Raw genomic sequence first — 54,403 nt, forward strand, 5'->3', positions numbered from 1 at the left:
CACTCTTCGACTGATCAACTCCTCCCCGGAACGGGGAGGGGGACCAGCGCAGCTGGTGGAGGGGGATCGCCACGGGCGGGCCGCCTGCGGAAAGCCCCCTCCACCCCTCGCTGGCGCGAGCGGTTCCCCTCCCCGTGCCGGGGAGGATTTACGTTTCGGAGCAACCCGCTACACCCCTCCCAAACCAAAAGAGAGGGGACCCCCATGACCACCCGCCGCGACCTACTCGGCGCCGCAGCCGCGCTCACCGGCACGCTCGCGCTTCCAAGCGCAGCCCACGCCGCCCCCGCTGGCCCTTTCGTTCGCCGCACCGGCACCCGCCTCACCCTCGACAACAAGCCCTACCGCTTCGTCGGCGCCAACATCTGGTACGGCGCGTATCTCGGCGCCAAGACCGACTATGGCAATCGCGAGCGCCTGCGCCGTGAGCTCGACAAGCTCACGTCGATCGGCGTCACCAACCTGCGCCTGCTAGCAAGCTCGGAGACATCCCCACTCAAGAACGCCGTCAGCCCCAGCTTCCGCAACAACGGCACCACCTACAATCCCGCGCTGCTCGATGGCCTGGATTTCTGCCTCGCCGAAATGGGCAAGCGCGGCATGAAGGCGGTGCTCTACTTGACCAATTTTTGGGAATGGTCGGGCGGCATGATGACGTATCTAAGCTACGTCAACGGCGGCAAATATATCGACGCAAACGACCCCGCCCACCCTTGGCCGGAATTCGCCGATGCCACGTCCGAATTCTACCGCACCCCAAAGGCCGTCGCGCTCTACCATGACTGGGTCCGCGAACTGGTCGGCCGCACCAACCGCGTCACCGGCACCGCCTATCGCGACGATCCCACCATCATGTCCTGGCAGCTCGCCAACGAGCCGCGCCCGGGCGGCGGCCCACAGGTAGCCGCGCGCAACCTGCCCTTCTTCCAGGATTGGGTGCGCGGCACCGCCCGCCTCATCAAGACGCTCGACGCCAACCACCTCGTCTCCACCGGCAGCGAGGGGCTGAAGGGCACCGTCGAGCGTGCCGACATCTACAAGACCGAGCACGGCTTCCCCGAGATCGACTACTGCACCGCGCACATCTGGCCGCTCAACTGGAGCTGGGTCGACGCGAAAAACCTGCCCGGCACCCACGAGGCCGGCCGTATTAAGGTCGCCGACTATCTGCAACAGCACGAAGCCCTCGCCCGCGATCTGAACAAGCCGCTGGTGATCGAGGAATTCGGCTATCCCCGCGACGGCGGCGGCTATGATCCCGAAAGCACCACCGCGTTCAAGGACCGCTATTACGGCCAGATCTTCGATGCGGTCCTGAACAGCGTCCGCACCGGCGGGCCCATCGCCGGCTCCAACTTCTGGGCCTGGAACGGCGAAGGCCGCGCCGTCCACGGCGACCACCGCTTCCGCACCGGCGACACCAACTGGGTCGGCGACCCGCCCCACGAACCTCAGGGCTGGTATGGCGTCTACGACCAGGACACCACCACCCACGCCCTGATCAAGGCCCACGCCCAGGCGCTGGCCACAGCCGGCGCGCCGATCGCAGCGCGCTAACCCTCCTCCGTCATCCCGGCTCAAGGCCGGGGTGACGGGAGAAGATACGCCCTGAACCACTCTAAACAGTTCCCCGGCGAAGGCCGGGGCCCAGTTGCCAAGGTGCCCGAGGCGGCGGGACAGCGATTCTTCCACCTGCTTGCAACTGGGCCCCGGCCTTCGCCGGGGAACAAGATGGTTCACGCGAAGGCGCGAAGGCGCGAAGCGAGAAAAACAAGAAGAGAGCGGTTCACGCAGAGGCGCAGAGAGTAGCCCGCGCCATGCGCCGGAAGACCATCAAACCGCACACCACGCTGAACCCTTCGGATAACTCCTGCCGCTATCGCGGCAACCAAACCCTCTGCGCCTCTGCGCGAACTCCTATCTTCTTCTAAACTCCGCGCCTCCGCGCCTCCGCGTGCAACCCAAACTTCTTCGCGAGCTTCGCGCCTTCGCGTGAACCACCCTTCTTCAAACCCGGCCCCCACGCCCGCAAAAGCTCCGCTACGCCCCCCCAAAGCATCCGTCGATTGCGACCACCCGCCCCCGGGACCATCTGCCATCCATGGCAACGCTCCTAGATCCTTCCGCACGCGGCCGCGTGATCCTAGTCGGCGCAGGCCCGGGCGACCCCGGCCTGCTTACCGTCCGCGCCGTCGAGGCACTGCGTGAGGCCGACGTCCTCGTCCATGACGGCCTGGTCGATCCGCGCGTCCTCGATCTCGCACCCCAGGCGCACCGCATCTCGGTCGCCAAGCGCCGCAGCCGCCACACACTGTCGCAGGAATCGATCAACGCCCTCATCATCGCCCATGTAAAGACCGGCGCGATCGTCGTGCGCCTCAAGGGCGGCGACCCCTTCATCTTCGGCCGCGGCGGCGAGGAAGTCGAAGCCGTGCGCGAAGCCGGCCTCCCCGTCGAAGTCATCCCCGGCGTCTCGGCAGCCCTTGGCGCCGCGGCCGAGGCGATGCTCCCGCTCACCCATCGCGACTGGTCGAGCGCGGTCAGCTTCGTCGCCGGCCAGTGCAAGGGCCTGACCGAGCAGGACTGGTCCGGGCTCGTCGGCAAGGGCCGCACGCTGGTCATCTACATGGGCGTCGCGACCGCCAACGCTATCGCCGACAAGCTGATGACCGACGGCGTCGCGCCCGACATGCCCGTCGCCGTCCTCGAACGCGCCACCCTTCAGGGCCATCGCGCGATCCGCACCTTGCTCGCCGATCTCGGCCCGATGGTCGAGCGCGAGGACGTGCAGAGCCCGGCAGTGATCGTCGTCGGCGAAGTCGTCCGCCTCGCCGATGCCGAGGACAAGCTGGCCAAATGGGCGCGCATGGCGGAGGTCGCGCAATGAAGATCCTGACCGGCAATGACCTCGTCACTGGCGACGTCACCTGGTGGACCGGCGAAGGCTGGTCCCGCCACATCGAAGACGCCAAGGATGTCGGCGATCAGGGCGACATCCTCGCCCAGGTCGAGGAAGCCGCGCGCCGCGTGAACACCCCCTACGTCATCGACGCCGACGCCACTCCCGAAGGCCCCCGCCCCGCCCACATCAAGGACCGCATCCGCGCCTTGGGGCCGACCGTGCGCCCCGACCTCACGCTTAAACCCGCCGACCCTGACGCCGGCAGCTGGGTGATCTGATGTACAAATACGACGAATACGACCACTCCATTGTCGCTGCTCGGATCGACGAGTTCCGCGACCAGGTCCGCCGCCGCCTCGAAGGCCATATGACCGAGGATCAGTTCAAGCCGCTCCGGCTGATGAACGGCCTCTATCTCCAGCTGCACGCCTATATGCTGCGCGTCGCCGTTCCCTATGGCACGATGGACAGCCGCCAGATGCGGATGCTGGCCACCATCGCCCGCAAATACGACCGCGGCTATGGCCATTTCACCACGCGCCAGAACATCCAGTTCAACTGGATCAAGCTCGCCGACACGCCCGAGATCCTGGAAGAACTCGCCACGGTCGAGATGCATGCCATCCAGACCAGCGGCAACTGCATCCGCAACATCAGCTCGGACCAGTTCGCCGGCGCCGCCGCCGACGAAATCACCGATCCGCGCCCCTGGGCCGAGTTGCTCCGCCAGTGGAGCACCTTCCACCCCGAATTCACCTACCTGCCCCGCAAGTTCAAGATCGCGGTCATCGCGAGCGACACGGACCGTGCGGCGATGCGCCTGCACGATATCGGCATTCAGATCGTGAAGAACGACGCCGGCGAGCTGGGCGGCCGCATCTATGTCGGCGGCGGCATGGGCCGCACCCCGATGATCGCCCCGCTGATCAAGGACTTCGTGCCCTTTGCGGACTTCATCAGCTATCTCGAGGCCTGCCTGCGCGTCTACAATCGCTACGGCCGCCGCGACAACATCTACAAGGCGCGGATCAAGATCCTGATCCACGAGATCGGCGCCGACAAATACCGCGATGAAGTTGAGGCCGAATTCCAGGCGGTGAAGCAACTCGGCATCGATCCGCCCCAGGCGGAGTTCGACCGCATCGCCGCGCACTTCGCGCCGCCCGCGTACGAAACCGGGCTCTCCGACGACGTCGATCGCAGCGACCGCACCTTCGCCGCCTGGGTAGATCAGAATGTTTCTGCCCATAAAACAGCGGGTTACGCCGTCGTCACCGTTTCCCTCAAGCCAACGGGCGGAATTCCCGGCGACGCCTCGGCCGACCAGATGGACACGCTTGCCGGTCTGGCAGAACGATTCAGTTTCAATGAGTTACGCGTCACGCACGCCCAGAATATCGTCCTTCCCCACGTCGCGAAGAAGGACCTTTTCCGCGTATACCAGATACTGGCCGAAGCGGGCCTGGCCGAAGCCAATCTCGACCTGATCAGCGACATCATCGCCTGCCCCGGTCTTGATTATTGCAGCCTCGCCAATGCCCGCTCGATCCCCGTCGCGCAGAAGATTGCCCAGCGTTTCGCCGACCTCGATCGCCAGCGCGAGTTGGGCGAACTGAAGCTCAAGATCAGCGGCTGCATCAACGCCTGCGGCCATCATCACGCAGGCCACATCGGCATCCTGGGCGTCGATCGTAAGGGCACCGAGAACTTCCAGCTGCTCTTCGGCGGATCGGGTGCGGAGGATGTCAGTCTGGGCAAGATCACCGGCCCCGGCTTCTCCGAAGACGGCATCGTCGACGCCATCGAAAAGGCCACCGACGTTTATTTCGCCCAACGCGATCAGGGCGAGCGCTTCGTCGATACCTATCGCCGCATCGGCATGGAGCCGTTCAAGGAGGCAATCTATGGTTGATGCAATCCGCTTCCGCGAAGACGAGGCGCATGACGAACCCGCCGTCACGCTCGACAGCTTCCTAGGTCAGTCGAACGCAACCGCCGTCCGCATCGAAGCCGGCGAGGACGCCCGCATCCTCCTGCCGCATCTCGACCGGATCGCGCTGGTGGAAGTCAGCTTCCCCAAGTTCCGCGACGGCCGCGGCTATTCCTCGGGCCGCATCCTTCGCGAAGCCGGCTATACCGGCGAGCTCCGCGCCCAGGGCGATGTGCTGGTCGACCAGATCCCGCTGATGCGCCGCTGCGGCTTCGACAGCTTCGCGCCTGAGGCACCGGTAGATGCATCGGTCCTCCAGGCCAGCCTGGAACGCTACGACCATCACTATCAGGCCGCAGCCGACCCGCACGTTCCGGTTTGGAAACGCCGCCATGGCTGAAGCTCTGCGCAAGATCGACCGCCTCGACGTGGCACCGCGCTTCACCGCGGCCGACGCGATCCGGCTCAACACCCGCTTCCATGGTGCCACGACGCACGAAGTGCTCGAGGCCGTGCTGCGCGAGCGGGTGCTCGGCAATGTGGCGCTGGTGTCGTCCTTCGGCGCCGAGTCCGCCACGCTGCTCCACCTCGTCGCCAGCGTCGACCCCAGCGTCCCCGTGCTGTTCCTCGACACCGGCCGGCACTTTCCCGAGACGCTTGCCTATCGCGACCAGCTCGCCGCGCATCTGGGGCTGACGGACTTGCGCAATCTCCAGCCGGACCCGGACGTAGTGGCCCAGCGCGACGCCAGCGAACTGCGCTGGTCGTTCGATCCCGATGGTTGCTGCGAGATCCGCAAGGTCGTGCCGCTCGCCAACGCGCTCGCCGGCTTCGATGCGACGATCACCGGCCGCAAGGCGTTTCAGGCCAACACCCGAAACGCGCTGCCGCGCTTCGAGCTCGACATCAGCGATCCGGCTGGTCGCATGAAGTTCAATCCGCTCGCGGATTGGACCAAGGACGAACTCGACGGCTATTTCGCGAAGCACAATCTTCCCCAGCACCCGCTCGTCGAACAAGGCTATCTCTCGATCGGCTGCGCGCCATGCACCAGCATCGTCAAGCCCGGCGAAGACCCCCGTGCGGGCCGTTGGCGCGGATGGGACAAGACCGAGTGCGGCATCCATACGCCGGTCACGGACAACGATCCCAACCAGCCGGTGTTCTGAGGCGCCGCTTGGCGCGCGCCAAAGATTGTGATTACGGGATGCATGTCCTTCTTCCCCGATCATGAGCGCGATCTGGCGGCGCTGAGTGCCGTAAGCAGGCGCCGGAGATTGGCGCCTCGCGCGGGGCTCGATTTCGCTTCGAACGACTATCTCGGGCTGGCCAGCGCTCCTCGCTTGAGGGCCGCAGTTCAGAACGCGCTGGCCCGCGGCGTTCCGATCGGATCAGGCGGGTCGCGCCTTCTGCGCGGCAATCACGCTGAGCACGAGGCGCTGGAAGCCGAAGCCGCCGCGTTCTTCGGCACGGAGTCTGCGCTCTTCCTGGCAAGCGGATATGCCGCCAACGCACTGCTGTTCGCGACACTTCCCCAGCGCGGCGACCTCATCGTGTATGACGAGCGGATTCACGCAAGCGCACATGAAGGCATGCGGCTCAGCCGCGCGCCGAGCCGTCCGGCCAAGCATAACGATGTCGATGCATTTGCCGACACGATCGCCGACTGGCGACGCGAAGGCGGCACTGGGAGACCCTGGATCGCAGTGGAAAGCCTATACAGCATGGACGGCGATCAGGCGCCACTAACCCAGATCGCGGACGTCGCTGACCGGACCGGCGCCATCCTGCTGATCGACGAGGCCCATGCCACCGGCGTGTTCGGCCCGCAGGGCCGTGGCGTGTCTGCCGACCTGCCCGCGCGCGACAACGTCGTCACGCTGCACACCTGCGGTAAGGCACTCGGCTGTGAGGGGGCGCTAATCGCCGGACCGGCGACGGTCACCGACTTCATCGTGAACCGTGGCCGCGCCTTCATCTTCTCCACCGCGCCATCGCCGCTGATGGCCGCCGCGGTGCGCGAAGCTCTGCGTATACTCCAAGATGAGCCGGAACGGCGCCAGCGCCTGCATACCCTGATCGCGCTGGCACATGAGCGACTGGTTCCCGCCGGGGCACTCGCCACCGGATCGCAGATCCTGCCGCTCCTGCTCGGTGATGACGCGCGCACCATGCGCGCTGCCGCGGCGCTACAGGCACAGCGGTTCGATGTCCGTGGCATCCGGCCCCCGACAGTACCCGCGGGGACGGCGCGCCTGCGCCTGTCGCTGACCCTCAACATCTCGCCCCAAGACATAGCTGCTCTGTCGGAAGCGCTCGCTGGAGGCTTTGCATGACAGACGCCATAGTCGTCACCGGAACCGATACCGGCATTGGCAAGACCGTCTTCGCAGCGGGCCTCACCGCCGCGCTGAACGGCGCCTATTGGAAGCCCGTGCAAAGCGGCTTGGATGACGATGAGGACAGCGACACGGTCGCTTGCCTTGCTCACCTGCCGCCGGATCGGATCGTGCCGCCTGCCTATCGCCTGCGCACGCCGTGCTCACCGCATCGTGCCGCCGAGATCGACCAGGTGGAAATCGATCCTGCGCGGCTTACTCCTCCCGCAACCGATCGCCCGCTGGTGATCGAAGGCGCTGGTGGTGTGCTGGTGCCCCTCACCCGTACCTTCCTCTACGCTGACCTGTTTGCGCGCTGGGCGCTGCCGACGATCCTCGTCGCCCGCACGGCGCTCGGAACGATCAACCACAGCTTGCTTTCGCTTGAGGCGCTGCGCTCGCGCGGCGTGCCCGTGCTGGGCATCGCCTTTGTTGGTGAGGCGAACGACGATACCGAAGCGACGATCTGCGCGATTGGCCGCGTGCCACGCCTTGGCCGCCTGCCGATACTGGAAGCGCTGGACGCCGAGCGCCTGGCGCAGGTATTTGCCGCGAACTTCAAGGACCTCCGCCCGTGACCTCGCCGATATGGCATCCCTTCACCCAGCACGGCCTTGGCGAGCCCATCCCGGAGATCGCGCGCGCCGAGGGAGCAACCCTGCACGCTCGTAGCGGCGAGCGTTATGTCGATGCGATTTCGTCATGGTGGGTGACCACCCATGGCCATTGCCACCCGCGCATCACGGCAGCGATACAGGCACAGGCAGGGCAACTCGACCAGATAATCTTTGCCGGCTGGACCCACGCGCCCGCCGAGGACCTCGCCCGCGGCTTGACCGACATGCTGCCCGCCTCGCTTGCCCATGTGTTCTTCTCGGACAGCGGCTCGACCAGCGTGGAAGTGGCGCTGAAGATGGCGCTCGGCTTTTGGGATAATCGCGGCACGCCACGCCACCGCATCGTGGTGATGGAGCATGGCTATCACGGCGACACGATCGGCGGCATGTCCGTGGGTGCGCGTGGTGTGTTCAACCGTCCCTATCAGCCGCTGCTCTTCGATGTCGCATCCATCCCGTTCCCTGAGCCAGGGAACGAGCAGGCGACGCTGGACGCGCTCGAAGCGGAATGCCGACAGGGCCCGGCCGCGTTCTTGGTGGAGCCGCTGATCCTGGGCGCTGGCGGCATGAAAACCTATTCCCCCGCCCTGCTGGCCGCGATGCGGGCAATCTGCGCCCACTACGGGGTGCTGTTTATTGCCGACGAAGTGATGACCGGCTGGGGCCGGACCGGCTCGCTGCTCGCCTGCGATCAGGCGGGCGTGGTTCCCGACATCCTCTGCCTGTCCAAGGGACTGACGGGCGGAGCCGTGCCGCTGGCAGTAACCCTCGCAACTGCTCCGATCTTCGAGGCCCACCTCTCGCCCGAACGAGCGCGGATGTTCTTCCATTCTTCAAGCTACACCGCGAACCCGATCGCCTGCGCGGCCGCCAACGCCAATCTGGCCATCTGGCGTGAGGAACCGGTGCTTGCACGTGTCGCTGCCCTGGGCGCGCGCCAGCAGCAGCGGCTGAACGCACTCGCGGGGCACCCCAAGGTCCGCAACGCGCGCCGACTGGGTACCATCACAGCGCTGGAGGTGGAGGATCCCAGTTCCAACTACCTCTCGGCAATGGGACCGACACTCTCCGCCCTGGCGCGGAGCCGCGGGGTGCTGCTGCGGCCACTAGGCAACACGGTCTACGTGATGCCGCCCTACTGCATCAGCGGTGCCGAGTTGGACTTAGTCTATGCAGTAATCGCCGAGTTTCTGGACCGCTGATCAGCCCCTCGCGGGAGGCGCCTCAATACTCCTCGTGCACCAGATCGCTGAACTTGGTGAACTGACGGTCGAAGCGCATGTGCACCGATCCCGTCGCGCCGTGGCGCTGCTTGGCGATGATCACCGTCGCCTTGTTGGCGACCTCCAGCTGCTTGGCCTGCCATTCTTCGTAGGCAATGCGCTCCTCGGCGGTTTCGGTGCCGTCGGGCACCTTGGTCGGCGCCTTGAAGTCGTGATAATATTCGTCGCGATACACGAACAGTACGATATCGGCGTCCTGCTCGATCGAGCCCGATTCACGAAGATCCGAGAGCTGCGGCCGCTTGTCCTCGCGGCTTTCCACCGCACGGCTGAGCTGCGACAACGCCAGCACCGGCACGTTCAGTTCCTTGGCGAGCGTCTTCAGGCCTCGGCTGATCTCGGAAATCTCCTGCACACGCCCGTCACCCGACGCTTTCGCGCTTCCGGTCAGCAGCTGAAGGTAATCGACGATGACCATTCCGATCTTGTGCTGGCGCTTCATGCGGCGTGCACGGGTCCGTAGCGCGGCAATGGTCAGGCCCGGCGTGTCGTCGATGAACAGTGGCAGCTTTTCCAGGTCCCCGGCGGCACGCGCGAACTTCTGGAACTCGGCATGGCTGATCTGGCCCGTACGCAGCTTTTCCGAGACGACTTCAGCCTGCTCGGAGAGGATGCGCATGGCGAGCTGGTCGGCCGACATTTCCAGGCTGAAGAAGGCGACGGGCGCACCGATCGACTTTTCCTCCGGGATGCCGGCTTCGATATCGTCGGCCCAGCGCTTGGCGGCGTTAAAGGCGATGTTGGTTGCGAGCGAGGTCTTACCCATGCCCGGGCGCCCGGCAAGGATCAGCAGGTCCGAGCGGTTGAAGCCGCCGGTCGAAGCATTGAGGTCGCTGAGCCCGGTGGTCACGCCCGAAATGCCGCCACCCGAGTTCATCGCCTTTTCGGCCTGGCGCACCGCCATGATCGATGCGCGGTTGAACGACTTGAGCCCAGCTTCGCTGTCGCCCTTTTCGGCGACTTCGTAGAGCTTGAGTTCGGCCTGCTCGATCTGCTTGGCAGGATTGATATCCTGGCTGGTGTCGAGCGCACCGTCCACCAGGTCACGCCCCACCGTCACCAGCGCGCGCAACATCGCCAAGTCATAGATCTGGTCGGCGAAGGAGCGCGCGCCGATCAGGCTGGCCGGATTGCCCGTCAGCTGCGCCAGGTAGGCCGGGCCGCCTAGCTCCTTCATCGCTGCGTCCGCGGCGAAGAGCGGACGCAGGGTCACGGGAGTTGCCAGCCGGTTGTCACCGACCATCGTCGAGATCGCGTCATAGATTCGGCCGTGCAGCGGCTCGAAAAAGTGCTCGGGCCGGATCTTCTGGAGCACGTCCTCGGCCACGCGATTGTCGATCATCATTGCGCCGAGCAGCGCGGCCTCCGCCTCCACATTTGCGGGGAGGCTGATGCCCTCGGGCACTTCAGGAGTCGGGAACGGAATCGGTTGAGCCATGTCGTGCCTGTCGCTCAAGCGAGCGTCTGCATCAACTGCCGCGCTTGTGGATAACGGGCATGAGCGGATAGGAGCCACTCATGGCCGAGCCCCGCATCATAGACGTGACGCTTGATGAGCGCAGCATCTTGTGGCGTTCGGATGATATCGAGCAGGAGCGGCAGGTTGCCATCACCGACCTCCTCGCCGCGAATCGCTTCGCGCCGCAGCGGCGACATGGCGATGGCTATGCGGGCCCCTACAAGCTGCACCTGAGCGTGCAGGAGAATCGCCTGGTGCTGGAAGTCCGGCGTGCCGACGATTCGCACCTGGAGACCATCGTCCTCGGGCTGGCCCGGTTCCGGCGGCCGATTCGCGATTACTTCGCAATCTGTGACAGCTACTTCCAGGCGGTCCGCGCCGCCTCTCCCCAGCATATCGAGCCTATCGACATGGCGCGGCGCGCTACGCACAACGAAGCTGCCGAGCTGCTCCAGGAAAGGCTTAAGGGAAAGATCGAAGTTGATTTCGACACCGCCCGCCGGCTTTTCACGCTTCTCTGTGTTCTCCACATCAAGGGTTGAGCGGTGCTGGTTTCCGGGTTCACGCGGCGGCTGCGAGTCGTCGCGCTGCTACTGTTCGCGTCTGCGCTGATCAGCCTGACCGCCTGGAACTTCTTTGCACGCTGGCGCCCATCGACGGCCAGCTATCCGATCCAAGGTGTGGACGTCGGCGAGGCGGACGGACCGATCGACTGGTGGGAGGCACGCAAGAGCGGAGTACAGTTCGTCTATGCGCGCGCTACCATCGGAAACCGCGGCCGCGACAGCCGATTTGCCGAGCATTGGCGCAACGCTGCGGAAGCCGGGCTCCAACGCGGCGCGCTCCATGTCTACGCGATCTGCGAGCTTGGCTCGGCGCAGGCGGGCAACTTCGTTTCGACTGTCGCACGCGGCGACGATCAGCTTTCGCCGGCGATCCTGTTCGACCTCAGCGATGACTGTCCGCTGCCCGCTCGCGAGGCGTTGCTGCCTGAGATTGCCGACTTCGTCGCGGCGGTAGAGACACATACCGGCAAGCGCGCGATCCTCGGCATCACCAAGCGGTTCGAGGGCGTATATCAACTGAGCACGCTGAGCACGGCACCGCTCTGGGCACGCGGCGCCTTTTTCGCGCCTGGATACCTAGCGCGCCCCTGGACGATGTGGCAGGCGTCACGCCTCCGCCGCGTCGAGGGTGCGGCCGGAGCGTTGAACTGGGATGTGATGGCACCATGATCGACCAAGGCGCGCAGGCGCTCGTCAAAGCGGCGCGAGGTGCAGCGAAGCACGCGCATGCTCCCTATTCGAAGTTCGCAGTGGGTGCCGCGGTGCTGCTCGACGATGGCACGGTCGTGACCGGGACCAACTTCGAGAACGCCAGCTACGGCATATCACTGTGCGCAGAGACAGTCGCACTGGGAACCGTGAACGCCCAGGGCAAACTGCGCAACGTCGTGGCCATCGCCGTGATCGGCGGGCGTATGGACCACGCCGATACCGCGCCGATCAGCCCGTGCGGGCGCTGCCGCCAGATCATCAACGAAGCCGCGCAGCTTGCCGGTCGCGACCTGCCGGTATTCTGTGCTGGCGCCGCTGGTGACGAGATTTCCGCGCACATGCTGTCGGACCTTCTTCCCCATGCCTTCGGCCCTGCCGATCTGGGGATTCGCTGAGAGCCGGCCTGCCACAGGCGATGGGCTTGCCCGATCGCCTGCTTCGGGCAAAACGAAGCGTCGCTTTCAAGGGGCCGCTATGAGCATTCTTTCCGACCGTTGGATCCGCGAGCAGGCGCTCGCAAATCGCATGATCGAGCCCTTTGTCGAGGCGCAGCGGCGCGAGGGGTGCATCAGCTATGGCCTCTCGTCCTATGGCTATGATGCGCGCGTAGCCGACGAGTTCAAGATCTTCACCAACGTGGACTCGGCAACGGTCGACCCAAAGGATTTCGCATCCAACAGCTTCGTTGATCGCAAGACCGACGTCTGCATCATCCCGCCGAACAGCTTTGCACTTGCCAGAACTGTGGAGTATTTCCGGGTGCCGCGCGACGTGCTGGTGATCTGCCTCGGCAAGTCCACCTATGCTCGCTGCGGGATCATCGTGAATGTCACGCCGCTGGAGCCGGAATGGGAGGGTCATGTGACGCTGGAATTCTCCAACACGACTCCCCTGCCCGCCAAAATTTATGCCAACGAAGGCGCCTGCCAGTTTCTCTTCCTACAGGGCAATGAGCCCTGCGAGACCAGCTATGCCGATCGCGCCGGCAAATATATGGGCCAGCGCGGCGTAACGCTCCCGCGGCTCTAGGCGCTGCGCCTGGCGCCGCGCTCAGCTGGAAGGCGTGAAGTGCAGGATCAGCGGGCGGTAAACTGAACCGGCGCGAGCCGATCGAGGCCCGTCTTGGCAATCCCGTGCGATCCCGCTGTCCGCTGCGACGCCAAATCCATCAACACCTCGTCCTTCGACAGAACCCGCGCATAAAGCGAACGCGCCGCATCCACGCGTCCGGTGCGGGCATAGACCGCGGCCAGATTGAGCAGCAGCTCGGGCCGATCTGGGTAAATCCGGAGCTCACGCATCAGGCGTGCTTCCGCTTCCCCATAAAACCCTCGGGTGATCAGCCTCGTGGCGGCGCCGTTCTCCTGCGCCTGTGCCGAAGGAAACGCCGTCGCGGCGATCAGGGGAAGCGCGGCCAGAGCAACAAAACGCATGACATCCTCCTCGACTCATGACGGCATGATTACGCGATCATGACGTTTGCATGACTCTTATGTGACATCACTGTCGCACACGGGCAAGCCGGACCCAAACAAAAAGGCGGCCCCAGAGGGACCGCCTTTCTCTCGCTCTCGAACTGCTGCGCCGAAGCGCGGCAGATCAGAAGTCGTTACGATACTGCTCGTTGCCGACAAAGCCCAGCTTCGAGACGTTCGCACGCTTGATGATCGCCAGCACCCGGTCGACCACGTCATACCGTGCAGACGGATCGGGCTGGAAGTGCAGCTCCGGCTCCGGGTCCTTCTGCAGCGACGCGTCGAGATACTGACGCAGCGTCACGTCGTCGATCTGGGCGCTGTTCCAGAACACGTTGCCGTTCGCGTCGATGTAGACCTTGTTCTTCTCTGCATCGACAACCGGGCTGTTGTTCGGGCTGTTCTGCGGCAGGTCGACCTTAACCGCGTGGGTCTGGATCGGGATCGTGATGATGAACATGATGAGGAGCACGAGCATGACGTCGATCAACGGCGTCGTGTTCATTTCCATCATCGGCTCGTCGTCTTTGCCGCCCGCGCTCATTGACATGTCAAATACTCCTCAACCGCTGCGCAGGATTACAGACGGGCATTATTGGAACCGGGCTCCGGTTCCGAGATGAACCCGACCTTCGCGAAGCCTGCCATCTGCATGGTGTAAATGGTGCCGCCGATGCAGCGGTACGGGGTGTTCACGTCGCCGCGGATATGCACTTCGGGCAGTTCCAGGCCAGCCGCGTTCGGGCCACCCTGGCGATCAATTTCCGCCTTCAGCTTGGCCACTGCCCGGTCGAGCAGTTCCTGGTGTCCAACGGGCGACATGCCCCAATAGACCTGGCACTGGCCGCCAGCGCCGGTAACCGACAGCGCCACATTCTCGGGCTTGGTCACGGTCGGCTCGAACTGCACCTTGGGCAGCTGCAAATCGACCGTCTGAATCACGACAGGGACGGCGATCAGGAAGATGATCAGGAGAACCAGCATCACGTCCACCAGGGGCGTGGTGTTGATTTCCGACATCGGGGAGTCGTCGCCGCCTTCGCCTACGCTCATCGCCATTGGGCGTTATCCTATCTTCGTATGAGCCACCGGGCGACCCGGAAGCCGGACCGCGCGGAGATAACCGCGCGGTCCCGTTTTCAATTACGCGCGGGTCTGCACGCCACCGGCCTGGCCGGCGGTCGTGGTGGTGCCCGGCGCCTTGGCGCCTGCAACCGGAGCTGCAGTGGCCTTGGTCGCGACCGGACGCACCTTGCCGTCTGAGGCGAGGTAGCCCAGCACGTCGTTCGAGAAGGAGCTGAGGTTCTCTGCGATCGCCTTGTTGCGGCGCTGCAGGAAGTTGTACGCCAGCACCGCCGGAACGGCGACGACCAGACCGAGGGCGGTCATGATCAGTGCTTCACCGACTGGGCCTGCAACGGCGTCGATCGAAGCCTGACCGGACGAACCGATCTTGATGAGTGCGCGGTAGATACCGATCACGGTACCGAACAGACCGATGAACGGAGCCGTTGCGCCGACCGTCGCGAGAAACGCGAGACCGCCACCGAGCTGCGAGTTGATGGTTGCTTCCGAACGCGCGAGCGAACCGTGCAGCCAGTCATGTGCCTCGACCGGATCAGTCAGCTGCTTGTGCTGCTCCTGAGCGGCGATGCCATCATCGACGATCTGACGATAAGCCGAGTTCTTCTCGAGCTTGGCCGCGCCTTCGCGCAGGCTGTTCGAGGTCCAGAAGCCGCTGCGCACGCGCTTGGCCTGGTTGATGATCTTCTGCTGCTCAAACAGCTTGGTGAACAAGATGTAGAGCGACACGAACAGGAACAGCACCAGGATGGCGAACACGGTCTGCGAGATCAGGCCGCCTTCCTTGAGCGCAGCCTGCAGGCCGTACGGATTTTCGCCGGCGGGTGCCGCAGCAGCGAGAATGGTGGTGAGCATCGTCGTTTCTTTCCTCTGTAGAGTTGCCGTCAACGCTGGCTGTCGCCAGCTTGGTTTCGCCTACTTTACTGTGCAATCTTCCAGGTGAAGCGCAGCGATTTGCGTCCACCGGGTACCGGATTTCCCGCGGCGTCGAGTGCGGGCGAATAACGTCCGCGCGACGTTACCAGTCGGCAGGTCGCATCATCGAGCGCCCGCGAACCCGAACCCGAGGTGACCGAGCAACCTTCGACGCGGCCCTTGGCGTTGACGTTGAAGGAGATGCCGACAGAACCTTCCTCTTCGTTGCGCAGGGCGGACGCCGGATAGTCGTCGTTCGTCACCCACTCGCCAGGGTTGCCGCGTGCAGCGGCTGCCTTGCTGATTGCGGCCGGAGCCGGAGCAGCAGGGGGAGCTGGCGGCGCGGGCGGAGCCGGCGGCGCAGGCGGCGAAATGGGCGGCGCCGGCGGTATAACCGTCGTCGTGCTCATCGGCGGAGCCGGAACCGGCACCTGCACCTGGGCCGGCGGCACCACGACCTGAGTCGGGGGCGGCGGAACCGGGGTGTCCGGCGGCGGCGGCGGCGGCGGAACTTCTTCAGGGGGAGGTGGCGGCTCTTCGACCTCGAAGGTCTTAAGCTCTTCCGCCTTCTTCTTGATGTATTGGTATGCCAGACCCGTGACGAAGGCATAACCCATGCCAGCCACGATCAACGCGACCAGAACGATCGCCACGACCCGGCTGCCACCTGTATTACGGTCAGCGTAAGCCATTCGGCAACGTCACTCCTCTTATCTGCTGCGACCCCGACGCAAGCCGGTAGACCCACGCGCAAGTCCGCCCGCCGTTCGCTGTGTTGCGCCGGTTCGGCAGAGCGCGAGTCTCTATCGTGACGCCGGGGGGTACGCAAACGCTTTGTCGGACATTTTGAACTATCCCTGGCGCGCGACGGAATTATTTCTGTATCCGACGGTGCCGATCCGGTAACGGAGCGCATGATCCGCGTTCCTGTGATAGCGTTTTGTTGCGCCGCATCATTAACCGTTCCCAGCGTGAGCCTTGGGAATCCCCTACAAAATGCCGCAAGCACTATCAGCGTCTTGCCAAGCTATAGCACCACTGCTCGTCAAGTGTTGGCGGCACCCCTGATCATCGACGCGCGCATCCGCAGCGCGGTCCGAATTAAGGGTGAAGAAGCGGTAAACGTACCGCCGGGCCGCATGCGCTTCTATGTCGAGGTGGATGTACTGGCGCTGATTCGCGGAGCCGATTCGGTGCCTTTGCGGCTCGGCTATGTCGCGGACGTAGCGCTGGACGCGCGCGGCAAGGCGCCGCGGCTGAAGAAGGATCGTGTTCTCCTGTTCGCCCGCCCTGTGGCCTCGCGACGGGATCAGGTGCAGCTTGTCGACCCCGACGGGCAGCGCTTCTGGTCCGCCGAGCTTGATGCCTTTGTGCGCGGCATCACGCGCGAAGTGCTCGCCGCCGATGCGCCGCCGGCGGTTACCGGAGTCGGCAACGCCTTTCACGTTCCAGGCTCCCTGCCGGGCGAAGGCGAGACGCAGATATTCCTGCAGACCGCGAACAATGCACCCGTTTCGCTTCAGATCCTGCGGCGCCCTGGCGAGCAGCCGCGCTGGTCGGTGTCGCTCGGCGATATCGTGGACGAATCCGGTGGCGCAGCGCGGCCCGGCACATTGCTCTGGTATCGCCTCGCATGCGGGCTTCCGCGCGACCTACCCGCCACGAGCATCGACAGCGGCGACGCGGCCAGTGCCGTAATCGCCCGCGAGGATTATCAGTTCGTTCTACAGTCGCTCGGCCCCTGCCAATAAGCGGCAGGGGTTAGCGGCGATGGCGGACCAGCGTTATCCCGATCGATTCGCCGCCCTCGGCAATTGCAAGCTTCACGATGCGGATCTCTACTCGCCGCACCCGCGCGTCCGATATGAACACGGTGTCGCAGATATGGTCGGCAACCGCTTCGATCAGCGTGAAGTGCACGTCCTTGGGCAGACTCGTCGTGGCGGCATGCTTCAGGTCGAGATAGCTCTTGGACGCACCTAGCGGCGTGTCTGGCTCGAAATGCTCCGGCAAGTCGAGGTCGGCCGTCACCGAGATGCGGAGCGGCTGCGGCAGGTGCGTCTCTTCGGAATAGACGCCGGTCAGGACTTCGACTTCCAGGTCATGCACCTGGAGTTGCAGGAGATCGGGCAAGGAGGTGCCTTTCGCGGGGAACTGGCGCGCCCCATAGCAGAAGCGGGGCGAGGGGAAAGCACGCTGCGGCATTGCAAAAGCCGCAACTGCCGGTGCCCCGATAAACCTTGCACCGCCTGACAACGGCGTTAAAGCGCGCCGCCCGGTGTTGCGGGACACGTTTCTGAGGACCCGCTGGGTGACCATCCTGGTACCGCTTGCCGATATTGCTGCCGATCGTGTCGAAGACCTGCTCGACCGCGCTTTCGGTCCGGAGCGGCACCTACGGACCGCTTACCGCATTCGTAGTGGAACCGAAGCGATCCCGGAACTGAGCTTCGCGGCATTGGGGCAGGACGGCGACTTGCTTGGGACGATCCAGTGCTGGCCGGTCGTCCTTCATTGCGACGGCGGCGAGCAGGTGCCGATGGTGATGGTGGGTCCGGTCGCGGTAGAGCCGGCGCTTCAGCGCGGCGGTATCGGCCGACTGCTAATGGAGTGTGTGCTAGAGGCTGCGAGTGTTCGCGGCGTAGAGGGCTCCGACGCGCTGATGCTGATCGGCGATCCGGAATATTACGAGCGATTCTTTGGGTTTACGGCCAATCATACCGGACTTTGGCGGCTGCCTGGCCCCTACGAGCAGCGCCGCCTGCTCGCGCGCGGCACCGCAGTTCCGACCTGCGCCGGACTTGTCGGCCCACGCCTTGACCAAGCGGCTTGAGGGTCAGGCCCGGCTGGCCTAACGCTGCCGCAATGCCGACCACTCCGCTTCCAGACTTTGCCAATCTTTCGCTCGCCGAGATCGCGCGCCTCGCCGAAGAGCACCGCCTGCCGCCGGTCGACAGCTGGAACCCGGCGCATTGCGGGGACAGCGAAATGCGGATCGGTCGCGACGGCACCTGGTTCCACCAGGGCGCGCCGATCACCCGGCAGGCAATGGTGCGGTTGTTCTCGACCATCCTTCGTCGCGAGGCTGAAGGGAAGTACGTGCTCGTCACCCCCGTGGAGAAGCTCGACATCGATGTCGAGGACGCACCCTTCGTTGCCGTCGAGATGAAGAGCGACGGCAGCGGCGAAGCCATGCGCCTCGCCTTCCGCCTGAACACCGGTGACGTGCTGACTGCCGGTCCCGCGCACGGCCTGCGCTTCGAGGAGCGGGCGGACGGCCCCCGCCCCTATCTGCACGTGCGCCGGGGCCTGGAAGCGCTGATAGCCCGCCCGGTCTATTACCAGTTGGCCGAACTTGCGCTGGCCAACGGCTCCACGCCGCCCGGCGTCTGGAGCGACGGCACCTTCTTCCCGCTCGGATCCGCCGCCGAATGACCTTGGCCGAGCGCTTGCGGACAGCGCTGGACGCTCCGCACGATACCGGACCGGTTCTGCTTCCAGGCGACCACCACGATTTCGATCCGCAGAGCATCGGTCGCGCCGCGGCCGTGCTGATCGCGGTGACGGATCGGAGCGAACCCGGCGTTCTGCTTACGCGGCGCACCGACACGCTGCGCCGCCACGCCGGCCAGGTCGCCTTTCCCGGTGGCCGCATCGATCCGGAGGATGACGGGCCAGTGAGCGCCGCCTTGCGCGAAGCCGAGGAAGAGATCGCCCTTCCCCGCTCGCAGGTTCAGGTCGTCGGCGAGGTAGACCGTTACCGCACCGTTACAGGCTTTGACGTGACGCCCGTACTTGCCGTGATCCCGCCGGACCTGGCGCTGGTGCCTTCGGAAGCGGAGGTGGCTGATCTGTTCGAGGTGCCCATGACCTTCCTGCTCGACCCCGCCAATCATCGCCGGAATAGCGTGCAGTTCGAAGGGGCTGAGCGGCGCTTTTACGAGATCCTCTGGGGTGATCACCGCATCTGGGGTGCGACCGCGGCGATGCTGGTGAATCTGTCGCGGCGGCTGCGGTGGCCGGCATGATCCTTCCTACGGCAGAATGGCGCGAGCGTCCTGGCCTTGACCAGTTGGTCTACGCGTTGGGCGAGTGCCGCTTCGTTGGCGGCTCCGTGCGTGACACGCTGCTCGGGACAGCCGTGGCCGATGTTGACATCGCCACGCCGCTGTCCCCGCAAGCCGTGATGGACCGGCTCAAGGCCGCCGAGATCCGCGCGGTGCCCACCGGCATCGAGCATGGCACCATCACCGCGGTGCTGGAGAACGGCCCGGTGGAAGTCACGACGCTGCGCCGGGACGTGTCCACCGACGGGCGCCGGGCGACGGTTGCGTTTACCGATGATTGGCAGGAAGACGCGGCGCGGCGCGACTTCACGATCAACGCGCTCTACGCCGATCCGATTTCGGGGGAGATTTTCGATTATTTCGGCGGCCTTGCCGACCTGGAGGTACGCCGCGTCCGCTTCATCGGCGACCCACTCCAGCGCATCGCCGAGGATCACCTGCGCATCCTGCGCTTCTTCCGTTTTCTTGCCCGGTTCGGCGACACGCCAGATCCGGAGGGCCTCGACGCCTGCACCGCCCGCGCCAAGGACCTGATGGCCCTGTCTCGCGAGCGCATTGCTGACGAATTGCTCAAGCTCGTGGTGGCCGGTGGCGCGGTCGGAGTGACGGAGCTGATGATCGGTCGCGGCATCTTTGCGCCCGTGTTGCCGGAAATCACATCCTCCGAACGGCTGGCCGGCTTGGCGGCGGCGGAAGCGGCGGCAGGCATCGCACCCGACCCGATCCGGCGCCTGTCCGCCCTGCTCCCTACCGACAAGAATGTCGCCGACCAGGTCGGAGCGCGGCTGAAGCTCTCAAATGTGCAGCGCAAGCGCCTGATCGCCGCGGCCGCATCGCTGCCCGACGGGTCTCCGCAGGCGCTCGCCTATCGCGCGGGTCCGCAGATCGCGATCGACTTGCTGCTGCTGGCCGGACGAAGCGACGACGCCGCAATGATCAGCGGATGGACCGTGCCTCGCCTGCCGATCGGCGGCGGCGCGCTGGTCGCCCGCGGGCTGGCGAAGGGGCCCGACGTGGCACGCGCGCTTCGTGCCGTCGAAGATCGCTGGATCGCGGAAGGCTTTCCCGAAGCCCAGCGAGTGGAAGCGCTGGCCGATGCGGCCGTGGCTCAAGCGTTGCGCGAAACCAGGTAATCGTACGCGTCTTCCTGCATCAAGGGCCGGGCATAGAAAAAGCCTTGGCCATAAGTGCAGCCGAGCGCGGCAAGCGTTTGCGACAGCTCGATGCTTTCGACGCCCTCCGCCGTGGTCTGCATGCCCAGTGCCTGTGCCAGGCCCAGGACAGCACGCACGATCGCAATCTTGTCGCGGTCGGCCAGCATGCCGGTCACGAAGCTGCGATCGATCTTGAGCAAGTCGATCGGCAGCTTCTGGAGATAGGCGAGGTTGGAATAGCCCGTGCCGAAATCGTCCATGGCCAGCGTGGTACCCAGCCCCTTCAAGGCGAGCATCGTCTGGCTGATCCGTTCCGGATCGCTCACAATCGCACTTTCGGTCAGCTCAAGCGTGAAGCTGCTGCCGGCGACGCCGTGCCGTTCGAGCAGGGACTGGACCAGGTCTGGCACGTTGTCGCGCTGCAACTGGATGGCGGACAGGTTGACCGCGAGCTTCACGCCGCAGTCACCACCAGACTGCGCATTCCACGCGGCCAGTGTCTTGGCGGCTTCGTCCATCGCCCAGCGGCCCAGCGGGATGATCAGCCCCGATTCTTCGGCCACGGGAATGAACACGTCGGGAGACAGCTTGACGCCGCTGTCCGTGGTCCAGCGCGCCAGCGCCTCGAACGATACGATCCGACCCGACGCGAAATCCAGGATGGGCTGATAGCTCAGCGTCATCTCGCCATTCTCGATCGCGCGGCGCAGGTCGGTTTCAATGCCGAACTGTTCGCGTGCGATGTCGAACGCGCGCGTCTGGTAAAACTCGACGCGGCCGCTCTTCTTGGCACGCTTCACCGCGAACTGCGCGTGGCGGATCAGATCCTCGGTGTCTCCGCTCACTTCAGCGCCAAGCGCGATGCCGATGGAGCAGTCCACACGAATCTCGAAGTCGGACAGGCGGAATGGTGTCACCAACGCGGACTGGATGCGACGCGCCACCTGGGCTGCGTCGGCATAGCCATCTTCCACCGCCAGCAGGACGCCGAACTCGTCGCCCCCCATGCGGGCTAGGATGTCATGCCCGCGCAGTGCGCCCTTCAGGCGCCGGGCTACCGAAATCAGCAGTTCGTCGCCGGCGATCCCGCCAAGACAGGCATTTACGCGGCTGAAACGATCGAGATTGACCACCAGCACCGCAAAGCGCGCCGCCGTATCGGGCTCCACGCGCGCTTCCAGAACATCGCCAAAGCCGGAACGATTGGCCAGGCCCGTCAGGCTGTCGATCGCCATCTCGCGCCGCAGGCTGTGCTCGGTGCGCAACTCGCCGGTCTGATCCACCAGAGTGATCAGACAGAAGCGGCTGCTGCAGTCGCCAAGCTCGCGTGCGAACATGACCAGGAATCGGCGGCGATCCACCTGCTCGCCGATCTGCCACGCGAATTCCATCTCAGTCTTCTCGGACTCGAGGAAATCGCGGATCGTGGGTCCGAGCAGCCGGAACAAAGGCGAATCTGATGCAGTCGTTCCGAGCCCGGCAAGTCGGAAGGGCTTGTTGATCGCGGTGAAATGCAGATCATCGTTCAGCACCTGCACGACGGCCGCAGGCACGGGCAGCAGTTCCAACAATGCCGCTGCCTGCGGAACACGCCGGGCGCGACTCTGCTCCCCCTGGGTCCCCAGGTCTTCGGCCGGCAACTCGGCCAATCGCGATACGCCCACTCTCATCAAGGAAAGCAGCTAGGGCGGATTGGTTAAATCGCCCTGAACCGCACGGGATTTAGCGTGCCGTCAGAACCGATTGTCGCGAGGAAAACCGGTTGGCGGCATCCGTCCCGCTGCGCCGCGTGCGGCACGCCAGGGGGACACGTCCGCCTCGCTACGCACCCGCCCCTGCTCGCCACCCATGCGCCAGCGCAGCCCGTCCGCCATCTTGAAGGTGATGACGTCGGAAAGCCCGCCGTCGCGGTAACGCTGTAGCTGCACGCCCTGCCCCCGGGCCAACTCCGCCACTTCGGCAAGCGGGAAAACCACCAGCTTGCGATTGTCGCCGATGGCCGCGACGGCATCGTCGTCGCTGCCGATCTGCCGGACGATCTTGAGCTGCGCCCCCGCGCGGGGTGTCATCACCTGCTTGCCCTTGCGCGTCTCGGCGATCACGTCTTCGGCCTTGACGATGAAGCCGCGCCCGTCGCTTGCCGCAACCAGCAGGCGGGCGCCCGAACTCGCCGGCAACAGGTTCACGATCGTGCGCTCCCCCTCCAGGTCGATCATCAACCGCACCGGCTCGCCAAAGCCGCGCCCGCCCGGCAGCTTGTCGCCGGACAAGGTGTAGAACCGCCCATTATCGGCAGCGAGCAGCAGCTTGTCGGTCGTCTGCGCATGAAAGGCAAACAGCGGGCCATCGCCTTCCTTGAACTTGGCCGTGTCCGCTGATGCCAGCTCGACATGCCCCTTCATCGCGCGGATCCAGCCGCGCTGCGAGAGGATGACCGTAATCGGTTCGCGTTCGATCATCGCTTCGAGCGGGATCTCGCGAGTCGGGCCCGCCTCCTTGATGTCCGTGCGCCGCTTGCCGAGTGGCGTCTCCAGCCCGTAGCGCGCGATCATGCGGGCGAGATCGCGCTTCATGCGGGTGCGCTGGCGCCCTTCGGAAGAGAGCAGCAGTTGCAGCTCCGCCTGCTCCTTCTCAAGCGCACCCTGCTCGCGGCGAAGCTCCATCTCCTCCAGTCGGCGCAGGCTGCGCAGGCGCATGTTGAGGATCGCCTCGGCCTGCCGATCGGTGAGTTCGAACTCGGCCATCATGATCGGCTTGGGCTCGTCCTCGGTGCGAATGATCTCGATCACGCGATCGAGGTTGAGGAACGCAATGATATAGCCGCCAACCAGTTCCAGCCGGTCGGCGATCTTGCTCAAGCGGTGCTCGGAACGTCGGCGCAGCACCACGAACTGGTGCTCAAGCCAGCCGCCGATCGCCTCCTGCAGGCTCATCACGCGGGGCGTGCGGTTCTTGTCGAGCACGTTGAGGTTGAGCGGCACCCGGACTTCGAGGTCGCTCAGCCGATACAGGCTGTTGATCAGATCCTCGGCGCTGACCGTGCGGCTGCGCGGCTCCAGCACGACCCGAATGTCCTCGGCCGATTCGTCGCGAACATCGCCCAGGATCGGCAGTTTCTTGTCGTTGATGAGCGCGGCGATGCCCTCGATCAGCTTACCCTTCTGCACGCCATAAGGAATTTCGGTGACCACCAGGTGCCACCCGCCCCCCTTCTCCGCGATGCGCTCGATCTTGGCCCGCACCCGGAAGCTGCCGCGGCCGGTTGCATAGGCCTCGGCGATCACCGCCGCGCTGTCCGCGACGATGCCCCCGGTCGGGAAGTCCGGTCCCTGGACATAGTCGAGCACGTTGGCCGACGGATTGTCGATCAGAGCCACTGCGGCGTTCATGATCTCGGCGGCGTTGTGCGGCGGGATGCTGGTCGCCATGCCCACCGCGATCCCCGCCGCGCCATTGGCCAGCAGGTTGGGGAACATGCCCGGGAACAGTTCGGGCTCTTCCTCCTCGCCATTATAGGTGGGACGGAAATCGACTGCGTTCTCATCCAGCCCGTCCATCAGATCGATGGCGACCTGGGTCAGCCGAGCCTCGGTATAGCGATACGCCGCGGCGTTATCGCCATCGATGTTGCCGAAATTGCCCTGTCCGTCGACCAGCGGGTAGCGCAGCGCAAAGGTCTGCGCGAGGCGTACCATCGCGTCGTACACCGACGCATCGCCATGCGGGTGGTACTTGCCGATAACGTCGCCAACGACCCGGGCGCACTTTTTGTACCCGCTTGCCGGATCCAGCCGCAGCAGCCGCATGGCCCAGAGCAGGCGCCGATGGACCGGCTTCAGCCCATCGCGGACATCGGGCAGCGACCGCGCGGTGATCGTCGAAAGCGCATATACCAGGTACCGCTCGGAAAGCGCGCTATCGAACGGAACGTCCGACGCGCCAGAGGCGTCGCCGGTTGCATCGGAATTGTCGGTGTCGAGCGTCATGGAATGGGGGGTCTAGCAGGGAGAACATGTAGAGGCCAATGCCCCCTTGTCACCTCCCGCCGACCGCCCGGGACAGGGATTGGCGAACACCCGCCCAAGCGTGATTGCACCTGCGAGACCGTTCCAGTATAGCCCCCGGACTTCCAAGCCCCGGCAGGCGCGCGGCGATCCCGTGCCGCCGCCGGGGCGCTGCTTTTCAGGGGTAAAGGCCGATATGGCACGCCGCCGGCAAATCTATGAGGGCAAGGCCAAGATCCTGTACGAGGGTCCTGAGCCGGGCACGCTGATCCAGTATTTCAAGGACGACGCGACTGCCTTCAACGCCCAGAAAAAGGGCACCATCAACGGCAAGGGCGTGCTCAACAACCGCATCAGCGAGCATGTCTTCACGCTGCTGGGCGGGATCGGCATTCCCACGCACTTTATCCGCCGTCTCAACATGCGCGAGCAACTCATTCGCCAAGTTGAGATCGTGCCGATCGAGGTGGTCGTGCGCAACGTGGTCGCCGGCTCGCTGTCCAAGCGCCTCGGGATCGAGGAAGGCACCCCGCTGCCGCGCACTATCGTTGAATATTACTTCAAGGACGATGCGCTTGGCGACCCGATGGTCACCGACGAGCACATCCTCGCGTTCGGCTGGGCAACCCAGGAAGAGCTGCACGACATGGCCGACATGGCCATCCGCGTGAACGACTTCCTGTCCGGCCTGTTCGCCGGCATCGGCATTCGCCTGGTCGACTTCAAGCTCGAGTTCGGGCGGATCTGGGACAATGATTACGGCCGCATCATCCTGGCCGACGAGATCAGCCCCGATGGCTGCCGCCTGTGGGACATCCAGTCGGGCGAAAAGCTCGACAAGGACCGCTTCCGCCGCGACCTGGGCGGCGAAGTCGAAGCCTATCAGGAAGTCGCCCGCCGCCTCGGCCTGTTCCCAGAGGGCCCCGATTCGGCGGTGCTCGACCTCGAAAGCCATCGCAAGCTTCGCGGCAAGTAATCCCGCGGTCCGGTCTCGCATAAGGGTTGCGAGACCGGAGCCGCAGCGCCATAGGGCTCGGCCATGAAGCTCCGCATCATCGTTTCGCTCAAGAACGGCGTGCTCGACCCGCAGGGAAAAGCCATCCAGCACGCGCTTTCCGGCCTCGGCTTTGACGGCGTGGATGATGTCCGCGCCGGCAAGATTTTCGAGCTCGATGTGGCGGATAGCACTACCGACCAGGCGATCGATGAGATGTGCCGCAAGCTGCTCGCCAACACGGTGATCGAGAATTACCGGGTGGAGCGGCTGTGAAGTCCGCGGTCATCGTCTTTCCGGGCTCCAATTGCGATCGCGACATCGCGACTGCGCTGGAGGAAGTGACCGGAACCAAGCCACAGATGGTGTGGCACGGTGACACCGACCTTCCTTCGGACGTCGACCTGATCGCCGTTCCCGGCGGCTTTTCCTATGGCGACTATCTCCGCTGCGGTGCCATCGCCGCACGCTCGCCGGTGGTGCGCTCCGTGATCGGTGCCGCCGAAAAGGGCGTGCCGGTGATCGGCGTGTGCAATGGCTTCCAGATCCTGACCGAAACCGGGTTGCTGCCCGGTGCGCTGATGCGCAATTCCGGCCTCGACTTTGTCTGCCGCGACGTCGCGCTCACCGTCGACAACAACCAGTCGATCTTCACGGCGGGTTATCAAGCCGGCGAGTCGATCACGGTCCCGGTCGCGCACCATGACGGCAACTATTTTGCCGACGGCGACACGCTCGACCGCCTCGAAGGCGAAGGCCGAGTCGCGTTTCGCTATGGCGAGAACGTCAACGGCTCGGCGCGCAACATCGCCGGCCTGCTCAACAAGGCGGGCAATGTGCTCGGCATGATGCCGCACCCGGAGCGGCGCATCGAAGCCGCACATGGCGGCACCGATGGCCGCCGCCTGTTCGAGGGTCTGCTGCACGCCGTCGCCTGATCTGGCGTGCTCCTCCGCTCAGGCGGATGACCGCGCCAGTGCTTAAACACGCGCCGCAAAGGGCGTGAAGTCGGTTCCGCGGTCATATACGTCCACGCCCTCCCGCCGCTTCAGGAAGCCGACCACCAGGTACGTCACGGGCGTGAGGATCACTTCCCAGCCCACCTTGAGCGCCCATTGGGTGAACAGCACCGTCAGCACCAGATCGGTCGTCCACCCCGCCGCCCCCAGGAACGCTAGCGGGTAGAAGATCAGGCTGTCGATCCCCTGCCCTGCAACCGTGGAGCCGATGGTGCGCGCCCAGAGCATGCGCCCCTGCGTCAACAGCTTCATGCGCGCGAGCACGTAGGAATTGACGAACTCCCCGGCCCAGAAGGCGCAAACCGACGCGAGCACGATGCGTGGCACCTGACCGAAGATCGCCTGGTACGCCGCCTGGTTCTGCCAGTCGGGCGCGGGCGGGAGTGCGACCACCACCCAAGACATCAGCGCCATGAACAGCACGGCCGCGGTTCCCGCCCAGATCACGCGGCGGGCCCGGGCATAGCCATATACCTCGGTCAGCACGTCGCCGATGACGTAGGACACCGGGAAAAACAGGATGCCCGCGCCGAACGGCCAATAGCCAAGCCCCGGCAGCCAGATCTGCGCGACCTTGCCCGCTCCCAGCACGTTGGACAGCAGCAGGATGGCGACAAACGCCGCCATCACGACGTCGTAATACCGGAATTGGCCGCCCGCCAGGTCGCGCGCGGCGACCGGTGCTGGCCGTGCTGCCTGCTGGGTCATCCAGCGGGTATGATACTGGTTCCGCTCCAGTGCAATCCGCGCTAGTGCAGCGCCGCACGCGCCCGTAGCTCAGTTGGATAGAGCACGAGCCTTCTAAGCTTGGGGCCGCTGGTTCGAATCCAGCCGGGCGCGCCAATCACCCCTGCGCGACAGCGTTCGCACGAACCGGCTTACATCAGGGACATGATCATCGCTAATCGAGCGCGGAGGGCAGGTCGTAGCAGTTCAGGAATCGCAGGAGACGATTGACGTCGTTCCAACGAAAACAGCCGGGGTGTTCGCCCCGGCCGTTTCAGATCAAGCTTGGGCGTAGAAGCTCAGCGCGAAGCCACCTGCATCCGGCCTTTGACCCAAGCCGCGACCTGGTCGCCGGCCTGTGCCCGCACGAAGCAGATGCCGCCCTTTGCTTTCACCTGACCGCATAGGGCTGCCGCGTCCTGGCGGGCGAAGCCGCCGACCGACAGGCGGTAGAAATTGCCCGCGCGGGTCGACACGTTCATGCCCTGCGGCGTCACACCGGTCAGCGCCGGCACCCGCCGCGCATAGCGCGCCCAGCCATCGCGGGCGACGGCAGCGTTTTCATACGCGCCGAGCTGGACGTAGTAATTGCCCGGCTGGCGCGTGGTCCGCGCCTCCGCCGGCTTCTGCGCGGTAGCCTTGGCCACGCGCACCGGCTTGGCCGCACGCGCGGGTTCCGCACGGATGGCAGCGGCACGCACCGGTGCGGCGGCAACCGGCTGCACCATTTCGGCGCGTGCACCGAATACCACTTGCGGCCCGGTGCCGGCGACCTGCACCGGCTCGGGTGCGGCTTCGACGGGTGCCTCGACCGGCGTGGCCTGCGCTACCACGGCAGGCGCATCGGCCGGCACGCCTGGCATGAACTGATCCACCGACGACGGCGCCGGTGCGGCGGCCGCTACGGCGATCCCGGGCTGCTGCGACAGTGCCAGCGCTACCGGCTGGCCGGCGTCCTGCACCGGGCGTACGTTGAGCAGCGAGGCGACCTGATCATAGGCATTGGTCGGGCGCGCGAACTGCATCCATTCGCCGATCCGCGTCTGCAGCTGGTCGGGCGACATGTCCATCGACGCAATCTCGGCGGCTTCCTTCCACCGCCCGGTCAGCGCCATGGCAAGCGCCAGGTTCTGGCGGGTCTTGGCGGTCGCACTTGCGTCGCGTGCCGCCGGCATCAGGATGTCGACCGCGGTCACCGGGTCGCCGGCCAGCGCAAAGGCCAGCCCCCGGTCGCTGGCTGGAATACGCTCGGCATTGGCCTGAAGCATCGACCGCGCGCCGGCCCAGTCGCCTTGGGCGATCTTGGCCAGCGAGAGGTTCAGTGCCACCGCGCCATCCTGCGGGTTGAGCGTCAGCGCATCGCTTAGCGCCTGCGCCGCCGACGCGAACCGCCCGGCGAGCAGGTAGGACTGGCCCAGCAGCGCGCGATACGCGGCGTTGGTGGGATCGTTCGCCACTGCCAGTTCGGCATGCTGCACGGCCGCGTCGCCCTGGCGCTTGGCCAGTGCCTTGCGCGCCGCCTTGGCTTCGCTCGCCGCCTTCTTGGCGCTGGGCGCATCGGCGGCGAAGGCCGAAATGGTCAGCCCCTGCGAAGCCAGGCCGGCAACGGCAATGCCGCCCAGTGCCAGCGCGGAAAATCCGAACTTGATCGTGCGGGTGTTCATGGTCCTGTCCTTCACCCCTTGACCTTGGCGGAGCCGACCTGGCGCGCGAGCGCCTCGACTTCGGTCAGGGTTTCGAGAAATTGATCGAGCGCCTGGCACACCAGCTGCTGTGCCGATCGGCGCGTCACCACCGACGCCAGGCGCAGCCGCAAATGGCGGTCCTGGTCGAGGCGCAGCGTGAATGCCGCCTTGGTCTTTCGCGCGGAGACTTCGCGCGCGACCTGCGCAACCGCGTCGCTCGGCAACGCTGCCACCGGCTCCGGCTTCGGCTTCGGCTCTGCCACGGGCTCGGGCGCAGCCTGTGCGAGCACTTCGACGACCGGCGCTTCTGCCTCTGCTTCTGCTCCCACCTGTGCCTGCGCGAACCGCTTGCCCAGCACGTCGCGCTGACGCAGCACGACTGGCTTGGGGGCCGCTACCGGCGCGGCGTCGGTTACTGGGTACAGGGTCTCGTCGCCCATGTCGTTCCAGCCCAGATCGTCCTGCGCTGTCGCCGGGTTCAATCCGACAAAGCCTTGCGGCCGCATCGCGGGGCGGGCCTGCCCCTTGCGGGCAAGCAGGTTGGAGGACAGCGAGGCCATCGGCTTGGGGTTGCTGATCATCGCTGCGCCCTCAGCTCACGACGCGGCGGCCAAAGCCGCTCGCCGGGCGGACGGCACCGAACTGCGCCACTGCCGTGGGCGGAGTGAATACAGTGCGGCGGAAGTTCTTTTCCAGCCGGTCGCAGATATAGGTCCACAGCGCCGTAACTTCGGCGGCGGACTTGCCGCGCGGATCGGTTTCCATGACGGTGCGGCCATCGATCATCGACGCGGCGAAATCGGTGCGGTGATGCAGGGTGATCGGTGCCACCGTGCCATGCTGCGACAGCGCCACCGCCGCTTCGGAGGTGATGCGCGCCTTGGCAGTCGCGGCGTTCACGACGAAGATCAGCGGCTTGCCCGCGCGCTCGCACAGGTCGACCGTCGCGCCCACGGCGCGCAGGTCGTGCGGGCTTGGACGCGTTGGGATCACGATCAGTTCGGCCACCTGGATCACGCTCTGGATCGCCATGGTGATGGCCGGCGGCGTGTCGATCACGGCCAGCTTGAAACCCTGCTGGCGCAGCACCTCCAGATCGGCGGCGAGCCGCCCGACCGTGGTCTGCGCAAAGGCAGGCAGATCGCTGTCGCGTTCGTTCCACCAGTCGGACAGCGATCCTTGCGGATCGATGTCGATCAGGACCACGGGTCCGTGACCAGCCAGCTGTGCCTGCACCGCCAGGTGCCCGCTCAACGTGGTCTTGCCGGACCCGCCTTTCTGCGATGCCATCGCCAGAACGCGCATGAAGCCTAGATCCCTTGGTAAGTGCAGCCTCCCCAATGCCATGGCGTGCGATAAGAACAGGTTAACGGGGTCCACTCGCGCGGCTTGGCAGCCGCCGAACCATGGATAAGGAAATCTTTGCCAAATCCCGGTTAACTGGCATTTTAGGAACAAGGCGTCGGCACGCGTGCCACAATGGTGGCGGTCCGGGCCTGTGGGGTGGACTAAGTGATGAAGCTCTTGCCGATGCTTGTGGCCGCTGCTGGCCTGCTCGTGGCTGCGCCGGTGCTTGCCCAGGATGATGCCGTAAAGGCGGGCGTCGATGCGTATGAGCGCGGCGATTACCGCACAGCGGTGGATCGCTGGCGTGGCGCCGCCACCGCGGGCAATGCCGATGCGCAGTTCAACCTGGGCCAAGCGTATAAGCTGGGCCGTGGCGTGCCCGTCGATCTGGCGATGGCAGAACAATGGTATGGCCGCGCGGCGCGCCAGGGCCATGAACAGGCCGAGGCCAATTACGGCCTCGCCTTGTTCGAGAATGGCCGGCGCAGCGAGGCACTGTCCTGGCTCGAGCGCGCGGTCGCGCGTGGCGACGCCCGTGCGCAATATGTCCTCGGCATCATGCTGTTCAACGGCGACGGCGCGACCAAGGATTGGGTGCGCGCCTATGCGCTGACCGTGCGCGCGTCGCAGGCCGGGCTCGACGCCGCGTCCAAGGCGCTGGCGCAGATGGACAAATATGTGCCGCTCGATGATCGGCAAAAGGGCCAGGCGCTCGCCCGCCGCATGGAACAGGATTACAGCCGAGGTCCCCGCCCGCTTCCGCCCGTGCAGGTCGCAGAGACGGAAGCCCCAGTCCGCACCCCCCCGCCGCGCGCTTCATCGCCGCGGCCGGCGCCGGTGACCGCCAAGCCTGAAGCTGAGCGCCCGGCCCCGGCTCGCCCTGCAGCCACGCGCCCGGCACCCGCGCGGGACGGTGGCTGGCGCGTCCAGGTCGGCGCGTTCGGCGATCCTGGCAACGCGCGCAGGCTCTGGTCACAGGTCTCGGGCCGCTTCGCCGGACGCCAGCCTTATTACGTGAAGGCCGGCAGCCTCACCAAGCTGCTGGTCGGTCCGTATGGCTCGCGCGCTGAGGCCGCCGCCGCCTGTGGCCGGGTCAGCCCGTGCGTGCCGGTCGCGCGCTAAACGTAAATCATTGCGTGAACGCGCAGCTTCTGTAACGCTCGCTTCCATGAACAGCCACGCGCTTCCGGCCGCTTTTGCAGCAGCCTTCGCCCTCCTCGCCCCCGGGCTCGCCCATGCGCAGGAGCAGCAGGAGTCGCGCCGCTTCCGCCTGGCACTGGGCCCGCAACTGGTGCCGAGCTATCCGGGTTCGGACGAGCACAATCTGCGCCCGCTGATCGACGTGTCGCGGGCAGATGCCGGCGAGACGTTCGACTTTGAAGCGGCTGACGAGAACATCAACATCCCGCTGCTCCGCGACGGCAACTTCGCTTTCGGCCCCGCCGCCAATTTCGAGGGCAGCCGCCGCCGCGAGGAAGTAGGCGCGCCCATCGACGAGGTCGGCGTCTCCTTCGAGCTGGGCGGTTTCGCCCAGGCCTGGATCACGCCGCAGCTGCGCGCCTATGGCGAGGTGCGCCAGGGCGTCACCGGCCATCGCGGGTTGGTCAGCAACATCAACGTCGATTACGTGGTGCGCGACGCTGACCGCTGGCTCTTCTCGATCGGACCGCGGGTTTCGATTTCAGACGGCAAGTATCAGCGCGCCTATTTCAGCGTCGATGGGCGCGAATCGGCGGCGACCGGGCTGCCGCAGTTCCGTCCCGATGGCGGCGTCCATGCGGTGGGCGCCAGCGCCACGGGCCTGTACCAGCTGACCGACCGCTGGGGCGTCTATGGCTATGTGAAGTATGACCGGCTGGTCGCCGATGCTGCCGACTCGCCGATCACCCGCGCCTATGGCTCGCGCAACCAGCTCTCGGGCGGCGTGTCGCTCAGCTTCACCTTCAACCGCTGAGCGCATCCGCTTAAGGGGAGGCGATGGACCTCCCCTTCCAACTCATCGCCGGCCTGGCCGCGGTCGCCTTTGTCGCCGGCTTTATCGACGCGCTGGCCGGCGGCGGGGGCTTGCTGACGCTGCCCGCACTGCTCGCCGCGGGCATCCCGCCGGTTTCGGCGATCGCCACCAACAAGCTCCAGAGCAGCTGCGGCACCGGCGGCGCGTTCCTCGCCTTCGCGCGCAAGGGGCATATCGACTTCCGCCGCTTCCGCGTTCCCGCGCTCTGCGTGTTCCTCGGCTCCGCACTCGGCGCGTATGTGCTCCAGTCGGTGGATTCGTCCTTCCTCTCCGCGCTGATGCCGCTGCTGCTGGTCGCGATGGCGCTCTATTTCCTGCTCGCCCCGCGCATGAGCGAGGAGGACCGCCACGCCCGCCTGGGCCCGGTGGCGCTGCTGCTCCTGCTCGCCGCGATCGGCTTCTATGACGGGTTCTTCGGCCCCGGGACCGGATCGTTCTTCACCACCGCGCTGGTCGCGCTGGCAGGGCTTGGCCTGGTCCGCGCGATTGCGCATGCCAAGTTCCTGAACTTCGCCAGCAACATCGCCGGGCTGCTGGTGCTGATCGTGTCGGGCAAGGTGCTCTGGATCCTGGGCCTCGCCATGGCCGCAGCCTCCGTGGCGGGCAATCAGCTCGGCGCGCACTCCGCAATGCGCTTCGGCGGCCGGGGCGTGCGCCCGTTGCTCGTAATCATGTCGCTGGCCCTCACCGCCAGGCTGCTCGCCAACCCCGCCAACCCGCTGCGGATCTGGCTGGGCTACTGAGCGCCGCCCGATCCGAGCATCCCAACACCGACGCCGACCGCAACCAGCGTCAGCACCATTGCCACGATCATCAACAGCCCGTCACGCACGAGCAGCGCCAGCCCGAACGCGGCGATCGCCGCCATCGGCGCGGTGGTGGCAAAGGGCAGCAGCTCCAGCGGCGGCACCGTGCAGGCCAGCAGGATGCACGCCCCCGCCGCCACCCGCACGAAGGGCCCCTTGGTCAGCGCCGGCAAGCGCCCGTGGAACCATCGGTCCATGAACCGCGCCAGCCCGCGCAGCTTGCCTGTCGCCTTGCACACCTTCTCGCTCGACAGCGCGCGGTTGGACAGGAATTTGGGCAGCCACAAATGCTTGCGCCCGAGCACGATCTGCACCGCGATCAGCACGATCACGAGGGCGATCGCGGTCGGAAAGCCCGGAATACCGCCAAGCGGCGAGATCTCCACCAGCGCCGGTACCAGCAGGAACGGCCCCTGGCTGCGGTTGCCCAGTGCCTCGACCACGTCGCCGAGTGAAACCTTGTCGTCCTCGTTCGCCAGCTCCTCCAGCCGGTCCAGGATATCGCCTACGCTCTTGGGATCTTCCGCCATGCGCGAAGAAACAGCACGCCTGCGAAACGGTTCCGCGCCTCCAGGGCAGCAGCGACGGGCAGCCTGCCCTTCAATAGATAGAACCGGGCGTGCCGCCATGCTAATCCCGGCCCATCTGCGGAGAGCCCCATGTCTGTTTTCGTCAAAGCCGCCCTGGTGGCGATCGCCACCCTTGCCGTCGTAGCTGACACCCGCACCGTTTGCAGCAACGCCACGGGCATGCATCAGGGCCGCTTCTTCACCTTCTGGCACGACACCGGGTCCGGCTGCATGACGCTGGGGCAAAGCGGCGCCTACACGGTCAAATGGGATTTGGGTGAGCGCGGAAACCTTGTCGCCGGCACGGGTTGGAAGACCGGATCACTCGACCGCGTCGTGCGCTACACCGCGCGCGCCTTTGAGCCGGGCAGGAACGGCTATCTCACGCTCTATGGCTGGTCGACCGACCCGCTGATCGAATATTATGTCGTCGACAGCTGGGGCACGCAGTTCACCCCGCCTGGGCCAGAGGCGGTTCCGCTTGGCGAAGTGACCAGCGACGGCGGCACCTACCGCATCTACCGTACACAGCGGGTCAATCAGCCCTCCATCGCAGGCACTGCGACCTTCTACCAATATTGGAGCGTGCGAACCGCCAAGCGGCCGCTGGGCACACCGCAAACCATCACCTTCGCCAACCATGTCGCCGCATGGCGCAAGCATGGCCTGAAGCTCGGCACCATGAACTATCAGGTGCTGGCGACCGAAGGCTTCGGAAGCACCGGCCGGTCCGACATCCGCTTAGCGAATTGATCGAAGCGGCAGGCCCGGCAGCTGCAACTCGGCCTGCCCGCTACCGCACCCATTCCCGCATCGGCAGCCCTTGCGCCCAAAGCAGCGCATGCAGCGGCGCATGGTCGAGCCGCACCCCTGCGGCGGCCGCCACAATCGGCTTGGCGCGATACGCCACGCCCATCCCGGCGCGGCGGATCATTGCCAGGTCGTTGGCCCCGTCGCCGACCGCCAACGCCGCTTCCGCGGTCAGGGCGCGCTCGGTCAGCGCGTTCACCAGCGTGGTTTCCTTGGTAGCGCTGTCGACGATCGGCTTGGCCACGGTGCCCGTCAGCGTGCCCCCATCGATCTCCAGCCGGTTGGCGATCACCCGCTCGAAGCCCAGCCGCTCGCCCACCGGCTCTGCAAAGCGCGTGAAGCCGCCTGAAACCAGGACGGTCAGGCTGCCGCGCGCGCGCATCGTCTTCACCAGTGTCTCGGCGCCGGGTGACAGCTGCACCCGCTCGGCCAGGCAGCGGTCGATCGCTGCCTCGTCCAAATCCTTGAGCAGCGCCACCCGCGCGTCCAGCGCCGCGGCGAAGTCCAGTTCGCCGCGCATGGCCCGCTCGGTCACCTTGGCCACTTCGGCCTTGATCCCAGCATAGTCGGCCAGCTCGTCGATGCATTCGACGGTGATCATGGTCGAATCCATGTCGGCGACCAGCAGCTTCTTCTCGCGCCCGGCTGCACCCTGAACGATCACATCGGTGGCAGCGAACGCACCTTCCAATGCCGCCCGCGCGGCTTGCGGCTGCGACGCAAAGCGCAGGTCCGCCGCCTGTCCCGCATCGATCCAGTCCCAGCCCTGGGGAGCGCATCCAGCGCTCGCCAGCCGGTCGGATGCTTCCTGAAGCTGCCCAGCGGAGAGACCGTCTGCTATCAACGTCGCGATGTACACACCGAGCTCCTTATTCATACGGCGCCCCCCGACCCCATTCGACCTGAGCTCGTCGAAGGGCCGTCCTTGCGCCGCACCCGCGAAGAAGAACGGTGCTTCGACAAGCTCAGCACGAACGGAGGTGAGGAGGTGACCCCCTCGCTCCCAACGGTCGCGCTCATCGCAGGGCCGACCGCCAGCGGCAAGTCCGCGCTCGCACTGGCGCTGGCGCACAAGCATCGCGGCACCGTGATCAACGCGGATTCGATGCAGGTCTACGCCGATCTGCGCATCCTCACCGCTCGCCCCAGCGCCGAGGAAGAAGCGCAAGTCCCCCACCGCCTGTTCGGCCATGTCGACGGCGCCGACGCCTATTCCGCCGCGCGCTGGGCCGCCGAAGCGCGCGCGGCGATCGCGCAAGCGCATGCACAGGACCGGCTGCCGATCCTGGTCGGCGGCACCGGCATGTATCTGCGCACGCTGCTCGACGGCATCGCCCCGGTGCCTGAGATCGACCCCACCATCCGCACCGAAGTCCGCGCGCTGCCGGTTGCCGAAGCGCATGCCCAGCTCCAGGCGCTCGACGCGCCAGCCGCCGCGCGCCTCAATCCCGCCGACACCACTCGCATCGCGCGCGCGCTCGAAGTCGTCCGCTCGACCGGCAAGCCGCTCGCCGCTTGGCAGGCCGACCGGCATGGCGGCATCGCCGGCGAGATACACCTCGCCCCGCTAATCCTGCTGCCGGACCGCGACTGGCTGGGGGAACGGATCGACCGCCGCTTCCGGATCATGGTGGATGCGGGCCGTGACGAAGCTGCCGCGCTGCTCGCGCGCACCGACATCCCCGACGACGCTCCGATCCTGCGCGCGATCGGGGTGCCGGAGATGCGGGCGCTGCTTGCCGGCGACATCGATGAGGAGACGGCGGTCGCGCATGGCGCCCTGGCCAGCCGCCAGTACGCAAAGCGCCAATATACCTGGTTCCGCCGCCAGCCACCTGCCAGCTGGCCGCGCGTATACGAGACAGAAACAAACAGGCTCATGGACCAATTTGAAAGATTATTGTCTATATAAAGCTTGACGCGCAGTTTTCGTGCAGCTAGCAGGCCGCTCCCGCAGCCTTGCTGCACACGCGAACGCAAAGGAAGCCACAGTGACTACCGAGAAGAGCGGAGCCGACATCCTGATCGAGGCGCTGACCGACCTCGGTGTGGAGGTCGTGTTCGGCTATCCGGGCGGCGCGGTGCTTCCCATCTACGACGCGCTGTTCAAGCAAGAGCGCATCCGCCACATCTTGGTCCGCCACGAACAGGCCGCGACCCATGCCGCAGAGGGCTATGCCCGTTCGACCGGCAAGCCCGGCGTCGTGCTCGTCACTTCGGGCCCCGGCGCGACCAATGCCGTCACCGGCATCACCGACGCGCTGCTCGACTCGATCCCGATGGTCGTCATCACCGGACAGGTCCCCACCGCCCTGATCGGCACCGATGCGTTCCAGGAAGCGGATACGGTTGGCATCACCCGCCACTGTTCCAAGCACAATTACCTGGTGAAGGACCCAGCGCGTCTCGCCGACACGGTGCGAGAAGCCTTCTACATCGCCACCGCGGGCCGCCCCGGTCCGGTCGTGATCGACATCCCCAAGGACGTCCAGGTCGCGACCGCCGCGTACACCCAGCCCGGGCCGATCCGGCACAAGACCTATCGCCCGCAAACCGAGCCTGATCCCGCGCTGATCGAGCAGGTCGTGGACATGCTCGCCGCGGCCGAGCGCCCGGTCTTCTACACCGGCGGCGGCATCATCAATTCGGGTCCTGAAGCGTCGCAGCTGCTGCGCGAGCTGGTCGCGATGACCGGCGCGCCGGTGACCTCCACGTTGATGGGCCTGGGCGCCCTTCCCGCTTCCTCGCCGCAATGGCTGGGGATGCTGGGCATGCACGGCACCTACGAAGCCAATTGGGCGATGAACAAGGCCGACCTGATCATCGCGGTCGGCTCGCGCTTCGATGACCGTGTCACCGGGCGGCTCGACGCCTTCGCCCCGCATGCGCGCAAGGTCCATATCGATATCGACCGCTCCAGCGTGAACAAGAATGTCCGGGTCGACTTGCCGATCATCGCCGATGCGGGATCGGCGCTGCGCGCGATGGTGGACGCTTGGAAGACGCGCGGCCATCCCAAGCCCGACCTGTCCGAATGGTGGCGGCGGATCGAGGGCTGGCGCGCGGCAGACTGTCTGGGTTTCGAGGATCGCGGCGAAGTCATCATGCCGCAGCGCGCGATCCGCGCGCTGTACGAGGCGACCAAGCACCGCCAGCCGATCATCACCACCGAAGTCGGACAGCACCAGATGTGGGCCGCCCAGCATTTCGGTTTCGAGGCGCCCAACAAGTGGCTCACCTCGGGAGGATTGGGGACGATGGGCTATGGCCTGCCAGCCGCGATCGGCGCGCAATTGGGCAATCCCGACGCATTGGTGATCGATATCGCCGGCGAAGCCTCGATTCAGATGAACATTCAGGAGCTGGCGACGGCGACCCAATACCGGCTGCCAGTCAAAATCTTCATATTAAACAATGAGTATATGGGAATGGTGCGCCAGTGGCAGGAGCTGACCTATCAGTCCCGCTATTCGGAGAGCTATAGCGACGCGCTGCCAGATTTCGTAAAGCTTGCAGAGGCTTACGGTTGGAAGGGCATCCGCATCGACCGCCTTTCCGACCTCGCTGTCAGCGTCGACCAGATGCTGGCCCATGACGGCCCCGTCTTGGTCGATTGCCGCGTGGCCAAGCTGGCAAACTGCTTCCCGATGATTCCCAGTGGAGCAGCGCATACCGACATGATTCTCCAGGCAAATGAAGTCTCCGGCGAGATGGACGACGAAGCCAAGGCACTGGTCTAAGCGCATGCACATCAAGGAAGAACAGCGCGAGCGGCATACCCTTGCCGTGATCGTCGACAACGAGCCCGGCATCCTCGCAAGGATCGCAGGCCTCTTCACCGCGCGCGGCTACAACATCGAAAGCCTCACGGTGACCGACATCACCGAGGACGAGGCGGTGTCGCGAATCACCATCGTCACCTCTGCCTCGGCGCACGTGATGGAACAGATCATCGCCCAGCTTGAGCGGCTGGTGCCCGTGCACAAGGTCACCGACCTGACCGCGCTCGGCCCCCATGTCGAACGCGAGCTGGCGCTGGTGAAGGTCGCCGGCACCGGCGACCACCGCATCGAGGCGCTGCGCCTCGCCGAAGTCTACCGCGCCCGCGTGGTCGACGCGACCATCGCCAGCTTCGTGTTCGAAGTCACCGGCGGCCCGGACAAGATCGACAAGTTCGTCGAACTGATGCGCGAAGTCGGCCTGGTCGAAGTCGCCCGCACCGGCATCGTCGCGATCTCGCGCGGTGCCGAGCCCGCCTGAACCGTTCCACATCACCCGAAGGGGGAACTTCACTACCATGCGTGTCTATTATGATCGCGACGCCGATCTGAACCTGATCTCGTCCAAGAACATTGCCATCCTCGGCTATGGCAGCCAGGGCCACGCCCACGCGCAGAACCTGCGCGACAGCGGCGTGCAGAACATCGCGATTGCGCTGCGCGCCGGCTCGCCCTCGGCCAAGAAGGCGGAAGGCGCCGGCTTCAAGGTGATGAGCAACCAGGAAGCGGCCGGTTGGGCAGACATCCTGATGATCCTGGCTCCCGACGAGCACCAGGCAGCGATCTACGAAGCGGACTTGAAAGGCAACCTCAAACCCGGCGCCGCGCTCGCCTTCGCCCACGGCCTCAACGTGCATTTCGGCCTGATCGAACCACCGGCGGACATCGACGTGATCATGATCGCCCCCAAGGGCCCGGGGCACACCGTGCGTAGCGAGTACGCCCGCGGCGGCGGCGTCCCCTGCCTGATCGCCATCCACCAGGATGCCAGCGGCAACGCGCACGACATCGCGCTCGCCTATGCGAGCGGCGTCGGCGGCGGCCGCTCGGGCATCATCGAGACCAACTTCCGTGAGGAGTGCGAAACCGACCTGTTCGGCGAGCAGGCCGTGTTGTGCGGCGGCGCTACCGCGCTGATCCAGGCCGGGTTCGAGACGCTGGTCGAAGCGGGCTACGCGCCGGAAATGGCCTATTTCGAGTGCTTGCACGAGCTCAAGCTGATCGTCGACCTGATGTATGAGGGCGGCATCGCCAACATGCGCTACTCGATCTCGAACACCGCCGAGTACGGCGACATCAAGACCGGCCCGCGCATCATCACCGAAGAGACCAAGAAAGAAATGAAGCGCGTGCTCGCCGACATTCAGTCGGGGCGCTTCGTAAAGGACTTCGTGCTCGACAACCGCGCGGGCCAGCCCGAACTCAAGGCCAGCCGCGCCGCGGCCAAGCGCCACCAGATCGAGCAGGTCGGCAGCGAGTTGCGCGCGATGATGCCCTGGATCGGCGCCAACAAGCTGGTGGACAAGGACAAGAACTGAACGCGGCGGCGATGCTGTTCCCCGGCGGAGGCCCGGGGAACAGGTTGGCGGTGGGGCGGAAACCCTCGGTTTCCAACTTGCCGTTTGACCGGCGCAACGATTCGATCGACATTTCGACCTCCCAAATAGGAGGTTTCCATGCGCGTCCGCTTCATCGCACTCGCCGCCACGCTCGCCCTTGCCGCCCCGCTCGTCGCCCAGCAGGCGATGCAGGTGCCGGGCTCGAAGAATCCCGCGCTCGTTACCGCGGGCAGCTACACCGCCGACCCCGGCCATACGCTGGTCGAGTGGACCGTCGACCATCTCGGCTTCACCCCCTATTTCGGCATCTTCGGCGATGTCTCGGGCACGCTGACGCTCGACCCGAAGAACCTGTCGGCCGCCAAGGTCGACGTGACGATCCCGGTGTCGAAGGTCACCACCGCAAGCAGCGGCCTCACCGCGCACCTGCTGCGCGCGGCGCAGGCCGGCGGCAAGGCCGACTTCTTCGGCGCCAACCCCGCCGATGCTCGCTTCGTGTCGACCCGCGTGGTCGCTACCGGCCAGACCGCCAAGGTCACCGGCAACCTGACCCTTAACGGCGTGACCAAGCCCGTGACGCTCGACGCGTCCTTCTACGGCGCCGGCAAGGCACCCGCGCAGATGGGCGGCAAGGAAGCGGTCGGCTTTGAGGCCAAGGGATCGATCAAGCGCAGCGACTTCGGCGTCGGTTATGGCATCCCGGTCGTCTCCGACGAGGTCAAGCTCAGGATCGTCGCGGCCTTCAACAAGGACTGATCGCGACGTAGCGACACCGACTGCGCAGGCGCGGCCGCCGTTCCCCGGCAGGCCGCGCCTTTGCTTTTGGCCGGCGGGCGAACTAACGCTGCGGCCATTCGACGCCGCCAAGCGTGGCGAGCACGAGGAAGAAAGATGACGAACCTGAACGCGGATCCCGAGGATGGCGATATCGTCGCGCCGCTGCCCAAGATCCCGGTTCCCGACGAGGTCGCCGACGCGGTCCGGACGCTGTTGCGCTGGGCCGGCGACGATCCCGCACGCGAAGGCCTGCGCGACACGCCGCTGCGCGTCGCACGCGCGTGGAAGGAATATTGCGCGGGCTATGGCGAGGATCCCGCGCAGCATCTCGACCGCGTGTTCGAGGAAGTCGGCGGCTATGACGACATCGTTCTGCTGACCGGCATCCCGTTTCAGTCGCATTGCGAGCACCATATGGCGCCGATTACCGGCAAGGCATCGATCGCTTATCTGCCCAAGGACCGCGTCGTCGGCATCTCCAAGCTCGCGCGCGTGCTGCACGGCTTTGCGCGCCGGCTTCAGGTGCAGGAACGGCTCACCGCCCAGGTCGCCGACTGCATCTGGGAGCGCCTCCAGCCCCAGGGCGTCGCGGTAGTGATCGAGGCCCAGCATGGCTGCATGACCGCCCGTGGCGTGCGCACTCCCGGCGTAGGAATGGTCACCAGCCGCATGATGGGCGTGTTCCGCGAGGACGAGCGCAGCCGGCAGGAAGTGCTCAAGCTAATGGGTTATTGATGCGGGTCCTCGTCACCGGCGGCGCGAAGCGGATCGGCGCGGCGATTGCCCGCCGCCTGGCGCTGCGCGGCCACCAGGTGGCGATCCACCATCATCACGCGCCAGAAGACGCCACAGCGCTGCGCGAGGCGATCACGGCGGCAGGCGGCACCGCCTGCATCGTCTCGGGTGAACTGGCCGATGCCGCCACGGCACCCGCGCTGATCGAGGCTGCCCGTGAAGGCCTGGGCGGCACGATCGACGGCTTGGTCAACAACGCTTCGCAATTTGCTTTCGACGCCGTGCCGCTGACCGACTTTGCGCTGCTCGACCAGCACATGCGCATCAACTGCGGCGCTCCGGTCGCGCTCGCCTCTGCGCTTGCCGCGCAGAGCGACCTGGATCATGGCGCGGTCGTGAATCTGCTCGACCAGAAGCTCGCCAACCTCAATCCGGACTTCCTCACCTACACGCTAAGCAAGGCCGCGCTTGCCACCGCTACCGAGTTGCTCGCCCGCACGCTTGCCCCGCGCATCCGCGTCAACGCCGTGTCGCCCGGCCTGACGCTGCCAAGCCTAGACCAGACGGCCGAGGAATTCTCCGAGCACGCCCGGCAGAACCTGCTGCTACAGCCGGTGGCGCTCGACGATGTGGCGGCTGCGGTGGAGCACCTTCTCACCAGCCGCTCCATCACCGGACAGAATGTGTTCGTGGATTGCGGGCAGCGCTTCCTGCCGCGCGATGGCGATGTGATGTTCTCCTCGCGTGAGCGTGAGCGTGGCTGAGTACCGTATCCTCCTCGACGGCCTTGAAGTGGCGATGGGCCTTGGCATCCACGAGGCCGAGCGCGCCGCGCCCCAGCGCGTCCAGATCAGCGTCGCGATGGACTGCCGCTATTCCGCAGCGCCGGAGGACCGTATCGACGCGGTGGTCGATTACGACTTTCTCCGCACCGGCATTCTAACGCTCGCCGCGTCCCGCCATTTTGAGTTGCAGGAAGTATTCTGCGACGCCGTTGCCGCGCTCGCCTTGCGTGATCCACGCGTCCACCGAGTCGAAGTACGCTCGATGAAGCTCGACATCTATCCCGACGCCCGCATCGGATGTGAAATCGTTCGCAGTCGCTAAATCGCTGCGCTGCTGCAACTTTCCAACGCACTCTGCCGTTCGGGATTTCGTCTACGGGCGACTTCCAGGAGAGCATCATGGCGGAACAGGGAACGACGCGGCGCGGCGTGCTGGGCGGCGCGGCAGCAGGGTTGGCGGCAGCAGGGGCAGCCCCGGCACTTGCCCAAGCGGCAGGCGGCGGCGCGGCGCCGCTACGCGATCCGCAGACCAAGTTCACCAAGGGTCCTTTCCCTGAACAGCGCCAGGAATGGCCGGCGCTGCAGAGCAAAATGACTCCGCGTCCGGATTGCGGCGAGACCAGCTATCGCGGATCGGGCCGGCTGATGGGGCGCAAGGCGCTGATCACCGGCGGCGACAGCGGCATCGGCCGCGCCGCCGCGATTGCCTATGCGCGCGAGGGCGCGGACGTCGCGATCAACTATTACCCGACCGAAGAGCCCGATGCGCGGGAAGTCGTCGACCTGATCCAGCGCGCCGGGCGCAAGGCGGTCGCCATCCCGATGGATATCCGCACGCGATCGAACTGCGAGAAGATCGTGGCACGGGCAGTCGATGGCCTGGGCGGGCTCGACATCCTGGTCAACAATGCCGCCTATCAGCAGAGCAAGGCGGACATTTCCGAGATCAGCGACGAGCAGATGGTCCGCACCTTCGAGACTAACATCTTCGCCACGTTCCGCCTGAGCAAGGCGGCAATCCCGCATCTGCGGCCGGGCTCCGTCATCATCAACACGGGCTCGGTGAACAGCTATGATCCTGGCGAGGAACTGCTGGACTATGCCTCGACCAAGGGCGCCATCCTGATCTTCACCAAGGGGCTGGCTAAGCAGCTGGCCAAGAAGGGCATCCGCGTCAACATGGTCGCGCCTGGGCCGTTCTGGACTCCGCTCCAGGTCGCTGGCGGTCAGCTGCCCGGGCAACTTGGCGAGTTCGGCAAGGACACGCCGCTAGGCCGAGCCGGCCAGCCGGTCGAGCTGGCGGGTCACTATGTGCTGCTCGCCTCGGACGAATCCAGCTTCACCACCGGCGGCTCGATGGGCGCCAATGGCGGCAAGGGAAATCCGTAAACCCCAGACCTCCCCCGCATCAGCGGGGGAGGTCTGACTTCAGGTCCGGTTTGCGGCGCTCAGCACCGCCCGCACGGAGGCGGTAGCAACGTCGGCATCGATCCCGGCGCCGAATACCGTGGTGCCGTCCGCTGTACGGCACTCGAGATAGGCGGCCGCTTGCGCGTCCGCGCCGTGCCCGATGGCATGCTCGTTATAGTCGACGACATCCAGCACGACCCCGCACGTCTCGCGCAGCGCGGCGATGACCGACGAGATCAAACCGTTGCCGCGCCCGCTCACCGATTGCTGCACGCCGTCGACCGACAGCGTGCCGGCAAAGGTCCGCACGCCCGCCGCACCGCTCTCCGCGTAATCCACGAGGGCAAAGCGGTCGCTCGCCCCCGGCAGATACACCATCTCGAACAGCCCCGAGATATCGGCTGCGTTGAGCTCGCGGCTGGTTTCGTCGGCCAGCGCCTGGACGTGGCGCGAGAAATCGGCCTGCATCCGCTTGGGCAGCTTAAGCCCACGATCCTGTTCGAGCACCCAGGCGACACCGCCCTTGCCGCTTTGCGAGTTCACGCGGATCACCGCCTCGTAGTCTCGGCCCAGATCGCGCGGATCGATCGGCAGATAGGGTACGTTCCACAGCTGGTCGTTGCGTTCGGCCTGCGCCGCAAAGCCCTTCTTGATCGCGTCCTGGTGGCTTCCCGAGAAGGCTGTGAACACCAAGTCGCCGGCATAGGGCGTGCGGGGATGGACGGGAATGTTGGTGCAATAATTCACTGTGTTCACGATCTCGTCGATGTCCGAGAGATCGAGACCGGGATGCACCCCTTGCGTGTACAGGTTGAGCGCGACGGTCACGAGGTCGCAGTTGCCGGTGCGCTCGCCATTACCGAGCAGGCAGCCCTCGACGCGGTCGGCGCCTGCCATCAGCCCCAGCTCGGCAGCCGCCACGCCAGTGCCGCGATCGTTGTGCGTATGGAGACTGATCACCAGGCTGTCGCGGTTCGGTACGTTGCGGCAGAACCACTCGATCTGGTCGGCATAGATGTTGGGCGTGGCCGCCTCGACGGTGGCGGGAAGGTTGAGGATCAGCGGGCGCTCGGGCGTGGGGCGCAGGATGTCCATCACCGCCGCACAGACTTCGACGGAGAAATCGAGTTCGGCGGTGGAGAAGGTCTCCGGGCTGTATTCGAAGTGCCACTGCGTGTCGGGCTGCTTGGCGGCTTCGTCGCGCAGCACCTTGGCGCCTGCAACAGCGATCTCGCGCACTTCGTCGCGAGTCATGCGGAACACCACTTCCCGCCATGCGGGCGAGACAGCGTTGTAGAGGTGGACGATTGCCTGCTTCGCCCCCTTCACGCTCTGGAAGGTCGTCTCGATCAGGTCGCGTCGGGACTGGGTGAGCACCTGGATGCAGATGTCGTCGGGAATTTTGTCGTGCTGGACCAGGCCGGAAATGAAGTCGAACTCGGTGGCGCCGGCGCTCGGGAAGCCGACTTCGATCTCCTTCAAGCCCACCTTGCACAGCAGTTCGAAGAAGCGGGTCTTCTTCTCGCTGTCCATCGGATCGATCAGCGCCTGGTTGCCGTCGCGCATGTCGGTGGAGAGCCAGCGCGGCGCCTTGGTGATGGTGCGGCTGGGCCATTGCCGGTCGGGCAGATCGATCTGCGGGAAGGGGCGGTATTTGACGCTGGGATCACGCAACATGGGGACAATGCCTCTGAAAGGATCGCGGCCGCGCACTAGCGCAGGCGCAGGGGTGCTGGGAAGCGTTGAGGTACCCTTAGAGGCGTGCGCGCGCGGCGGTTCGGCCCCTAAGGGCGGATAAGTCGAAGGGTAAGCGCGGCGATCATGTCGACTATCTGGTCGACGCGGAAAGCTTTGTCCACTCTCGCAAGCATTTGCTTACACTTTCCCACTAACCTGCGGGAACCGCAAGGAAACTTGCGAAAGAGGGAAGAACCACGATGCTTCAGCTGGTATATGTGAGTAGTGTCCGGCCAGGGGCACAAGACGTTGATCCAGCTATGATTCTGGAGAAATCCCGCGTGAACAACACGCGCGATTCCATCACCGGATTGCTGTATTCGGACGGGACGCGCTTTTTGCAGGCGCTGGAGGGCCCGGCCGAAAAGGTGCAGGCCGCCTATACCCGCATCAAGGCCGATCCGCGCCACCGCGCGGTGGTGATGCTGTCGGAACGCGCGATCGAGGAACGCGAATTCGGCGATTGGGCGATGGCGCACAAGACGCCGGGCAGCGACGAACAGGCCTTCATCGACCGCGTAAGCGCGCTGGCGGCCAGTGCGTCGCCCAATGTGCGCGCGACGTTTGAGAGCTTCGCGCAGGTTCGCAGGGGCGCCTAAGCGCCCCTGCCCCAACCCTATCGCCCGTAGATCCGGTCGATCACTTCGGCCACGCGCACCAGCCCCTCGGCCTGCGCATCGAAACGCTCACCCGCAGCCAGGCGCCGCGCCCAATCGGCAGCAGCGCGCCCGCCCCAGGGCTCTGGCGGACGGGTGAGCACCTCGCCCCCGGTCCCGTTGAAGTGCCGGCTTTCGAAATCGTAGAACGATCCGCCGACATTGCGCTGCGACGCTCCGCCGCCGGTGCCGTAGAAGTCGGCGGCGATCACCGCCTCCTGGCCGGCATGCAGCTTCCACGAACAGGCCAGCCGCACCGAAGTGCCGCCGGCCAGCTCCAGCTGCGCTACGGCATAATCCTCGACCTTGTCGCTCCCGGTCAGCGGCTCGCCGCCGGCGAACAGCTGCGAGCGGACATCCACGACTTCGGGGAAGTCCAGCACCCACAGCGCCAGGTCGACTAGGTGCACGCCCAGGTCCATGACGCAGCCGCCACCGGCGAACTTGGGATCATAGAACCACGGCTTGTCCGGGCCATAGGCGTTGTGGAACACCAGATCGGCGGCGAATACGCGACCCAGCGTGCCGTTGCGCGCCAGCTCGGCGACGCGCTGCGTGCCCTCCTGAAACCGATAGGAGAAGTCCACCGAGAGCAGCCGGTCGGCGGCGCGCGCCGCCTCCACCACGCCGCGCGCTTCTTCGGCAGTGCGGCCCAGCGGTTTCTGGCAGAACACCGCAACGCCTGCGTTCAGCGCCGCGATCGATTGTTCGGCATGCAGTGCGCTGGGCGTCGCGATCACCAGCCCGTCCAGCCCGAGGGCGAGCAGGCCATCGAGGCCTTCCACGACGGGTGCGTCCGGCGCCAGCTTCTGCGCCTCGGCCACCATCTCGGGCGAAGGATCGGCGATGCCGGCGACTTCGACTGCGCCGGTTTCTACGATCGCTTCCATGCGGTGCCGACCAATCCAACCGGTGCCGAGGAAGCCTACGCGCGGCTTGGTCATGCCGGTTCCGCCTCGAAGGTCACCAGCGCCTTGACGAAGCCATCGGGTTTGTCGCGCGTGTCGTTGAGCGCGTCGCCCAAGCGATCGAGCCCATAACGGTGCGTGTAGAGCGGGCGCGGATCGAGCCGGCCGCTCGAGACAGCCTCTACCGCCTCGCGCAGCCCCTGCATCTGCACCTCGGGATCACGCTCATGCGCGCTGGCGATGTCGATGCCCTTCCAGTTCCACATCTGCATGTTGACCTGACGCGGACCATCCTGGTGATAGCCCGCGATCACCAGCCGGCCGCCCTCGCACATCAGCTCGCCGGCCAGGTCGAGCGGCCATTGCTTGCCGACGGCCTCGATCACCCGCTCGCATCCCTTGCCGCCGGTCAGGCCGCGCACATCCTCAAGGATGCGCCAATGGTCGTCCATGACGATCGTCTCGTCGGCGCCATAGCTGCGCGCCAATGCCAGCGAACTCTCGCGACGCGAGATAGCGATCACGCGCGCGCCGGCGTCCTTGGCGAGGCGGGTCAGCACCGCGCCCAGGAAGCCGATGCCGATGATCGCCACGGTCTGGCCGGCGCGGATGTCGCTTCGGCGGAAGATGTTGAACGCGCAGCCGAGCGGCTCGCCCGGGAATGGTTCGCCCTTGAGGCTGTCGGGCAGCTTCACCACGGCGTCCGCCTTGGCGAGATCATATTGCGCGAAGCTCTTGAACGAGAGTGCGGCGACGCGGTCACCGACCGCCAGGTCTGCGACCCCCTCGCCCACTGCATCGATGACGCCCCACCCTTCATGTCCCATCCCTCCGGGGTCGGTCGGGAACTGCATCCATTCAGGGCCTTCCCAGGGCGTGATGTTCGAGGCACAAACCCCGCAGCCTTCCAGCCGGATGCGTACTTCGCCTTCCCCCGGCTCTGGCCGCTCCACCTGGTGTAGCGCAAACGCACGGGGGCCGGTAACCACGGCCGCAAGCATCTTGTTCAAAGAAGAACCCCTTTCGGTGAGCCGAACGGCGCATGCGGCCAAGCGTTCCATGCGCGCAACATTTTCCATGCGCCGCGCGCTTAAGCCGCCTCAGCAGGAGAATTCCGATGTCCGATGACCTGAAAAAAGGCGATTCCGTCAGCTGGAAATCGCATGGCGGCACCGCCCATGGCAAAGTCGTGACTAGACAGACGAGCGATACCAAGATCAAAGGGCATCAGGTCCGTGCCTCCAAGGACGACCCGCAGTTCATCGTGGAGAGCGACAACGGCGGAAAAGCGGCGCACAAGCCGGGGGCATTGACCAAGGAATAGCCCGGGGGACGGGCGAAACAGGAGAAGAAACACATGGCCGAGACTAAAGCAGCTGGCGGCGCCAAGGGTGGTATCGCAAAGCCCGTAACCCCTTCGGCGGAACTGGCCGCAATCGTCGGCAAGGACGATCTGCCGCGCAGCGAGATCGTCAGCAAGATGTGGGAATACATCAAGAAGAACAACCTCCAGAACCCTGAAAACAAGCGGGAAATCCTGGCGGACGACAAGCTTGAGAAGATCTTCGACGCCAAGAAGGTAACGATGTTCGAGATGAACAAGCACATCTCCAAGCACGTCAAGTAAGCGGGCGTGCCGGGGGGATCCCCGGTGCCGCTGAGGGTATGCAGGGCGGCTTTCCTTCGGGGAAGCCGCCCTGTTTTCGTTTGGGGAGATGGTTCAAGCGCGGGCAACTGGCCCGGTGCGCCGCGCGAGTTGTTTCCGAGAGCCCGAGGAGGGCGACTCCATAGACTCAGCGCCGATGCGCAGGACAGCGGAGGGCGCTTGCGCACCCCTCCCTCTTCCCCGGCGGAGGCCGGGGCCCAGTTTCGGCGTATCATCGACAGCGCAGCGATAGTGCCGCGAGCGCATTGCAGCTGGGCCCCGGCCTTCGCCGGGGGACAGGTTGCGGTGGCGAGCGCCGCGTCAGGCGGCGCTGCGTTCTCCGGCCAGGCGTTCGTCGCGGTTGAAGTTCAGCGTCGAGAGTTCCGCAGCCTGTACCTCCACGCCCTCCGGCAGCGCGGGGGCGGCGACCGCCGGGCGTTCCACCCGTCCCGGCGCATAGCGGTCGATCATCCAGGCGCAGAAGTCCGCAAAACCCTGCGGGTCACGCGCGGGGCTGGTGTGGTGCGGCGCGACGCCCAAATGCGCAGGGGTGAAGCAGAAGGTGACGGTGACGTCGAAATCCTCCAGCGCGCCCATCATCCGGTCGAACCACTCGATCGCGCCGGGGCGGAAGCTGTCGGCCCAGCTAAGCCCGGTGCGCAGCCGCTTGGTGCCCAGGCGCTTCATCCAGGCGACGGCGTCGTCCAGGCGCGGGTCCTCGAAATGGAACCACTGCATCAGGCCTAGATCGGCGGCATGCTTGGCATAGACGTCGAGCGCGGGCTTGGGCGTGCCGTCTTCGCGGATCAGGCCCAGGTAGAAGTGGCGGTAATAGGACGAGCCCTCGGCTTCCCGGTGGCGGGTCTCGGCGCCCCAGCTCATCGGCAGATCGTAGAGCGAGTACCAGAAGGCGCGCGGCGTGACGCCCTTCAAAAGCTCGGCAGTGCGTTCGATCCCGAAGGCCTGCACTTCCTCGGCCCCGAACGAGCTGACGCCGACTTCGGTGACCCAAACGGGCTTGTCGGTGACGGCCTTGATCTCGGCGATCTTCTCGGGCCAGGCGCTGAGCGGCCACAGGTTCCAGTCGAGCGGGAAGCCATGCACGGCGACCGCATCGACGGCGTCCAATGCGCCATGCGCCTCGATCTTGCGCAACCAGTGCGGATCGATCGGCGACATGCCGCCCAGCACGCGCGTCACGGCCGGGTTCATCGCGTGGATTGCGTTGCCGGCGAGCGTCACATGCTCGGCGAACATGCGCCAGTCCGGGTCGATCTGGGGGTCCCAATGCGATTTGTTGTTGGGCTCGTTCCAGATCATCGCGGCTTCGATCATTTATTCCCCCCTTGCCGGATAGACGGCCATGCCGCCGCCCCAGTCCCCATAGGGAACGGGTGCGACACGGCAAAGATAGACTTCGTGTTCGGGCTGCGCTTCGATCGTAAAACCCGCGGCGCGCAGCATCGCCTGGCTCGCCGCCTTGTTGGGCGCCCACCAATTGGTCCAGTCATTCGCGAACTTGCGCTCGATGAAGTGCATCTTCGGATAGGCCGGATCGTCGAAATAGGCCGGCGGATTGTTGGTGCCGGGGACGTGGAAAGGATGGTCCTCGGGAACCTCCAGCACGTCCTTCGACCCTTGCTGCATCGTCTGGAACAGCATCATGTCGCCGACGACATGCTCGCGGATCAGGTCGAGCGCCAAGAGCGGATGGCGCAGATGGTAGAGCACGCCCATGAAGATCACGAGGTCGAACTTCTCGCCCAGCGCGCCGACATCGTACACGTCGAGCCTGCGGAATTCGATGTCGGGAAAGCCCAGCGTCTGCGCGACGAAGCTGGCCTGCGCCAGATAATGGTCGTCGCTGTCGATCGCGACGACGCGGGCGGCGCCGCGCCGCTTCATCTCCATCGAATAAAAGCCGGCGTTGCAGCCGATGTCGAGCACGGTCTTGCCAGTCAGATCGGCGGGGATCGCATCGGCGAAGCGGGCGAACTTGAAGCGCGGATAGTCGCCCAGGAAGTGGTCGGGCGCGGTGGTGACGCCGTGGCCCAGGTCGATATTGTGGAACCAGGGGCCGAGCGCCTCGACCTGCGCGCGCAGTTCCGCGGCGCGGTCGCCGCCGGAGTGGATCGGAGCCATGTCGTTCATCGGCAAACCTCGTTGATGCTCAAGACTCGGGCGCCCCAGTCGCCCATTGCGATACGGCTGACCGAGGCGGGGTCCACGTCGAAGCGGTGAAAGGCGTCGAGCGAGAGGCCGAGCACCTGCGCCAGCGCGGCGCGGATGATGTCGCAGTGAGTGACGACGGCCACGTTCTCGCCGGGATGGTCGTGCGCAAGCCTCTGTAGATACGCGAACACCCGCGCCTGCGCCGCCGCCATGCTTTCGCCGCGCGGGGGCGTGGCGACCGCGCGCTGTTCGTTCCAATGGTGCCAATCGGGATCGTCGGACAGCGCCTCGAACGCGCGGCCGGTCCAGTCGCCGAAATCGATCTCGTTCAGCGGCTCGGCGATCTCCACCTCCAGGCTCCTGCCCGCTGCAATCGCGGCGGCGGTTTCGCGGGCGCGCTGCACCGGGCTGGAGTGGATCGCGACGAACTCATGGAGGCGCAGGTGATCGGCCAGAAGCTCCGCCTCGCTTTGCCCAGCCGGCGACAGCCCGATGCCGGGCATGCGCCCGGACAGGATCTTCCCCAGATGCGCGTGCGACGCGTGCCGGATGAGGGATATCGTCGCCGTCACTACGCGCAGAGGCTCCCGAAAAGCGCAGCGGAAGCGCGACCCTGCGCCCCGAACAGCTTCTACAAACCTCCCTCCCCGCCCAACGGTTCCGTTATCGGAACGATTCCGCGCGGCACGTGGAACAAAGAAGAAGAAGAAGCATTGAGGGTTGCGAGGGCGAAACGGAAAAGTCAGCCCGCTAGTGCTTTGTAACCTAAATCGATTCGCTGGCAATCCCGTGCGGTGGGCCCATCCGCCCGAGCGCGAACAAGACGAAAATGGGGGTATAGTTGTCCGAGACCATCCTGATCACCGGCGGCGCAGGCTTTATCGGCCGCTTCGTCACCAAGGAACTCCTGCGCCGCGGCAACAAGGTCCGCGTGCTCGACAGCCTGATCGAGCAGGTTCACGGCCCTGACGCGACGCTCCCCGCCGACATTGCCGGCGATGTCGAGTTCATCCGCGCCGACATCCGCGACGGCGACAAGGTCGCAAAGGCGCTGAAGGGCGCAGACAGCGTCATCAACCTGGCGGCCGAAGTCGGCGTCGGCCAGTCGATGTACGAAGTCGAGCGCTACACCAGCGCCAATGATGTCGGCACCGCGGTGCTGTTCGAGCGGCTGATCGACAATCCCGTGCGCCGGGTGGTCACCGCTTCTTCCATGTCGATCTATGGCGAAGGGCTGTACCGCGACGCCGATGGCAATCTGGTGGAGAATGCCGAGCGCGGCGTGATCAAGGATGGCCAAGCCAATTGGGAGCCGACCGACGCGCAGGGCCGCCCGCTGACCCCGGTCGCAACGCCCGAGTGGAAGCGCCCGAGCCTGTCGTCGATCTATGCGCTTAACAAGTACGTCCAGGAGCGCACCACGCACATCATGGGCCGTCCGTACGGCATCGAGAGCGTGTGCCTGCGACTGTTCAACGTCTATGGCCCCGGCCAAGCGCTGTCGAACCCCTACACCGGCGTGCTGGCGATCTTCGCCTCGCGCCTGCTGAACGGCCAGAAGCCGATGATCTTCGAGGATGGCGAGCAGCGCCGCGACTTCGTCCATGTGACCGATGTCGCCCGCGCCTTTGCCGACGCGCTCGTCCATCCCGACGTGGTCGGCGAAACCTTCAACGTCGGTTCGGGCAATGACCGCTCGGTGACGCAGGTCGCGCAGGCACTCGCCCAGGCAATGGGCAAGAACGACATCCAGCCCGAGATCGTCGGCAAGTCGCGCACCGGCGACATCCGCCATTGCTTCTGCGACACCGGCCTCGCCGCCGAGAAGTTCGGGTTCAAGGCGACCACCGACTTCCAGGAAGGTCTGGCCGAACTCGCCGGCTGGGTCGCCGAACAGACTGCGGTCGACAATGTCGCCAAGGCGCGCGCCGAGCTCGAAAAGCGGGGCCTGGTCGCGTGAGCGGCGCCGTGCAGGACGACCGGCCGATCCTGATCACGGGCGGCGCGGGCTTTATCGGTTCCAACTTGGCCGACCGGCTGGCGGGCGAAGGCCATTCGGTCATCGTCTATGACGCGCTGAGCCGCCCAGGCGTGGAAAGCAACCTGCGCTGGCTCCAGCAGCGCCACCACAACCGGATCGAAGCCATTATCGGCGACATCCGCGACGAGGCAGCGGTCGCGCACGCCGCGCGCCGTGCCAAGGCGGTGTTTCACCTGGCGGCACAGGTGGCGGTGACGACCAGCATGGTCGATCCGCGCGACGATTTCGAGATCAACATCCGCGGCACGCTCAACGTCCTCGACGCGCTACGCGAGAGCAAGACGCCGGTCGTCTTCGCCTCGACCAACAAGGTCTATGGCGACCTGATCGACCTCGATTTCGCGCTGGAGGACGAGGCCTATGTGCCCACCGATCCGCGCATCCGCGACCATGGCATAGGAGAGGATCGGCCGCTCGACTTCCATACGCCCTATGGGTGTTCGAAGGGGGCGGCCGACCAATATGTGCTCGACTATGCGCGCAGCTTTGGCGTGCCGACCGCGGTGCTGCGGATGAGCTGCATCTATGGCCACCGCCAGATGGGCACCGAAGACCAGGGCTGGGTCGCCCACTTCCTGATCCGCGCGCTCGAAGGCAAGCCGATCACCCTGTACGGCGACGGCCATCAGGTCCGCGACATCCTGGACGTCTCCAACGCCGTCGAGGCCTATGTCCAGGCCTGGAAGAAGATCGAGGAGGTCTCCGGCCGCGCCTTCAATCTGGGTGGCGGTCCGCAGAACGCCGTCAGCCTGCGCCAGCTGCTCGCGCATATCGGCGACTTGATCGGCCGCCCGATCGAGATCGAGTATTCGGACTGGCGCGCGGGCGATCAGCGCTACTTCGTCGCCGATACCCGCTCTGCGCAGGCCGCGCTTGATTTGAGCCCCAAGGTGCCGTGGCGCGAGGGTGTTGCGCGGCTGGCCAGCTGGCTGGCCGAGGAACGCGGCTTCACGCTCTCGCCCGCGCCAGAGCGGGAACGCCTGACTGCATGAGCGGGGCGGCACCTCTCAAGCTCCTGATGACGGCGGACGCGGTGGGCGGGGTCTGGCAATATGCGCTGGACCTCGCCGCCGCGCTGGCGCCCCATGGCGTCCAGACGACGCTGGCGGTGCTTGGCCCCTCGCCCAGCGCCGCGCAGCGCGCCGAAGCCAAGCGGGTAAAGCGCCTCACGCTGGTGGACACGCAACTACCGCTCGACTGGCTGTGCGATGCGCCCGAGCCGGTGCTTGCCGCGGGCGAGGCGATCGCCGCCCTCGCGCGCAAGATCGGCGCCGACCTTGTCCAGCTCAACATGCCGACCCTGGGCGCTCGGGCGCGGTTCGACGTGCCCGTCGTCGCCGTGACGCATGGCTGTGTCGCCACCTGGTGGGAGGCGGCGTTTGGCGGCGATCTGGCCCCGCAATATCGCTGGCACCGCCTGTTGATGCACGAAGGGCTGCACGCCACCGACCAGGTCGTCGCGCCGAGCGCCGCTTACGCCGCCACCATCGCGCGCCATTATGGGCTGAGCAGCACGCCGCACGCCATCCACAATGGCCGCAACCCGCTGGCCCCGATGCCGAGCTCCGCGCCGCAGGACTTCGCCTTCACCGCCGGGCGGTTATGGGATCAGGTCAAGGGCGTCCGGACGCTCGACCGTGCCGCGGCCTGGCTGTCGGTCCCCTTCTGCGCGGCCGGTGCCGTAC

General features: G+C 65.8%; 61 protein-coding genes and 1 tRNA gene (1 of these 62 cut by a window edge). 41 read left to right on the plus strand and 21 right to left on the minus strand.

The genetic code is table 11. The annotated features are described in order from the left end of the window. Positions 1-204: 204 nt before the first annotated feature. From LQ953_RS14510 to LQ953_RS14550, 9 genes are all read left to right on the plus strand, one after another. Entirely contained in the window at positions 205-1,557 is a 1,353-nt protein-coding gene (locus LQ953_RS14510; RefSeq protein WP_231031671.1) for a glycoside hydrolase 5 family protein, read from the plus strand. A 544-nt stretch (positions 1,558-2,101) separates the two neighbouring features. Beyond that, positions 2,102-2,887, plus strand: coding sequence for a uroporphyrinogen-III C-methyltransferase (cobA, locus tag LQ953_RS14515; protein WP_231031673.1), 786 nt, complete (start codon positions 2,102-2,104; stop codon positions 2,885-2,887). Further along, a complete protein-coding gene (locus LQ953_RS14520) occupies positions 2,884-3,180 on the plus strand; it encodes a DUF2849 domain-containing protein (RefSeq protein WP_231031675.1) in 297 nt (98 codons plus the stop codon). Before cobA ends, LQ953_RS14520 begins: the two co-directional genes overlap by 4 nt. Continuing rightward, on the plus strand, positions 3,180-4,814 hold the full coding sequence (locus tag LQ953_RS14525) for a nitrite/sulfite reductase (protein WP_231031677.1): 1,635 nt from the start codon (positions 3,180-3,182) through the stop codon (positions 4,812-4,814). Before LQ953_RS14520 ends, LQ953_RS14525 begins: the two co-directional genes overlap by 1 nt. Next, entirely contained in the window at positions 4,807-5,232 is a 426-nt protein-coding gene (locus LQ953_RS14530) for a DUF934 domain-containing protein (protein ID WP_231031679.1), read from the plus strand. Before LQ953_RS14525 ends, LQ953_RS14530 begins: the two co-directional genes overlap by 8 nt. After that, a complete protein-coding gene (locus LQ953_RS14535; protein ID WP_231031680.1) occupies positions 5,225-6,001 on the plus strand; it encodes a phosphoadenylyl-sulfate reductase in 777 nt (258 codons plus the stop codon). The genes LQ953_RS14530 and LQ953_RS14535 overlap by 8 nt, the downstream gene beginning before the upstream one ends. 42 nt (positions 6,002-6,043) lie before the next feature. Continuing rightward, positions 6,044-7,168, plus strand: coding sequence for an 8-amino-7-oxononanoate synthase (locus tag LQ953_RS14540; RefSeq protein WP_231031681.1), 1,125 nt, complete (start codon positions 6,044-6,046; stop codon positions 7,166-7,168). Further along, a complete protein-coding gene (gene bioD, locus LQ953_RS14545; RefSeq protein WP_231031683.1) occupies positions 7,165-7,788 on the plus strand; it encodes a dethiobiotin synthase in 624 nt (207 codons plus the stop codon). The genes LQ953_RS14540 and bioD overlap by 4 nt, the downstream gene beginning before the upstream one ends. Then, positions 7,785-9,029: an adenosylmethionine--8-amino-7-oxononanoate transaminase gene (locus LQ953_RS14550; protein WP_231031685.1), complete on the plus strand. Its 1,245-nt coding sequence runs from the start codon at positions 7,785-7,787 to the stop codon at positions 9,027-9,029. Before bioD ends, LQ953_RS14550 begins: the two co-directional genes overlap by 4 nt. A 22-nt stretch (positions 9,030-9,051) precedes the next feature. Here LQ953_RS14550 and LQ953_RS14555 read toward each other — a convergent pair whose 3' ends face one another. Beyond that, the gene (locus tag LQ953_RS14555) at positions 9,052-10,548 is read right to left on the minus strand and encodes a replicative DNA helicase (protein WP_231031687.1); all 1,497 of its coding nucleotides are present in this window, start codon (positions 10,546-10,548) and stop codon (positions 9,052-9,054) included. An 80-nt stretch (positions 10,549-10,628) separates the two neighbouring features. On the opposite strand from LQ953_RS14555, the gene LQ953_RS14560 reads away from it, so the two are divergent. The 4 genes from LQ953_RS14560 to dcd all read left to right on the plus strand — a co-directional run bounded on the left by LQ953_RS14560 (position 10,629) and on the right by dcd (position 12,875). Continuing rightward, positions 10,629-11,111, plus strand: coding sequence for a UPF0262 family protein (locus tag LQ953_RS14560; RefSeq protein WP_231031690.1), 483 nt, complete (start codon positions 10,629-10,631; stop codon positions 11,109-11,111). 3 nt (positions 11,112-11,114) lie between these two features. Beyond that, entirely contained in the window at positions 11,115-11,804 is a 690-nt protein-coding gene (locus tag LQ953_RS14565; protein ID WP_231031692.1) for a GH25 family lysozyme, read from the plus strand. Beyond that, positions 11,801-12,241 (plus strand): cytidine deaminase, encoded by a 441-nt coding sequence (locus LQ953_RS14570; RefSeq protein ID WP_231031693.1) that lies wholly within the window; start codon positions 11,801-11,803, stop codon positions 12,239-12,241. The genes LQ953_RS14565 and LQ953_RS14570 overlap by 4 nt, the downstream gene beginning before the upstream one ends. A 79-nt stretch (positions 12,242-12,320) precedes the next feature. Further along, positions 12,321-12,875, plus strand: a complete 555-nt coding sequence (gene dcd, locus LQ953_RS14575; protein WP_231031695.1) for a dCTP deaminase — start codon at positions 12,321-12,323, stop codon at positions 12,873-12,875. Between the two features lie 47 nt (positions 12,876-12,922). On the opposite strand, the gene LQ953_RS14580 is transcribed toward dcd, so the two are convergent. The 5 genes from LQ953_RS14580 to LQ953_RS14600 form a co-directional block, all read right to left on the minus strand. Continuing rightward, positions 12,923-13,279 carry a tetratricopeptide repeat protein gene (locus LQ953_RS14580; protein WP_231031697.1) on the minus strand — a complete coding sequence of 119 codons (357 nt, stop codon included), beginning with the start codon at positions 13,277-13,279 and terminating at the stop codon, positions 12,923-12,925. Positions 13,280-13,445: 166 nt separating this feature from the next. Further along, the gene (locus tag LQ953_RS14585; RefSeq protein WP_231031699.1) at positions 13,446-13,871 is read right to left on the minus strand and encodes an ExbD/TolR family protein; all 426 of its coding nucleotides are present in this window, start codon (positions 13,869-13,871) and stop codon (positions 13,446-13,448) included. Positions 13,872-13,900: 29 nt separating this feature from the next. Beyond that, positions 13,901-14,380: an ExbD/TolR family protein gene (locus tag LQ953_RS14590; protein WP_231031701.1), complete on the minus strand. Its 480-nt coding sequence runs from the start codon at positions 14,378-14,380 to the stop codon at positions 13,901-13,903. Between the two features lie 84 nt (positions 14,381-14,464). Then, on the minus strand, positions 14,465-15,259 hold the full coding sequence (locus LQ953_RS14595; RefSeq protein ID WP_231031703.1) for a MotA/TolQ/ExbB proton channel family protein: 795 nt from the start codon (positions 15,257-15,259) through the stop codon (positions 14,465-14,467). Positions 15,260-15,324: 65 nt separating this feature from the next. Next, positions 15,325-16,011 (minus strand): energy transducer TonB, encoded by a 687-nt coding sequence (locus LQ953_RS14600; protein WP_231031705.1) that lies wholly within the window; start codon positions 16,009-16,011, stop codon positions 15,325-15,327. A 357-nt stretch (positions 16,012-16,368) separates the two neighbouring features. On the opposite strand from LQ953_RS14600, the gene LQ953_RS14605 reads away from it, so the two are divergent. After that, positions 16,369-17,070, plus strand: coding sequence for a hypothetical protein (locus LQ953_RS14605; protein ID WP_231031707.1), 702 nt, complete (start codon positions 16,369-16,371; stop codon positions 17,068-17,070). 10 nt (positions 17,071-17,080) lie between these two features. Here LQ953_RS14605 and LQ953_RS14610 read toward each other — a convergent pair whose 3' ends face one another. Then, entirely contained in the window at positions 17,081-17,452 is a 372-nt protein-coding gene (locus LQ953_RS14610) for a dihydroneopterin aldolase (protein ID WP_231031708.1), read from the minus strand. Between the two features lie 178 nt (positions 17,453-17,630). Here LQ953_RS14610 and LQ953_RS14615 point away from each other — a divergent pair, with 178 nt between their 5' ends. The 4 genes from LQ953_RS14615 to LQ953_RS14630 are packed head-to-tail and all read left to right on the plus strand — an operon-like array spanning position 17,631 to position 20,519. After that, positions 17,631-18,152 carry a GNAT family N-acetyltransferase gene (locus tag LQ953_RS14615; protein WP_231031710.1) on the plus strand — a complete coding sequence of 174 codons (522 nt, stop codon included), beginning with the start codon at positions 17,631-17,633 and terminating at the stop codon, positions 18,150-18,152. Between the two features lie 32 nt (positions 18,153-18,184). Then, positions 18,185-18,754: a DUF1285 domain-containing protein gene (locus LQ953_RS14620; RefSeq protein WP_231031712.1), complete on the plus strand. Its 570-nt coding sequence runs from the start codon at positions 18,185-18,187 to the stop codon at positions 18,752-18,754. After that, positions 18,751-19,347 carry a CoA pyrophosphatase gene (locus tag LQ953_RS14625; RefSeq protein ID WP_231031714.1) on the plus strand — a complete coding sequence of 199 codons (597 nt, stop codon included), beginning with the start codon at positions 18,751-18,753 and terminating at the stop codon, positions 19,345-19,347. The genes LQ953_RS14620 and LQ953_RS14625 overlap by 4 nt, the downstream gene beginning before the upstream one ends. Further along, complete coding sequence (locus tag LQ953_RS14630) at positions 19,344-20,519, plus strand: CCA tRNA nucleotidyltransferase (RefSeq protein ID WP_231031716.1); 1,176 nt, start codon at positions 19,344-19,346, stop codon at positions 20,517-20,519. The genes LQ953_RS14625 and LQ953_RS14630 overlap by 4 nt, the downstream gene beginning before the upstream one ends. Here LQ953_RS14630 and LQ953_RS14635 read toward each other — a convergent pair. After that, complete coding sequence (locus LQ953_RS14635; protein WP_231031718.1) at positions 20,495-22,111, minus strand: putative bifunctional diguanylate cyclase/phosphodiesterase; 1,617 nt, start codon at positions 22,109-22,111, stop codon at positions 20,495-20,497. The genes LQ953_RS14630 and LQ953_RS14635 overlap by 25 nt on opposite strands. A gap of 162 nt (positions 22,112-22,273) precedes the next feature. Continuing rightward, positions 22,274-24,526, minus strand: a complete 2,253-nt coding sequence (gene parC, locus LQ953_RS14640; protein WP_231031720.1) for a DNA topoisomerase IV subunit A — start codon at positions 24,524-24,526, stop codon at positions 22,274-22,276. A gap of 214 nt (positions 24,527-24,740) precedes the next feature. Between parC and purC the strand changes: the two genes are divergently transcribed. From purC to purQ, 3 genes are all read left to right on the plus strand, one after another. Further along, positions 24,741-25,520, plus strand: a complete 780-nt coding sequence (gene purC, locus LQ953_RS14645; RefSeq protein WP_231031721.1) for a phosphoribosylaminoimidazolesuccinocarboxamide synthase — start codon at positions 24,741-24,743, stop codon at positions 25,518-25,520. Positions 25,521-25,583: 63 nt separating this feature from the next. Next, a complete protein-coding gene (gene purS / locus LQ953_RS14650) occupies positions 25,584-25,814 on the plus strand; it encodes a phosphoribosylformylglycinamidine synthase subunit PurS (protein WP_231031723.1) in 231 nt (76 codons plus the stop codon). Beyond that, the gene (purQ, locus tag LQ953_RS14655) at positions 25,811-26,476 is read left to right on the plus strand and encodes a phosphoribosylformylglycinamidine synthase subunit PurQ (protein WP_231031725.1); all 666 of its coding nucleotides are present in this window, start codon (positions 25,811-25,813) and stop codon (positions 26,474-26,476) included. The genes purS and purQ overlap by 4 nt, the downstream gene beginning before the upstream one ends. 42 nt (positions 26,477-26,518) lie before the next feature. Here the strand turns inward: purQ and LQ953_RS14660 are convergent, their stop codons facing one another. Beyond that, a complete protein-coding gene (locus LQ953_RS14660; RefSeq protein WP_231031727.1) occupies positions 26,519-27,265 on the minus strand; it encodes a queuosine precursor transporter in 747 nt (248 codons plus the stop codon). A gap of 58 nt (positions 27,266-27,323) precedes the next feature. Here LQ953_RS14660 and LQ953_RS14665 point away from each other — a divergent pair. Further along, a tRNA-Arg gene (locus LQ953_RS14665) sits at positions 27,324-27,400 on the plus strand. Between the two features lie 182 nt (positions 27,401-27,582). Here the strand turns inward: LQ953_RS14665 and LQ953_RS14670 are convergent. The 3 genes from LQ953_RS14670 to LQ953_RS14680 are packed head-to-tail and all read right to left on the minus strand — an operon-like array spanning position 27,583 to position 30,273. After that, the gene (locus LQ953_RS14670; protein ID WP_231031730.1) at positions 27,583-28,947 is read right to left on the minus strand and encodes an SPOR domain-containing protein; all 1,365 of its coding nucleotides are present in this window, start codon (positions 28,945-28,947) and stop codon (positions 27,583-27,585) included. A gap of 11 nt (positions 28,948-28,958) precedes the next feature. Next, complete coding sequence (locus LQ953_RS14675) at positions 28,959-29,549, minus strand: hypothetical protein (RefSeq protein WP_269141524.1); 591 nt, start codon at positions 29,547-29,549, stop codon at positions 28,959-28,961. 10 nt (positions 29,550-29,559) lie between these two features. Further along, a complete protein-coding gene (locus tag LQ953_RS14680; protein ID WP_231031732.1) occupies positions 29,560-30,273 on the minus strand; it encodes a ParA family protein in 714 nt (237 codons plus the stop codon). A gap of 210 nt (positions 30,274-30,483) precedes the next feature. Between LQ953_RS14680 and LQ953_RS14685 the strand changes: the two genes are divergently transcribed. Genes LQ953_RS14685 through LQ953_RS14695 form a run of 3 tightly spaced genes read left to right on the plus strand, consistent with a single transcriptional unit; the run spans position 30,484 to position 33,072 of the window. Next, a complete protein-coding gene (locus LQ953_RS14685) occupies positions 30,484-31,437 on the plus strand; it encodes an SPOR domain-containing protein (RefSeq protein WP_231031734.1) in 954 nt (317 codons plus the stop codon). Positions 31,438-31,483: 46 nt separating this feature from the next. After that, positions 31,484-32,269 (plus strand): MipA/OmpV family protein, encoded by a 786-nt coding sequence (locus tag LQ953_RS14690; protein WP_231031736.1) that lies wholly within the window; start codon positions 31,484-31,486, stop codon positions 32,267-32,269. Positions 32,270-32,292: 23 nt separating this feature from the next. Then, positions 32,293-33,072, plus strand: coding sequence for a TSUP family transporter (locus tag LQ953_RS14695; protein WP_231031737.1), 780 nt, complete (start codon positions 32,293-32,295; stop codon positions 33,070-33,072). Here LQ953_RS14695 and LQ953_RS14700 read toward each other — a convergent pair. Further along, entirely contained in the window at positions 33,066-33,665 is a 600-nt protein-coding gene (locus tag LQ953_RS14700) for an exopolysaccharide biosynthesis protein (RefSeq protein ID WP_231031739.1), read from the minus strand. The genes LQ953_RS14695 and LQ953_RS14700 overlap by 7 nt on opposite strands. A gap of 129 nt (positions 33,666-33,794) precedes the next feature. Between LQ953_RS14700 and LQ953_RS14705 the strand changes: the two genes are divergently transcribed. Continuing rightward, the gene (locus tag LQ953_RS14705; protein ID WP_231031741.1) at positions 33,795-34,457 is read left to right on the plus strand and encodes a glycoside hydrolase family 11 protein; all 663 of its coding nucleotides are present in this window, start codon (positions 33,795-33,797) and stop codon (positions 34,455-34,457) included. A gap of 40 nt (positions 34,458-34,497) precedes the next feature. Here the strand turns inward: LQ953_RS14705 and serB are convergent, their stop codons facing one another. Further along, complete coding sequence (gene serB, locus LQ953_RS14710) at positions 34,498-35,373, minus strand: phosphoserine phosphatase SerB (protein WP_231031793.1); 876 nt, start codon at positions 35,371-35,373, stop codon at positions 34,498-34,500. Between the two features lie 129 nt (positions 35,374-35,502). Between serB and miaA the strand changes: the two genes are divergently transcribed. From miaA to LQ953_RS14755, 9 genes are all read left to right on the plus strand, one after another. Beyond that, complete coding sequence (miaA, locus tag LQ953_RS14715; protein WP_231031743.1) at positions 35,503-36,426, plus strand: tRNA (adenosine(37)-N6)-dimethylallyltransferase MiaA; 924 nt, start codon at positions 35,503-35,505, stop codon at positions 36,424-36,426. 79 nt (positions 36,427-36,505) lie between these two features. Then, a complete protein-coding gene (locus tag LQ953_RS14720) occupies positions 36,506-38,254 on the plus strand; it encodes an acetolactate synthase 3 large subunit (RefSeq protein WP_231031744.1) in 1,749 nt (582 codons plus the stop codon). A gap of 4 nt (positions 38,255-38,258) precedes the next feature. Then, entirely contained in the window at positions 38,259-38,774 is a 516-nt protein-coding gene (gene ilvN, locus LQ953_RS14725) for an acetolactate synthase small subunit (RefSeq protein ID WP_231031745.1), read from the plus strand. 37 nt (positions 38,775-38,811) lie between these two features. Then, complete coding sequence (gene ilvC, locus LQ953_RS14730) at positions 38,812-39,831, plus strand: ketol-acid reductoisomerase (protein ID WP_231031746.1); 1,020 nt, start codon at positions 38,812-38,814, stop codon at positions 39,829-39,831. A gap of 138 nt (positions 39,832-39,969) precedes the next feature. Beyond that, positions 39,970-40,608 (plus strand): YceI family protein, encoded by a 639-nt coding sequence (locus tag LQ953_RS14735; RefSeq protein ID WP_231031747.1) that lies wholly within the window; start codon positions 39,970-39,972, stop codon positions 40,606-40,608. Between the two features lie 135 nt (positions 40,609-40,743). Beyond that, positions 40,744-41,364: a GTP cyclohydrolase I FolE gene (gene folE, locus LQ953_RS14740; protein ID WP_231031748.1), complete on the plus strand. Its 621-nt coding sequence runs from the start codon at positions 40,744-40,746 to the stop codon at positions 41,362-41,364. Next, positions 41,364-42,128, plus strand: coding sequence for an SDR family oxidoreductase (locus tag LQ953_RS14745; RefSeq protein WP_231031749.1), 765 nt, complete (start codon positions 41,364-41,366; stop codon positions 42,126-42,128). Before folE ends, LQ953_RS14745 begins: the two co-directional genes overlap by 1 nt. Then, the gene (locus tag LQ953_RS14750) at positions 42,121-42,471 is read left to right on the plus strand and encodes a dihydroneopterin aldolase (protein WP_231031750.1); all 351 of its coding nucleotides are present in this window, start codon (positions 42,121-42,123) and stop codon (positions 42,469-42,471) included. The genes LQ953_RS14745 and LQ953_RS14750 overlap by 8 nt, the downstream gene beginning before the upstream one ends. 77 nt (positions 42,472-42,548) lie before the next feature. Further along, positions 42,549-43,538: an SDR family oxidoreductase gene (locus LQ953_RS14755; RefSeq protein ID WP_231031751.1), complete on the plus strand. Its 990-nt coding sequence runs from the start codon at positions 42,549-42,551 to the stop codon at positions 43,536-43,538. A gap of 39 nt (positions 43,539-43,577) precedes the next feature. Here the strand turns inward: LQ953_RS14755 and leuA are convergent, their stop codons facing one another. Further along, positions 43,578-45,236 carry a 2-isopropylmalate synthase gene (leuA, locus tag LQ953_RS14760; protein ID WP_231031752.1) on the minus strand — a complete coding sequence of 553 codons (1,659 nt, stop codon included), beginning with the start codon at positions 45,234-45,236 and terminating at the stop codon, positions 43,578-43,580. Between the two features lie 260 nt (positions 45,237-45,496). On the opposite strand from leuA, the gene LQ953_RS14765 reads away from it, so the two are divergent. Beyond that, on the plus strand, positions 45,497-45,895 hold the full coding sequence (locus LQ953_RS14765) for a BLUF domain-containing protein (RefSeq protein ID WP_269141526.1): 399 nt from the start codon (positions 45,497-45,499) through the stop codon (positions 45,893-45,895). A gap of 17 nt (positions 45,896-45,912) precedes the next feature. Here the strand turns inward: LQ953_RS14765 and LQ953_RS14770 are convergent, their stop codons facing one another. Together LQ953_RS14770 and LQ953_RS14775 are read right to left on the minus strand one after the other, a co-directional pair. Next, on the minus strand, positions 45,913-46,896 hold the full coding sequence (locus LQ953_RS14770; protein WP_231031754.1) for a Gfo/Idh/MocA family protein: 984 nt from the start codon (positions 46,894-46,896) through the stop codon (positions 45,913-45,915). Beyond that, a complete protein-coding gene (locus tag LQ953_RS14775; protein ID WP_231031794.1) occupies positions 46,893-47,861 on the minus strand; it encodes an MDR/zinc-dependent alcohol dehydrogenase-like family protein in 969 nt (322 codons plus the stop codon). The genes LQ953_RS14770 and LQ953_RS14775 overlap by 4 nt, the downstream gene beginning before the upstream one ends. 116 nt (positions 47,862-47,977) lie before the next feature. Between LQ953_RS14775 and LQ953_RS14780 the strand changes: the two genes are divergently transcribed. Together LQ953_RS14780 and LQ953_RS14785 are read left to right on the plus strand one after the other, a co-directional pair. After that, positions 47,978-48,184 (plus strand): DUF2945 domain-containing protein, encoded by a 207-nt coding sequence (locus LQ953_RS14780; protein ID WP_231031755.1) that lies wholly within the window; start codon positions 47,978-47,980, stop codon positions 48,182-48,184. Between the two features lie 33 nt (positions 48,185-48,217). Continuing rightward, complete coding sequence (locus LQ953_RS14785; protein ID WP_231031756.1) at positions 48,218-48,487, plus strand: SWIB/MDM2 domain-containing protein; 270 nt, start codon at positions 48,218-48,220, stop codon at positions 48,485-48,487. 339 nt (positions 48,488-48,826) lie between these two features. Here the strand turns inward: LQ953_RS14785 and LQ953_RS14790 are convergent, their stop codons facing one another. Genes LQ953_RS14790 through LQ953_RS14800 form a run of 3 tightly spaced genes read right to left on the minus strand, consistent with a single transcriptional unit; the run spans position 48,827 to position 51,249 of the window. After that, on the minus strand, positions 48,827-49,840 hold the full coding sequence (locus LQ953_RS14790; protein WP_231031757.1) for a glycosyl hydrolase: 1,014 nt from the start codon (positions 49,838-49,840) through the stop codon (positions 48,827-48,829). Next, on the minus strand, positions 49,841-50,656 hold the full coding sequence (locus LQ953_RS14795; RefSeq protein ID WP_231031758.1) for a TIGR04290 family methyltransferase: 816 nt from the start codon (positions 50,654-50,656) through the stop codon (positions 49,841-49,843). Next, on the minus strand, positions 50,653-51,249 hold the full coding sequence (locus LQ953_RS14800; protein WP_231031759.1) for a histidine phosphatase family protein: 597 nt from the start codon (positions 51,247-51,249) through the stop codon (positions 50,653-50,655). Before LQ953_RS14800 ends, LQ953_RS14795 begins: the two co-directional genes overlap by 4 nt. A gap of 269 nt (positions 51,250-51,518) precedes the next feature. On the opposite strand from LQ953_RS14800, the gene LQ953_RS14805 reads away from it, so the two are divergent. The 3 genes in view from LQ953_RS14805 to LQ953_RS14815 are tightly spaced (at most 26 nt apart) and all read left to right on the plus strand, a layout consistent with a single transcriptional unit that may run on beyond the window. Then, positions 51,519-52,637 (plus strand): NAD-dependent epimerase/dehydratase family protein, encoded by a 1,119-nt coding sequence (locus LQ953_RS14805; RefSeq protein ID WP_231031760.1) that lies wholly within the window; start codon positions 51,519-51,521, stop codon positions 52,635-52,637. Then, a complete protein-coding gene (locus LQ953_RS14810; RefSeq protein WP_231031761.1) occupies positions 52,634-53,710 on the plus strand; it encodes an SDR family NAD(P)-dependent oxidoreductase in 1,077 nt (358 codons plus the stop codon). The genes LQ953_RS14805 and LQ953_RS14810 overlap by 4 nt, the downstream gene beginning before the upstream one ends. 26 nt (positions 53,711-53,736) lie before the next feature. Further along, a protein-coding gene (locus LQ953_RS14815; RefSeq protein WP_231031762.1) for a glycosyltransferase family 4 protein crosses the window boundary here: on the plus strand, positions 53,737-54,403 show its 5' portion. 416 nt of this gene lie beyond the right edge of the window; the window shows 667 of its 1,083 coding nt (coding positions 1-667); the start codon lies at positions 53,737-53,739; its stop codon lies beyond the right edge, outside the window.

It is taken from the genome of Sphingomonas sp. IC-56 (assembly GCF_021043375.1).
Classification (GTDB): Bacteria; Pseudomonadota; Alphaproteobacteria; order Sphingomonadales; family Sphingomonadaceae; genus Sphingomonas.

Coding starts and splice junctions, on each gene's coding strand:
- parC (WP_231031720.1), bottom strand. CDS start 24,526: ATGACGCTCGACACCGACAATTCCGATGCAACCGGCGACGCCTCTGGC.
- LQ953_RS14630 (WP_231031716.1), top strand. CDS start 19,344: ATGATCCTTCCTACGGCAGAATGGCGCGAGCGTCCTGGCCTTGACCAG.
- LQ953_RS14585 (WP_231031699.1), bottom strand. CDS start 13,871: ATGTCAATGAGCGCGGGCGGCAAAGACGACGAGCCGATGATGGAAATG.
- LQ953_RS14600 (WP_231031705.1), bottom strand. CDS start 16,011: ATGGCTTACGCTGACCGTAATACAGGTGGCAGCCGGGTCGTGGCGATC.
- LQ953_RS14785 (WP_231031756.1), top strand. CDS start 48,218: ATGGCCGAGACTAAAGCAGCTGGCGGCGCCAAGGGTGGTATCGCAAAG.
- LQ953_RS14680 (WP_231031732.1), bottom strand. CDS start 30,273: ATGCGCGTTCTGGCGATGGCATCGCAGAAAGGCGGGTCCGGCAAGACC.
- LQ953_RS14745 (WP_231031749.1), top strand. CDS start 41,364: ATGCGGGTCCTCGTCACCGGCGGCGCGAAGCGGATCGGCGCGGCGATT.
- LQ953_RS14675 (WP_269141524.1), bottom strand. CDS start 29,549: ATGATCAGCAACCCCAAGCCGATGGCCTCGCTGTCCTCCAACCTGCTT.
- LQ953_RS14690 (WP_231031736.1), top strand. CDS start 31,484: ATGAACAGCCACGCGCTTCCGGCCGCTTTTGCAGCAGCCTTCGCCCTC.
- LQ953_RS14535 (WP_231031680.1), top strand. CDS start 5,225: ATGGCTGAAGCTCTGCGCAAGATCGACCGCCTCGACGTGGCACCGCGC.
- LQ953_RS14735 (WP_231031747.1), top strand. CDS start 39,970: ATGCGCGTCCGCTTCATCGCACTCGCCGCCACGCTCGCCCTTGCCGCC.
- LQ953_RS14705 (WP_231031741.1), top strand. CDS start 33,795: ATGTCTGTTTTCGTCAAAGCCGCCCTGGTGGCGATCGCCACCCTTGCC.
- LQ953_RS14670 (WP_231031730.1), bottom strand. CDS start 28,947: ATGAACACCCGCACGATCAAGTTCGGATTTTCCGCGCTGGCACTGGGC.
- LQ953_RS14580 (WP_231031697.1), bottom strand. CDS start 13,279: ATGCGTTTTGTTGCTCTGGCCGCGCTTCCCCTGATCGCCGCGACGGCG.
- dcd (WP_231031695.1), top strand. CDS start 12,321: ATGAGCATTCTTTCCGACCGTTGGATCCGCGAGCAGGCGCTCGCAAAT.
- LQ953_RS14530 (WP_231031679.1), top strand. CDS start 4,807: ATGGTTGATGCAATCCGCTTCCGCGAAGACGAGGCGCATGACGAACCC.
- cobA (WP_231031673.1), top strand. CDS start 2,102: ATGGCAACGCTCCTAGATCCTTCCGCACGCGGCCGCGTGATCCTAGTC.
- leuA (WP_231031752.1), bottom strand. CDS start 45,236: ATGTTGCGTGATCCCAGCGTCAAATACCGCCCCTTCCCGCAGATCGAT.
- LQ953_RS14790 (WP_231031757.1), bottom strand. CDS start 49,840: ATGATCGAAGCCGCGATGATCTGGAACGAGCCCAACAACAAATCGCAT.
- LQ953_RS14660 (WP_231031727.1), bottom strand. CDS start 27,265: ATGACCCAGCAGGCAGCACGGCCAGCACCGGTCGCCGCGCGCGACCTG.
- LQ953_RS14625 (WP_231031714.1), top strand. CDS start 18,751: ATGACCTTGGCCGAGCGCTTGCGGACAGCGCTGGACGCTCCGCACGAT.
- LQ953_RS14765 (WP_269141526.1), top strand. CDS start 45,497: ATGCTTCAGCTGGTATATGTGAGTAGTGTCCGGCCAGGGGCACAAGAC.
- LQ953_RS14770 (WP_231031754.1), bottom strand. CDS start 46,896: ATGACCAAGCCGCGCGTAGGCTTCCTCGGCACCGGTTGGATTGGTCGG.
- LQ953_RS14755 (WP_231031751.1), top strand. CDS start 42,549: ATGGCGGAACAGGGAACGACGCGGCGCGGCGTGCTGGGCGGCGCGGCA.
- LQ953_RS14555 (WP_231031687.1), bottom strand. CDS start 10,548: ATGGCTCAACCGATTCCGTTCCCGACTCCTGAAGTGCCCGAGGGCATC.
- LQ953_RS14595 (WP_231031703.1), bottom strand. CDS start 15,259: ATGCTCACCACCATTCTCGCTGCTGCGGCACCCGCCGGCGAAAATCCG.
- LQ953_RS14685 (WP_231031734.1), top strand. CDS start 30,484: ATGAAGCTCTTGCCGATGCTTGTGGCCGCTGCTGGCCTGCTCGTGGCT.
- LQ953_RS14520 (WP_231031675.1), top strand. CDS start 2,884: ATGAAGATCCTGACCGGCAATGACCTCGTCACTGGCGACGTCACCTGG.
- LQ953_RS14795 (WP_231031758.1), bottom strand. CDS start 50,656: ATGAACGACATGGCTCCGATCCACTCCGGCGGCGACCGCGCCGCGGAA.
- LQ953_RS14700 (WP_231031739.1), bottom strand. CDS start 33,665: ATGGCGGAAGATCCCAAGAGCGTAGGCGATATCCTGGACCGGCTGGAG.
- LQ953_RS14775 (WP_231031794.1), bottom strand. CDS start 47,861: ATGCTTGCGGCCGTGGTTACCGGCCCCCGTGCGTTTGCGCTACACCAG.
- ilvC (WP_231031746.1), top strand. CDS start 38,812: ATGCGTGTCTATTATGATCGCGACGCCGATCTGAACCTGATCTCGTCC.
- LQ953_RS14560 (WP_231031690.1), top strand. CDS start 10,629: ATGGCCGAGCCCCGCATCATAGACGTGACGCTTGATGAGCGCAGCATC.
- LQ953_RS14620 (WP_231031712.1), top strand. CDS start 18,185: ATGCCGACCACTCCGCTTCCAGACTTTGCCAATCTTTCGCTCGCCGAG.
- LQ953_RS14695 (WP_231031737.1), top strand. CDS start 32,293: ATGGACCTCCCCTTCCAACTCATCGCCGGCCTGGCCGCGGTCGCCTTT.
- LQ953_RS14780 (WP_231031755.1), top strand. CDS start 47,978: ATGTCCGATGACCTGAAAAAAGGCGATTCCGTCAGCTGGAAATCGCAT.
- purC (WP_231031721.1), top strand. CDS start 24,741: ATGGCACGCCGCCGGCAAATCTATGAGGGCAAGGCCAAGATCCTGTAC.
- folE (WP_231031748.1), top strand. CDS start 40,744: ATGACGAACCTGAACGCGGATCCCGAGGATGGCGATATCGTCGCGCCG.
- purS (WP_231031723.1), top strand. CDS start 25,584: ATGAAGCTCCGCATCATCGTTTCGCTCAAGAACGGCGTGCTCGACCCG.
- LQ953_RS14525 (WP_231031677.1), top strand. CDS start 3,180: ATGTACAAATACGACGAATACGACCACTCCATTGTCGCTGCTCGGATC.
- LQ953_RS14570 (WP_231031693.1), top strand. CDS start 11,801: ATGATCGACCAAGGCGCGCAGGCGCTCGTCAAAGCGGCGCGAGGTGCA.
- LQ953_RS14540 (WP_231031681.1), top strand. CDS start 6,044: ATGTCCTTCTTCCCCGATCATGAGCGCGATCTGGCGGCGCTGAGTGCC.
- bioD (WP_231031683.1), top strand. CDS start 7,165: ATGACAGACGCCATAGTCGTCACCGGAACCGATACCGGCATTGGCAAG.
- ilvN (WP_231031745.1), top strand. CDS start 38,259: ATGCACATCAAGGAAGAACAGCGCGAGCGGCATACCCTTGCCGTGATC.
- LQ953_RS14590 (WP_231031701.1), bottom strand. CDS start 14,380: ATGGCGATGAGCGTAGGCGAAGGCGGCGACGACTCCCCGATGTCGGAA.
- LQ953_RS14510 (WP_231031671.1), top strand. CDS start 205: ATGACCACCCGCCGCGACCTACTCGGCGCCGCAGCCGCGCTCACCGGC.